This is a genomic window from Delftia sp. CH05, from assembly GCF_009827015.1.
Taxonomy (GTDB): Bacteria; Pseudomonadota; Gammaproteobacteria; order Burkholderiales; family Burkholderiaceae_C; genus Comamonas; species Comamonas tsuruhatensis.
This window is the reverse complement of sequence record NZ_WUMG01000006.1, coordinates 56,549-112,939: the sequence shown is the minus strand read 5'-3', so window position 1 is coordinate 112,939 and position 56,391 is coordinate 56,549. Positions and strand designations below refer to the sequence as shown.

The following is a 56,391-nucleotide window of genomic DNA, read 5'->3' as shown; positions in this document are numbered from 1 at the left end:
GAGCGGCACCCGTTTCAGGCATCGGAGAACTGGCCAGGCGCTCGGTGAACCATCAGCCGGCAGGGGCGGCCGGCCAAGGCTTCTGGCGCGTTGACTCCACGACCGACCTCGACTGGACACGGCACAAAGGCTGGTACATGGACCTGCCCCTGCCGGGCGAGCGCCTGCTCAAGCCAATGGGCTTCTACGACGGCAGCAACATCCTCGCGATCTACAGCCAGATACCTGCCGGATCCCCCAAACGCCCCGGCGAAAGCGCAAGCCCGCCCGACGCCTGCAATGCGAGCGAGGAGCGCCAATTCCTGACATTCATGAACATCATGGATGGCAAGCGACCCGGCGTTCCGTTGATGGACAGCAACGGCGATGGGGTCTACGGCACGGCAGATGAGGAGGTCTCGCGCGCAAGCGTCGCCAGGGGATCCCAGGCCTTGCTCCACAAGGGCCATCACGCCATCGGCTACGACGCCGAAGGCCGCCGCAATGTACTCGCCCGCATGCCGGAGCAATCCCTGCGCCCCAGCTGGCGCCAAATGAAATGAGGCACCACATGCGCCGCCCTCGATCCCCAGGATTCACGCTCATCGAACTCATGATCGTCTTGGCCGTCATCGTCATCCTCGGCACGGTCGCCGTCCCCAGCTACAACGAGTACATCCGCGCAGTCCACCGCGCCGACGCCCGCGCCGGCCTGCTCCAGGCCCAGCAATGGCTGGAGCGCGCCGCCACCGCCAACGGCACCTACCCCACCGAGCTGCCTGCAGACCTGACCTGGGCCCACGACTCCAGCAAGCGCTACACCATCGACTTCCTGTCAACCAGCGGCCACGACGACGACACCTACACCCTGATCGCCACACGCCGCGGCTCCCAGTTCGGTGACCGATGTGGCGATTTCACGCTGACCCATACGGGCGAGCGTGATGCGCTCGGCCTGGGTGTGAATACCACTGCGATGGAGTGCTGGGGGCGGTAGGGGCACGTCACTACGGATCGCGCATTAGCCACTCATCCATCGGCCAACTCCATTCATCCGGTTACAGTCCCAGCCAGGGCATGCGATGCCTAGCATTCGCGCATGCTCGCATTGCTTTCACAAAGGCTGTCTCCCCTCCACACGACACCCGCTCAGGGCCTCAGGGGATTTACCACTCTTGAACTCCTGGTGGTGATTGCCGTCCTGGCAATACTTACCTCCCTTGCTGCTCCCAGTTTCACTCCTTTGATGGAACGCTGGCGAGTACGCCAGATTGCTGAGGACCTTCAGGCAACGATCTACTTTGCACGCTCAGAAGCTATTAAGCGCGGCGGCAACATCGCCATCACCAAAACGGCCAACGGCAACGGCTGCACCAATGCGACGGGCAATACTCAGTGGGGCTGCGGGTGGCAGGTGCTGACCGGCAGTACCGTGCTGCAGCAGACACCTCCCCCCAGTCGCATTCAAGTCACTCTGGGCAACAGCGCAGGGTCCATCACAGTGGACCGTTGGGGCATGCTTTCTCACGATGGCGGGACTGCCAGCGCCATGGATTTTCTGATTACGCCTCAGGGCAAGGCTTCCAGCGACACCAGCTCAGTCCGGCTTTGCACGGGCACAGGCGGGCGAATCGCGAAGTTGAAGGGCAGCGAATCATGCTCTTGAGCCGCTCCGATCAATACACCATGTACAAACCACACGCCACCCCTTTTCGCCGCCAGCGAGGCCTTACGCTGATTGAATCTCTGGTTGCCATTGTCGTGGCGGCGTTAGGCATCCTGGGCATCTTAGGTACCCAGATGCGAACCCTGACAGATACCCAGACCACGGTTCGACGTGGACAAGCCATACGACTTATAGAGGATCTCAGTGAGCGCCTGAAGGTGAACCCAAATGCATTGTCAGGCTTCAGTGCCTATGTCTCCAACTTCGGCACTACACCGTCGCCTGGCGACTGTGCAATCGCTCCATGCGACCGTGCGGATCTGGCGGCCTACGACCTTGGCATCTGGAAACAAGCCGTCAAAGACTCTCTTCCTTTGGGGCAGGCCAATATCTTTCTTGCGCCCGGCGAATCAACGGACGCCAATCGCCGTCAGATTGGCGTGATGATCGCCTGGCGTGAGAACGAGCGGGATCTATCCGGCAGCGATGACGACAATAAAAAAGCCTACAAGGACAATATCGATGCAACAAAGGTTCGTGCCGCCGATGGCACGCTGATTGCAGGCAGCGGAACCGACACAGCAAATTCATGCCCGAGCGGATACACCTGTCATCTTCAATACGTACCTCTGCCCGCGCGGTGCGCTCCCTATTTCGGAAGCGGCAGTCTGAAGCCTCAATACTTCTGCCCAGGATCCTGAATATGACTGAATGCACCAAATTTCGAACCTTACCAGTATCAAGAAGCCGATACCAAGGTCACATGGGGAGCTTGCCAACATCACAACAGGGATTTACATTGATTGAGTTGATGGTAGGCATTGCCATCGGGCTGCTGATCATCGCCGTATCCATGGCCGCGCTGATGGTGTCCCGCAGTGTTTCAGGAACAGTAAGCGATGCCAGCGGTATCCAGCAGCAGTCTGCCTATGTTATGCGGATCATCGGCCTTCAAATGCGCCAAGCCGGCTCCCTGTATCTGAATCTCGATCCCAGCAATCTAAAAACAGGGTATGCATACGCGAGAGGGGTTGCCTTTGAAACAACGGCAGAAGGCGGCTCCGGCATGAACTTCGATCCCGCAACCGATACAATTCAAGGCACTGCTTCGCCTGTCACACTTTCGGTTGGCTATCGCCGCTATAAGGAACCCGTTTACACGCATGCAGCCGAGCAAGCTTTGGCGCGCAACTGCCTAGGCGGGCCAAACAACGACAGCTCAGACGCGCGAATAGACAATATTTTCCAACTTAACGGCAATCAACTTCAATGCAGCGGCAATGGAGATACTGCGCAGACCTTAGCACAGAACGTGAGTAACTTTCAAATCCGCTATCTGGCTCAGAATAATAAAACTCCGGGCAACCCTCTTATACAGTATGTCACTGCAGCCGATACGGAAAAATGGAATGCGCAACAATGGGCCACGGTGCAGGCGGTGGAGGTCTGCCTGGTTGTCTATGGAAACGAATCCATTGATGTGCCATCCGGAAGCACGTATGTTGACTGCGACGGCAAAGCCGTGGATATGACCACGCTCACAGGACAACGGGCCCGCCGCATGCACATTGCGTATCGCAACGTCTTCCAGCTGCGTAGCCAGGGCCTTGTCGGCTCTGTACTCTGAAATCATGAAAAAATCTGCAATGCTCCGCAAGAATTGCCGCAGCGCCTTTCAACAACAGCGTGGCGTGGCACTGTTCGTTGTCATCATATTCGTCATGCTTTCCATGCTGTTGGCGCTCTGGGCCACACGCACCTCCATGTTCAATGAGATGGTGGTTGGCAATGACGCTGATTATCAGCGCGCATATGAAGCCGCCCAGGCACTATTACAGGATGCAGAATTGGACATTCGCGGTGAAAATTCTGACGGTACATCATGCGTTGGTGAATCCGATATATGCCGAAAGACCACTACAGCAAAGATTCCACTCGAAGCACAGGACATTGCGCCTTTACTATCCAGTGTGGCGTCAATTTGCAGCCAAGGCCTTTGCAGCAAGCGCGATGGAAATCAAGATTTCTGGAACAACAGCGACGAAAAACTAGGCCTGACACTGGCGCAAATGGCAAAGTCAGGGGTCGGCGCGCGATACGGCCAGTACACAGGAGCCTCCCTGGGATCAACTAGTGAGCCCGCCAACCCTATACTTGCCGACATCAGTGCCGCCAATCGCGGAGGATGGTACTGGATTGAAGTGCTTCCTTATCTGGACACAAAAAATATGGGGCTCATCACCGACAATCCCAAGAATTTTCTGGCACTCAACCTAAAACCTAATGTTGTGTACCGCATCACCACACTGGCTTATGGCCGCAAGCCCAATACCATGGTCGTTCTGCAGCAAACCTACGCGCAGCAAAAACGCAAGGACTAGGCTCCTGACTCATCAACTGCATTCGCCAAACTATCCAACGTGCCCGGCATGAATATCAAAGAAGCAGCCATGAAACGTACGCCCCACATAATCCCGCATCTTTCCCCCCGTACCCTGCTTTCCTTGGCAGTTGCTGCAGCGTTACCGCAAGGCGCATGGGCTCTGGACCTGGCACAATCGCCGCCAGGCACTAAAGAGCCTTATGTCGCACCCAACGTCATCATTTCTATTGATGACTCCGGAAGTATGGACTTCCGCCTGGATGCCGAAAACGCTAGTGGGGCGAGCAACCAGACCAGCCCCAATGCGGATGGCACATGGCCAATGAACAGCCGCCGCGTCAATGTTCTGAAATACGCCCTCATAGGAACAAAAGGAGTCGGCGGTATTTTAAGAGATACCACATTGTTACCTGACAGAAAGATACGAGTTGCTTGGCAGGCCATGTGGAATAACGGAGGCTCTCCCGGCGCTAGCAATGTGGATAGTGCACAGATGAATACGAATTCGATGCGGCCGCTGGAAAACACGCATCGCTCGAATTTCATTTCCTTCATCAATAGTCTGGATCCTAACAACGGTACTCCGTCGCATCTTATGTTCAGCCAAGCTGATAGCTACATGCGGCGCAAGCTTAGCAAAGACAGCCCATGGGCCAGCGACCCGGGTAACAAAGGGGCCCCCTACCTTGCCTGCCGACGCAATTACCACATCATGATGACTGATGGACGCTGGAACGGCACAGCAACCAGCGTTCCAGACAGCACTCGACGGGACAACGCCAGCAACCTTGTTCTGAACGACAAGATGGTGTACGGAGGCAACACGACGGCTGACAGACAAAAGTCGGCGCTCTACCGCGATACGTCAGGCGGTACGACCCTGGCAGATTGGGCCTTCTATAGCTGGGCGACCCCAATGCAGACCGCAGGCTTGACAGGAACCATGCAGCCTACCGCTGACTACCGCAAGGCTCCGTCCACAGAAACCTTTACCTCAGGCAGCACGTCCACCACACTTGATCGCTACTGGAACCCACGCTACAACCCGGCTACATGGCCACACATGGTGACTTACACCATCGGCTTCAGCAGAATGGCCTTTAATTGGAACTATGCCAGCATTACAGCGCCATCTCAGATGGTGCCATTTGGCTATGACGGGAGCTTCCCAAGTTTGGCCAATGGCACTGTCACCTGGCCTAACCTGACTTCCAGCACCGAAACACGCAATGCCCTGGATCTCTGGCACGCTGCCCTCAATGGCCGAGGCCGCTTCTACGCCGTGGAAAAAGGGGAAGACCTCGAAAAGGCCTTCCGTGAGATCTTCGGGCAGATCAATACGCAGACCGAACCCGATCTGACCTCCACAGCCACCAGTGGATCCAACGCATCGCGCAATGACGTTGGCAAATTCACTGGCGCCTATGAGCCGCAGAATTTCTGGAAAGGCTTCGTCACCGCTGAAACTGTGCAAAAGGACGGGACGACGGTAGCAGCCAAGAGCTGGGAGGGCACGAATACGGCAGACAAATTGGATTCCATAACAGATCTCAATACACGCCTTATTTTAACCTGGAGCGACAAATGGGAAACCTCAAAATACAAAGGCGGTGTTCCATTCAAATGGTCCGCCGATGAATCCAACCTGAGTTCATTTCAGAAATCTCTACTGGGCTTTAATCCTACCGATTCCGCGGCGAAGGTTTCAACCAACACTCAGAATATCATCAACTATATTCGAGGCGATCGCCGCCTGGAAGGATCAGATTCCGACGGCTATACCACATCAAAACCTTTCCGGGAACGAAAGAGCCGCCAGGGTGACATCATCAACTCCGTTGTCTGGTACACCGCAAAGCCTTCCAGCAATTACTCCTTTCCGGGATATCTCGACTTTGTGAGTGGCAGCACACGCGCCGCCATGATTTACGTAGGTGGAAATGATGGAATGCTGCACGGCTTCTCTGCCGTGGATGGCACTGAAAAAATAGCCTATATCCCTAGAGGGATTATTCCCTCCATAAAGCAACTCTCCAACCCGGAGTTCAATAGCACACACAGATATTTTGTAGATGGCTCTCCGATGACGGGAGACATCTTGCTTGGCACGGGTGCCAACTCCTACTGGCGAACCATGCTTGTTGGAACCTTGGGTGCCGGAGGAAAAGGCTACTTTGTCCTGGACGTTACCAACCCGGCTAGCACCAATACGTCAGGGGGGGCACCTGGTTTCTCGGAAGCCAATGCACAACAACTGGTTAGGCTGGATCGCACACGTGATTCATTGGAAGCCCTCACATGTACGCTGGATGGCATGAGCACTGCTGAAAAAGCGGCCTGCAATGCCGCCGCAATGGAAGACATGGACATCGGGCACATCACTTCTCGACCAGTGCTGGATGAAAATGATCCAATGCGTACTACGCAGATCACGTTGATGAACAATAATCGCTGGGCCGTAGTCATGGGCAATGGGTACAATAGTGCCAATCAACGTCCAGTTCTGCTGATTCAGTACCTGGATGGAGCCCAGGAACTGCTACGAATTCCGGTCACTACCGACACAGCAGGCACTGGTATAGCAGCAGACAATGGGTTGGCGGCTCCAAGCCTGGTTGATATCAATGGCGATGGCCGACCAGACGTCGTTTATGCCGGCGACAATCTTGGCAACCTTTGGAAGTTTGACATCACCAGTGACACGAGCAGCAAATGGCAGGTAGCCCTCAGTGGCCAACCCCTCTTCACCGCCAGGGGCCCGACAGCGTTGAACTCATCATCCCGCACCAATATTCAACCTATAACGATTGCGCCCACCGTACGCGCCAATGATCGCAAAATGACTATTGGCACTGGCACCAAGATCAAAACCCTGCCAGTGGGCGGGATGATGGTAGCCTTCGGCACCGGTCGCAACGTCACGAAGGATGATCCCAACAGCATTCAAGTACAGACACTGTATTCCGTGTTGGACGAAACACGCTATCGTTTTGCTAACGAGGAAAAAACGCTGATTGAAGTTCATCCGGGTGACGCATCCTGCGCGCGAGGATCAGATTGCATCCCTACACCAAAAGCCCGGGGAGTAGGCGTAACAAACGCCAAGCTGGCACAACAAACCTTTCAAGAGCTAGGCAATGGAGATTTCGCGACCGTCAACGCCACAGACGATCTGAAGATTGACACCTGGAAAGACTTCAATGGCTGGTATATAGACATGCCAGCCATTGGAGAGCGTCTGCTAAAGCCTCTGGAATTCTATGATGGCAGCAATATTCTGGTCATGTATTCACAAGTTCCGGCAAAGGGCTCAAATGTGGACGTCAGCATAGAAAGCTGCGAGTCCTCGTCTGTGGACGAAGAGCGCCAATACCGCACACTCATCAACATCATGGATGGGAAACGGCCAACTATTCAGATCGTGGACAAGAACAAAGATGGATACTACAACGCTGCCGACGAGGCTGTTTCACGCGCAAAGGTAAGCAAGGGAGCACACAATTTAATCACGCAAAAGAATAAGATTCTTGATATTGACGCCAAGAATAATAAGGAAGCCCTTGCACCCATGCCGGAAGAGTCCCTGCGCCCCAGCTGGCGCCAGCTCAAATGACTCTGGCCCACTTTTTATTTATTTCTGCATGAAATCATGAAAAATAAAAATCTTGGCTTCACTTTGATCGAACTGATGATCGTGATCGCAGTCATCGGAATCCTTGGCGCCATCGCGATACCCAGTTACTCCGAGTACATTCGTCGCGGATATCGCGCAGAGGCGAGGGCTGGCCTTCTGCAAGCAGCTCAGTGGCTTGAACGGGCATCCACCGCCACAGGAACCTATCCCCTGACTGCGGCATTTCCCACTTCACTCGCGACAACTCCATCAAAGCGATACGACATCTCCCTGACCTCCACCAACGGAAGCACATTCACGTTGACGGCGACCCCCAAGGGGTCTCAATCAAATGACAAGTGCGGAAACTACACTCTGACCAACACGGGATTGCGTGGCGCAAATGGAAAAACCTCGTCAGAGACAGGATTCAACTCTGACTGCTGGGGCAAGTAAGCCAGTCGGATGACTTGCCTTACCATGCGTGTCATGCCAGATTCCGACCAACACATGCACCAAGCGCTTGGGCTCGCCGCCCAGGCGCTTTTTCTTTCCTCCCCCAATCCGCGCGTAGGCTGCGTACTGGTGGCACCCGATGGCCGGGTCGTTGGCCAGGGGTTCACCCAGCAGGCTGGTGGCCCACATGCCGAAGTGATGGCGCTGCGCGATGCCGCAGCACAGGGCGAGGATGTGCGCGGAGCAACCGCCTATGTGACGCTGGAGCCTTGCTCGCACCAGGGCCGTACAGGTCCCTGCTGCGATGCCCTGATCGCTGCAGGCGTTGCCAAGGTGGTAGGCGCACTCACCGATCCCAATCCCCAGGTAGCTGGCCAAGGTTTTGCGCGGCTGCGTGCTGCAGGTGTACAGGTGGAGGTGGGACCAGGTGCAGCCGAATCGCGCGAACTGAACATCGGCTTCTTCAGCCGCATGCTGCGCGGCATACCGTGGGTGCGCATGAAGGCCGCCAGTTCCCTTGACGGCGCAACCGCATTGCACAACGGTGTCAGCCAATGGATCACCTCACCCGAGGCACGTGCCGACGGCCATGCCTGGCGCGCGAGGGCCTGCACCCTGCTGACGGGCATAGGCACGGTGCTGGAAGACGATCCGCGTCTGAACGTGCGTGAAGTGCCTACCCAGCGCCAACCGCGCATCGCGGTGGTGGATAGCCGGCTGGACACGCCGCTCACCGCCCAGGTACTGAAGACGCCCGGCGGCTGCCTTATCTACACCAGCAGTCAGGATACTTTGCGGTCCGAAGATTTGCAGGCGGCTGGCGCGACGATCATCCACATGCCCAACGCGCACGGCAAGGTGGACTTGGCCGCCATGCTGCGTGACCTGGCCGCGCGCGGTACGAACGAGCTGCATGTGGAAGCAGGCTTCAAGCTCAATGGCTCGCTGATACGCGAAGGGCTGGTCGATGAACTGCTGCTGTACCTGGCCCCCAAGCTGCTGGGCACGGGTGGCATGGGCATTGCCAGTTTCGGGCCACTGGACGCGCTGTCCGAGGCCCTTGCGCTGGAGTTGCACGATGTGCAGCGTATAGGGCCGGATCTGCGCGTTGTCGCTCGTGTTGAAGGGCGCGCCAGCTTCTGACGCGGACAGCAGCTTCCTGGACCAGCGGCTGGCGCAGCCGTCCGACACCCGATTGACCGATCCTTGGGCCAAATCTTCGAATCATGTCCGGCGCTCGCAACCTACAGCCTCTTCCATCCGTCAGCCTCTTCCGAGGCCTGCGGACCACGCTTGTCCTGCTGGTGTCCGCCGTGGTCTGCGGCTGCGCCAGCAGCTTGCCCTCTCAGGTCGATCGCCCCGTCACTGCCGCCTTGGAAGCCCCGCAAAGCACGCCATTGGGCTCTTTGGTGCAGCAATTGCGGCCAGCCAGCGTCAGGCCTCAAACCTCCGCCTTCACCCTCCTGTCCGGCGCCCAGGCCGCCTACGGCGCACGGCTGGCCCTGGTCGAGGGAGCGCAGCAGACGCTGGACCTGCAGTACTACGCCATCCATGCCGACGAGAGCACGCAGCGCCTGCTGCGCGGCGTGGTGGAGGCGGCGCGGCGTGGCGTGCGGGTGCGGGTGTTGCTGGACGACTTCCACAGCACGGGTGCGAATGCGCAGGTCATGCGGCTGGCCTTTGTGCCGGGCATAGAGATGCGCATGTTCAACCCGCTGGCGGGCGCACGCAGTTCCGTGCTGGGGCGGGCCTATACGCTGTTGACGGATTTCCAGCGGGCGCAGCAGCGCATGCACAACAAGCTCTTCATTGCCGACAACGCCATGGGCGTGATCGGGGGGCGCAATCTGGGCGATGCGTATTTCGACGCGGACAGCGCCAGCAATTTCGTGGACCTCGACGTGCTGGCTGCGGGGCCGGTGGTCGGCGATCTGTCACGCAGCTTCGACAGCTATTGGAACAACCCGCGCGCCTATCCGGTTCAGTCGCTCATCAGTCTCAAGGAGCTCAAGCAGCTGCGCGAGCGCTTTGCCGATGATGGCGATCAGGCGCAGGACGAGGACCCTACGCCTGCCGTTGCCGCCAAAGAGGCAAAGACGGCTGAGCAGGCCGCCGAACACAGCCGCATCATCTGGGACCAGCAGCCCATGGATTTGCGCAAGGCGCCATGGACCTGGGCCTCGGCCGCCGTGCTGGTGGACCAGCCGACCAAGATCCCGCTGGACAGGGATGACAGCCCGAGCACCAGTGCGGACGCGTCTGCGCCAGCCACACCCGCCCCGAACAGCCCGCAGGCCAAGCCTGCTGGCACGCTGCCCATGGGCCAGCCAACTCCGGCCTTGCGCCAGGCGGCGCGCCCGGTACTGGAGGCCGATTCGGTAGTGGACGGCCTGCTGGCCCTGGTCCGCAAGACGCGGCGCGATCTACTGGTGGTCTCGCCCTATTTCGTGCCCGGTCCGGACATGATGGAGGCGTTTCGCGGCGCGCGGCAACGCGGGGTGCGCGTGCGCATCCTGACCAATTCACTGGCCTCCAATGACGCGCCCCTGGCCCATGCCGGCTATGCACGCCATCGCAAGGCGTTGCTGGAGATGGGCGTTGAACTCTATGAGATGCGCAGCACAGCGGCCAGTGTCCGCTCTGCGTTTGGCTCGGGCAGCAGTGGCGGTGGCGGTCCTTCAGGCGCCACGGGTGCCTCGCGCGCCATGCTGCATTCCAAGCTGCTGGTGGTGGATGGTCACCTGGTGGCAGTCGGCTCGATGAATCTGGACCTGCGCTCGCAACTGCAGAACACCGAGATCGCCCTGCTCATCGCCAGCCGCGAGTTCGGCAGGCTGGCCACGCAAAGTATTGACGAGGGCCTGCAGGACGGCAGCTGGCGCGTGGAGATCGACAAGGATGGAGGACTGGTCTGGCGGGCCTCGGAAGACAGCGACCGCGCCGACGAGCACAGCGAGCCCGATGCCAGCTGGGGCCTGCGCCTGATGCTCAAGCTCCTGGGCCCGCTGGCGCCGGACCACCTGCTGTAGGCGGGCGACAGCGCTACAACCCCGCCCACTCCTGGCGCCGAGCCAGCGCCTGGACCCAGAGGGTGATCTCGCGCTGATCGGTCTGGGTGCGCACCTCCTGATAGGCCTGCTCGGCCTCGGGAAAGCGGCGGCGCAGCAGGTTCAGCCATTGCTTGAGTCGGCCTGCGCGCTGGCGCGGCTCCAGGTCCTCGCAGACCATGTCCCAGAAGCGCTGAACCTGGGGCACGAGGTCGCTCCAGCACACCTCGGCGGCCGGGGTCTGCTCACCTTCAACGGCGGCGCGAATGGCCAGCGCCAGGCCCGGGTCGGCAACGATTCCCCGCCCCAGCATCAGGTCGCTGCAACCCGATTGCTCGCGGCAGCGCAGCGCCTCCTGCACCGTCCATATCTCGCCGTTGGCCACCACGGGCACGGTCACGGATTCGCGGATGCGCGGGATCATCTCCCAGTAGGCGGGCGGGCGGTAGCCATCGAGCTTGGTGCGGGCATGAACGACGATTTCGCAGGCACCGCCGGCCTGCATGGCCTGGGCGCATTCGGTCATCAGGGCGGTGTCGTTAAAGCCCAGCCGCATCTTGGCCGACACGGGCATGGCCGCTGGCACGGCGGCACGCACGGCGCCCACCACGCGCGCAATTTGTTCCGGGTCCTGCAGCAGCGCGGCGCCGCCGCCGTGGCGGTTGACCACCTTGGCCGGGCAGCCGAAGTTCAGGTCGATGCCCTCCGGCCCCAGGCGCGCCAGATTGGCCGCGTTGGCCGCCATGCTGTCCGGGTCCGATCCCAGCAACTGGGCCCGCACGGGCACCCCCGCCAGTGTCCGGCTGCCATTGTTCAATTCCGGCATGGTGCGCAGGAATACCTTGTCGGGCAGCAGCGTCCCCGTGACGCGGATGAACTCAGAGACGCAGCGGTCCGCACCGCCCACACGCGTGAGCACATCGCGCAGCACGAAATCAAGCAAGCCCTCCATGGGCGCCAGCAACAGTCTCATCAGCTGTGTTCCGGGGCCTGCAGCCCCGTCTTCCTGTTACAGATCAAACAATATTCCTGCGGCCCGTACTGGCCGCCTGCCCCTTCGAATCGCCCCTCATCAAGGCGGCGGCAGGCGATTGTGCCCTTGCCGCAGCAAGTTGCACCGGACCAGTTGTCATGGCTTTTTCACGCCACGGTCATTCATGTAACGTGCAATCGGGGCTTGTCGGACTCCCCTGCCCCAACCATGCTGCTGCAAAAAACCGCCAAGGCCCTTGAAGAGCTGCAGCCCGGCCGGCGCAGCCTGCCGCTGCGCGAGCGCTCGGTGCTGCTGATGGCCGATGGCCGCACCGAGGAGCAGCTGCAGCAGGTGCTGGGTGCCCAGGCCAGGGAGCTGGTACAGCAGCTGATAGACAGCGGCCATCTGCAGCGCCTGGCCGGCAATGCCATCGAAACATCGCCCCAGCCGCAGCCCCCCGCGATGGCGCCTGCCGCTGCCAGGCAACCCGCTTCACCAGGCCCTGCCGCCACGCTGAATCTGGCCGGCACACGCATGTATCTGTTCGACCTGTGCGAGCGCATGTTCGCCAACCGCCATGAGGACAAGGCCCAGGTGCTGCGCCATCTGCTGCGCGAAGCGCGCGACCTGGCGGCTCTGCAGGCCGCCGCCTTGCAGCTGCTGCAGACCGTGCAGGAGCATGCCGGCAACGAGCGCGCGGATGCGCTGCGCGAGCGGCTGCAGCATCTGCTGCCCCAGCAGGCAAACGAGTCAATGGCAGCGCAAGGCGCCTGACCGGGATGAAAGCGTGGGTGCCGGCGATCAGCGAGGCGCCAGGCGCCACAGCGAGGTGACTTCGGCAGCGCGTGCGGCGTGCAGCGGATCGACAGCGTCCGCAGCCTTCCCATGGCGCGGGCGGATGTCCTCTCGGCCCAGGACCTGCAGGCCAGCGGCCTCGATCCACTCCAGCAATTGCTCGCGCGAGCGCAGTTGCAGATGCTCGGCCAGATCCGACAGGATCAGCCAGCCTTCGCCGCCCGGCAGCAGATGCGCTGCAAGGCCTTGCACAAAGCCGCGCAGCATGCGGCTGCCTTCGTCGTAGACGGCCTGCTCCAGCAGGGAGCTGGCCTTGCCCGGCAACCACGGTGGATTGCAGACCACCAGGGCGGCCCGGCCTTCGGTGAACAGGTCTGCCTTGCGCAGGCTCACGCGCTGCGCCAATCCCAGTCGCTGCAGGTTGTCCTGCGCACAGGCCAGGGCCCGGTCGCTCAGGTCGGTGGCCACCACCTGCCGCACGCCACGGTGCAGCAAGAGAGCGGAAAGCACACCCGTGCCCGTGCCGATATCCCAGACTGCGGCATCGGCCTGCTGGGCTGCGGCCGGCAGGGGCGCCTGCGCCACCAGATCCAGGTACTCGCCGCGCACCGGGGAGAACACGCCGTAGTGCGGATGAATGCTGAACTCCGGCATGCCCGGCACAGCCAGGGCCACGCCCTTCTTGCGCCACTCATGCGCGCCCAGCGCGCCCAGCAGTTCACGCAAGGGAACGATGACGCTGCGCGCACCCTGATCGGCGGGAATGTCGCCCCAGGCCTCGCGGCAGGCCTCGCTCCAGTCCGGTGCGCGGCGCAGGGCGCAATGCCAGCTGGCATCGAGCTCGATCATCACGCTGGACAGAATGCGTGCCCGCTGCGCCAGCGCCTGGCGGTGCAGGTGGAAGGCATGAGGAAAGACAGGCTTGGCGTCTTCCTTGCCGGCCCGCCGATGGCGAGCCTTGGCGGACGTCTCACGTGCAGGCTTGTCCAGGCGGCGGCCCAGCGCCGACAGCAATTGCCTGGCATTCTGGAAATCGCCGCGCCACAGCATCGCCTGGCCTTCGCAGGCCAGGCGGTAGGCGCTGTCGGCAGACAGGCTGTCGTCGGCGATGACGATGCGGCGCGGTGCGGTCATGGTGCTGTCCGCGCGCCACAGCGCTGCCTGCGTGGCCTCGTTCTCCTGCCATTGCAGCAGGGACCAGTTCTGGGAAGAGGACAAGGCCTGCTGCTCCGTGAGTGATTTAGGGGGAAAGCGGGTCGGAGACCCGATCAGTTCAGTGCGCGCTTGAGCCGCACTTCCTCGATCTTGAGACCACCCACCTGGGCCGTCTTGGCGGTGGACATTTCGCGCTTGAAGCCGGCGAGCTCGTGAAAGCGCAGCGCGCGTTCATTGCGCAGCGGCACCCACGACGTGACATTGGTGCAGCCTTCTTCAAGCAGGCCGTCGCGTGCGGCGTCCCACAGGGCCACGCCCACACCCTGATTCCAGTGGGTAGGTGCAGCATAGATGGCCCAGATTTCACCGGTGGTCTGGCGCGACTTCTCATCGCGCGAGCGGTCGAAGCCGACGAAGCCGACGATCTTGTCGCCATCGATGGCGACCTGAACCTGGGGCTCGCAAAATTCAATGGCTTCGCGCCAATAGGCCTGGCGTTTTTCTACCGACGACATGCTCTTGAGCTGGTCATCGGGAACCAGACCTCGGTAAGCCTCCATGGCGGAAGCAGTATGGATCTGGGCAATCGCTTTTGCATCGCGGAGAGTGGCTGGACGAACCTGGATACTAGACATGGAAAAACCGAAACGAAAACAGGTGAAAATAGAAGGGCGTGATTTTCACCGGAATCGCGCTTTTTGCGTGCATCGAGCCCCTTAGCCATGCACGCAAGTACGGCTGTGCTCGTTTTCTTGCCCTCGGCTATCGGATGTGCTATGTGCTCTTCAAAAAAGAGCAGCTAGTACATGCAACACAAGGCTCGCCAAGGAATCAGTTGACAATTCCTCACGATGCAGGCATGCCCGGCAACACGCCCGATCGAGCCCTTGCTCACAGCCAGCGGCGCATCAGTTCCATGATGCGATCGAACTTCGCACCATAGGGCGGATACAGCATGGCGGCCCCTGACCAACGCGACTGCACGAACACCGCCTTCTGATGGCTCAGCCGCGCAAAGCCCTGCTCCGAATGATAGGCACCCCAACCGCTGTCGCCCACGCCACCGAAGGGCAGGTTCTCGTGCGCGAAGTGCAGCAGGGTGTCATTGACCGTCACCCCGCCGCTGATGGTGCGTGACAGCACCGCATCACGCACCTTCTCGTCGCGGCCGAACCAGTACAGCGCCAGCGGCCTGGGCCCGGCGTTGATGGCCGAGACCACGTCGTCCAGCCTGTCGTAGCTGATCACGGGCAGGATGGGGCCGAAGATCTCCTCCTGCATGAGCTGCATCTGGCTGGTGGCATTGAAGACCAGGGCCGGTGCCATCTGGCGCTCCACGGCATCACCCCAGGCCATGTCCGCCCCCTCCTGGCTGGCGCCACCGTCCTCCATCCATTCGACATGGGCGCCCATGCCCTGGGCCTGGCGCAGCATCTGCCGCAGGCGGGCCAGGTGGCGCTTGGTGAGGATGGCGGCATAGTCCGGGTTGCCGGCAAAGCGCGGGAACAGCCGCTGCGCGGCGGCGCGAAAGGCCTCGGCGAATTCGGCCTCCTGTCCACGCGGCAGCAGCACGTAGTCGGGGGCAATGCAGGTCTGGCCTGCGTTGACGAGCTTGCCATGTGCGATCTTGAGCGCTGCCTCCTTCAGGTCGCAGTCGGTGGAGACGATGCAGGGCGACTTGCCGCCCAGCTCCAGCGTGGTCGGCGTCAGGTGCGCTGCGGCCGCCTGGGCCACGCGCCGGCCCACGGCCGTCGATCCGGTGAACAGCAAATGGTCGAAGTGCAGGCCCGAGAACTGCGTGGCCACGCTCACATCGCCCTCGATCACGGCGAACTCCTCGGGCGCAAAGAACTGCCCCACCAGCGCGGCCAGTTGCGCCGACGTGTGCGGCGTGAGTTCGCTGGGCTTGAGCATGACGCGGTTGCCCGCGGCCAGGGCCGTGATGGCAGGCCCCAGCGCCAGCTGCACCGGATAGTTCCACGGAGAGATCACCCCCACCACGCCCAGCGGCTGGCGCTCTATCCACCCACGGCCCGGCATGAGCATCAGCGGCGTGCGCACCCGCTGGCGCCCCGACCAGCGCGCCAGATGGCGCAGCGTGTGCTTGAGCAGGTTGCGCAGCACGAACAGCTCCACCATCTCGGTCAACCGTGGCGAGCGCATGCCGAAGTCGGCCTGCACTGCGGCAGCCAGCACGGGGCCGTGCTCGTCCAGCAGCTTTTGCATGCGCAGCAGCCTCTCGCGGCGCACCAGCAGCGGCACGTCCACCTGCGCCCGGCTGGCCTGGTACTGAAGTTCGAAGACGCGATGAAGATCCATCTGGGTCATAGGGCTCAATGGTAAGAAGACGCGGCAGACGCTCTCATGCTGCACAGGCCGCCTGCGGGTTGGCTGGATACGGCGGCAAGCAGCCAGAACGGCTCGGAGAAAAAAAAGGGAGCCTTGCACGGGCTCCCGAGGGTTACAGACTATACGGGCCGATATGCGCGGCCTGGGGGCGAAGATGCGCAGGCCGCGTAAAGGCTGCAGCAAGACGCTTCAGGGCTCGCGCACTTCACGGGGCTGAACGTCGGTCACCTCGCCCGCTCCCGGCAGCACGCCTGCGCCTGCACCTGCGCGACGGCCACCGCCTTCAGCCGCGCCGTAGGCGCGCTGCGGGCGCTGGGCCATCCACTCGGAGCCGGAGCGGTAGACGGTCTGCCAGCCAGCCCGCGGGCTCATGCGCATGGCCCAGGGCATGACCGGCTGGCCGGTGAGCCTGGCCCACAGCGCCCGCACGGCCCAGACCAGGGCCAGCAGCGCCGCTGCGGTGAGCAGGCTGACAAAGAAGACCAGACCCACAAGCATCAGCAGGATGCGAACGGCCCAGCGGGTCAGGGTGGCGACGAAATCGTTCAAAGCAAAGCCTTTCTTGGCTGGCCCGGTGCGTCAGGCGGAGTCTGCCGCATCGAACCGGAATACGCCCGGTTCCTGTACCGGGTCCACATGCACCGCAATCGTGCTCTTGGGCGGGAAGCGCCCTTCGAGCAGCAGTTTCGACAACGGATTTTCGATCCGCTGCTGTATCGCGCGCTTGAGCGGCCGGGCCCCGAAAACGGGATCGAAGCCCACCTTGGCCAGTTCGGCCAGTGCCTGGTCGGACACCTGCAGCGCAAGGTCCATTTTCTCCAAACGCCGCTCCAGCAGCTTGAGCTGAATCCTTGCGATCGACTCGATATTCTTCGCGTCGAGCGCGTGGAACACCACGGTCTCGTCGATGCGGTTGAGGAATTCGGGTCGGAAATGGTTCTTGAGTTCCCCCCAGACCGCGTCTTTCACATCATCGTAATCCTCGCCGACCATGGCCTGAATCAGCAAAGAGCCTATGTTGCTCGTCATCACGATGACCGTATTCTTGAAGTCCACGGTGCGGCCCTGGCCGTCGGTCAGCCGGCCGTCGTCCAGTACCTGCAGCAGCACGTTGAAGACGTCGGGATGGGCCTTCTCCACCTCGTCGAGCAGCAGCACGCTGTAGGGCTTGCGGCGAACGGCCTCGGTCAGGTAGCCGCCTTCCTCGTAGCCCACGTAGCCGGGCGGCGCGCCGATCAGGCGGGCCACGGAATGCTTTTCCATGAACTCGCTCATGTCGATGCGCACCAGATGGTCTTCGCTGTCGAACAGGAAGCCGGCCAGCGCCTTGCACAGTTCCGTCTTGCCCACGCCCGTGGGGCCCAGGAACAGGAAGGAACCGGTGGGCCGGTTGGGATCGGACAGGCCCGAGCGCGAACGGCGGATGGCGTTGGCCACGGCCGAGATGGCCTCGTCCTGGCCGACGACGCGGTCATGCAGTCGGTCTTCCATGCGCAGCAGCTTGTCCTTCTCGCCCTGCATCATCTTGGCCACGGGAATGCCCGTGGCACGGCTGACCACCTCGGCAATCTCCTCGGCGCCCACATGGGTGCGCAGCAATCTGTGGGCGGGCGCACCGCCCTGCCCTTGCTCGCTGGCCTGGGCTTCATTGAGCTGCTTTTCCAGCGAGGGCAGCTTGCCGTACTGCAGCTCGGCCACCTTGTTGAAGTCGCCCTTGCGCTTGAGCTCCTCGATCTGGATGCGGATCTGGTCGATCTCCTTGCGGATCTGCTCGGAGCCCTGGGCGCTGGCCTTCTCGCTCTTCCACACGTCTTCGAGGTCGGCGTACTCGCGCTCCAGGCTGCCGAGTTCCTCCTCGATCAGCTGCAGGCGCTTTTGCGAGGCCTCGTCCTTTTCCTTCTTCATGGCCTCGCGCTCGATCTTGAGCTGGATCATGCGGCGCTCGAGCTTGTCCATGACCTCGGGCTTGGAGTCGATCTCGATCTTGATCTTGGCCGCAGCCTCGTCGATCAGGTCGATGGCCTTGTCGGGCAGGAAGCGGTCGGTGATGTAGCGGTGGCTCAGCTCGGCCGCAGCCACGATGGCCGGGTCGGTGATGTCCACGCCGTGGTGGGCCTCGTAGCGCACCTGCAGTCCGCGCAGGATGGCGATGGTGTCCTCCACGGAAGGCTCTTCGACCAGCACCTTCTGGAAGCGCCGCTCCAGCGCCGCATCCTTTTCGATGTACTTGCGGTATTCATCGAGCGTGGTCGCGCCGATGCAGTGCAGCTCGCCGCGCGCCAGGGCCGGCTTGAGCATGTTGCCCGCATCCATGGCGCCGTCGGCCTTGCCGGCACCGACCATGGTGTGGATCTCGTCGATGAACAGGATGATGCGGCCCTCTTCCTGGGCCACTTCCTTGAGCACGGACTTCAGGCGTTCCTCGAAGTCGCCACGGTATTTGGCGCCGGCCAGCAGGCCTGCCATGTCCAGCGACAGCACGCGCTTGTTCTTGAGGCTTTCGGGCACCTCGCCGGCCACGATGCGCTGGGCCAGGCCCTCGACGATGGCGGTCTTGCCCACACCGGGCTCGCCGATGAGCACGGGGTTGTTCTTGCTGCGGCGCTGCAGCACCTGGATGGAGCGGCGGATTTCGTCGTCACGCCCGATCACCGGATCGAGCTTGCCGATGCGCGCGCGCTCGGTCAGGTCCATGGTGTATTTCTTGAGGGCCTCGCGCTGGCCTTCGCCTTCGGCGCTGTCCATGGTCTGGCCGCCGCGCACGGCGTTGATGGCCGACTCCAGGCTGGAGCGCGTCACGCCGCTTTCCTTGAGCAATTGGCCTGCGCGCGTGGAAGAGCCGCTGCTGTCGGTCAGCGCCAGCAGGAACAGCTCACTGGCAATGAACTGGTCGCCGCGCTTGAGGGCTTCTTTCTCGGTCGCCTGCAGCAGCCGGCCCAGCTCGGAGCCGACCTGCACCTGGTCCTGGTGCTGCACGCGCGGCAGATCTGCCAGGGCCTTCTCGGCCGCGGCCTGCAGCTGGCCCACGTTGGCGCCGGCGCGCTGCAAGAGCGAGCGCGGACCATCGTCCTGGCGCAGCAGCGCCACGAGCAGGTGCAGGGGTTCGATGTTGGATTGGTCACCGCCCAGGGCCAGCGTTTGCGCGTCGGCCAGGGCTTCCTGGAACTTGGTTGTCAGTTTGTCGATTCGCATGGTGTTTCTTTTCGCTCCTGAAACAGGGTCATTGCGATTTATCTGATACCGGCAGGGCAAATTTCAAGCCATGCCCAACCCGCAAGGACAGACGCTTGCGCCAGATCAAGGCCGGCGAGGCCGCCATCCTTCTCAAGCATTGCGCTGAAAGATCGAGAACTGCGTAGGCGTAACGCCCAAATGCGCCCGGAAGCTGCGCACCAGGTGGCTGGCGCTGGAAAAACCGCAATCCAGCGCCAGCTCGGCCAGCGGCGGCACGTTGCGCGCAGACAGGGCGCGCCGTGCCCGTGCCAGGCGCTGCTGCAGCACCCATTCGTGCACCGTGCAGCCCATGCTCTGGCGGAACATGCGCGCGAAATGGAATTCGGAAAGGCAGGCCTGTCTCGCCAGTGCCGGCAGCGACACGGCCTTGGAGTCATGCAGATGCGCCTCGATATGGGCAAGCACCCTGCGCCGCACGGCCGCAGAGAGCCCGCCCAGCGGCCGCTGCAGCGCCTGCACCTGGCGCGGCGTGGCGGACTGCAGCACCAGCCGGTCCACCAGCTGCTGGCCAATGGCATCGGCCGCCAGTTGCTGCTGCGGGTCCTGCCAGTCCAGTTGCATCAGCGCACGGGCACCGGCGTGGAAGGCCTGATCGTCCCCGTAGATCTGCGCACGCAAGGTGCGCGAGCGGGGCTCGGCATCCAGCATGCGGACCACGCGCCCCGCCCAGGCCAGGTCGGACACATACAGGTGCAGGAACTGCACGGGCGATCGCACCAGCCAGTGCGATTCGTCCTCTGGCGTGAAGATGCAGATGCGCCCCGGCGCCCCCATGGCCTCGGGCCGCGCCTTGAGTTGCGAGCCCTCGCCGCCGGCCAGGTAGACCGACAGCGTGTGGTGACCGGGCTGGCAGTAGCGCACCTCGTCGTCCACATTGGCCCAGACGGCCAGCTCCACCCCCTCGCTCAGGCGCACGCGCCGCTGCAGCCGGGCCTTGGAGCGTGACAGCACCTGGCACAGGTGGCTGGAGGGCAGCTCGGGCAGCGGCGTGGGCGTCATGGCAGCGATTGTGGTCCCGCAGCCATACCGACGCATGGCGCCAGGCCATCAAACCGCAGGAATCTGCCATGCCCGCCCAGCCTGCGGCGCCATCATCACCGGCCATGACTGCCACCCTCTATGCCCTGGTCGTGCTGATCTGGGGTTCGACCTGGATCGCCCTGAAGCTGCAGCTGGGCGCCGTGCCCGTGGAGCTGTCCATTGCCTACCGCTTTGCGCTGGCCGCCGTGCTGATGTTCGCCTGGCTGGCCTGGTCGCGCCAGCTGCGCGTGCCACGCGGCCCGGCGCTGCCGCGCGTGCTGGCCCAGGGCCTGTGCCTGTTCAGCTTCAACTTCGTGTGCTTCATGCATGCCAGCGAGACGCTGGCCAGCGGCCTGGCCGCCGTGGTGTTCTCCAGCGCCAATCTCTGGAACGCGCTGCTGGCGCGCATCATCCACGGCCGCAGGCTGGCGCGCCATGTGCTGGCCGGCAGCCTCTTCGGCCTTGCAGGCCTGGTGGCGCTGTTCTGGCCCGAGCTGCGCGCAGGCCGGCATGCCAGCCTGCCCGGCCTGGCCTGGGCGGTGCTGGGCACGCTGTGCTTTTCCTGCGGGAACATGCTGTCGGCCTCGCTGCAGTCCATGGGCTGGCGGCCGGCACAGACCAATGCCTGGGGCATGCTGGCCGGCACGCTGCTGCTGACCGGCTATGCGCTGGTGGCAGGCCTGCCCTGGCGCTTCGATGCCAGCTGGACCTATGTGGGCTCCTGGCTGTACCTGGCCATTCCGGGCTCGGTGATCGCGTTCACGGCCTACCTGACCCTGGTCGGACGCCTGGGCCCCGAGAAGGCGGCGTATGCGACGGTGCTGTTCCCCATCGTTGCGCTCAGTATCTCGGCCCTTTTCGAAGGCTATGTGTGGACGCCGCTGGCCGTGGGTGGCCTGCTGCTGGTGATGTTCGGCAACCTGCTGGTGTTCCGGCCGCCGCAATGGTTGCGGGGTGCCGCACTGCGCAGGGCCTGAAGCGTCAGCTCACTGGCGCCAGCGCGCCAGCGCCTCTTCGTCGCTGACGCGCGCATCCACCCAGCGCGCGCCCTCGGGCGTCTGTTCCTTTTTCCAGAAAGGCGCCAGCGACTTGAGGTAGTCCATGATGTATTCGCAGGCCTGGAAAGCCATGCCCCGGTGCGATGCGGTGACGGCCACGAGCACGATCTGGTCCATGGGCTGCAGCGGGCCGATGCGGTGGATGACGCGCGCGCCATGGATGCCGAAGCGCTGCACGGCCTCGTCGATGATGGCCTCGATGGATTTCTCGGTCATGCCCGGGTAGTGCTCCAGCTCCATGCTGGCCACGGTGGCGCCCTCGTTGCGGTCGCGCACGGTGCCTATGAAGCTGCAGACCGCCCCCACGCGGGCGTCGCCGGAGCGCAGGGCGGCGAGTTCGGCCGATACGTCGAAATCCTCGGTCTGGATGGATACACGGGCTGCTTGCATGCCCGCATTGTCGCAGGGCGGCGGCGCGCCAGAAGGCGATGAACGCGGTAGCATTGCCCTCCCCCGCCCCCAGCGCTTTTTTGCTGCGGCGGGCCACGCATGGCCACACTCACGATCACCACCCCCGAATACACGCTCTATCCCTCGCCGCGCAACGAGCAGCGCGTGGTCTACGAGCACCAGCTGTTCGTGCCCCATCCCTACACCATCATCCACCTGCCCGACTACGGCTTTCGCGGCAAGGCCACGCTGTTTGCAGCCCACCGGCTGGGCGACGGCAAGATGGGCCAGCTGGTGAGCTGCGAGCTGGCCGAAGACATCGCACGCTTCGAACGCCTGTTCGAACCCGATTGAGGCGCGCCATGGACGAGACCAGCCAGATACAGCCGCCGCCGAGCTTTGCCGCCCTGTATGCCGACCGGCACGGCCGGCTCAAGGCATCGATTGCAGACGTGGTCGGGCGCTATGAACTGTGCGAGGACCTGGCCAGCCACCTGGTCGAGCAGGCACAGACGCTTTACCACTCGGGCAATTCCTCGGAGCAAGGCGTGCTGCTGGGCATGCACGCCGGCCTGGCTGCCGAAGGCTCCATCGTCAGCCCCGGCGAGGCACGCTGGATCGTGCAGCGCCTGGCCGAGCTGCTGGAGTGGCAGGCACCGCTGCTGCCCGATGCATAACCCGTCCCGGCGGCGAAGGCGCAGCCTGAAGGTCACCACCGAGGCGCTCAGGCGCGCTACACTGCGCGCCATGCCTGCAATCTTTGACTTCCCCACATGCCACGGTGATGCCGTGCGCCTGTGCCTGGGCAAAGCCTGCAAACCCCAGCTCGTCTGACCGGAGCTGAGGTTCCGTCCAGATGAGCGACGGAACCGGCCCGGCAGCCTCCATCTCCCCTTCCCGCATCCCTTCAGGCGCCTGCCTTTCCGCCCTCGGTCTGGCCGGTGGCTGCGTCCGGTCGTTCATTGTTTGAATCACCCGAAGGGATCTTCCATGTCTTTGCCTTCCACCACCTCGCCACAAGCCCGATTCCAGGGGCTGTGGCTTCCGCTGGTCACGCCCTTTCTTCCTGGAGATGAGGCGGCGGTGGACCACGGGGCGCTGCGCGCCCTGGTGCAGCACTACAACGCCAGCGGCATCGCCGGCTACGTGGCCTGCGGCTCGACCGCCGAGGCCGCCGCGCTGAGCGAAGCGGAGCACGATGCCGCCCTGTCCACCATCCTCTCAGCGGCCCAGGGCATGCCCGTGGTCATGGGCGTTTCGGACTGCCACCTGGGGCATGCGCTGGCCCGCGTTCAGGCACTGAACGCCCTGCCGCTGGCAGGCATTCTGGTGCCCGCGCCGCATTACATACGCCCGTCGCAGGCAGGCCTGCTGCAGTGGTTCACGGCGATTGCCGAGCGCAGCGCCCATCCGGTCATCGTCTACGACATTCCCTACCGCACCGGCGTGGTGCTGGAGCTGGCCACGCTGCGTGCGCTGGCCGCACATGAGCGCATCGTGGCCATCAAGGATTGCGGGGGCGATGCCGCCAAGACCCAGGCACTGATCGCCGATGGGCAACTGCAGGTGCTGGCCGGCGAAGACGCGCAGATCTTTTCCACGCTGGCCCTGGGCGGCGCGGGAGCGATTGCTGCCAGCGCGCACGCGCATACAGGGCACTTCGTCGAGCTGATGCAATGCCTGGAGCGCGGCGACCTGCCCGCTGCCCGTGCGCTGTGGCAGCCGCTGCAGCCGCACATCGCCGCCTGCTTTGCCGAGCCCAACCCCGCCCCCATCAAGGCCTTGCTGGCGCAGCAGGGCCGAATGCGGGCAACGCTGCGGGCGCCCATGCAGCCGGCATCGGCCGCGCTGGCGCAGCGGCTGGCCGGGATTCAGCTGCCGCTGCTGCCGTCCGCAGACAGTGTTGCCGAACGCAGGTCGGCGTAGCGGTTCAGGATGCGCTGCACCTGACCGTGCGTCCACTCGCCGCCCCGGGCCGCGGCAATGCCGCGCGCATTGAGTTCGGCGGCCATGGCGCGGTGCGTCAGGCCGCGCGCCTGCAGTTCGGCGAACAGCGCCTCATGCTGCTGGGCAAAGGCATCGGCCGTGGATTTGCGCTTTTCCACGGTGGCGCGCAGGTTGTCTGCGCCTGCGCGGCCCAGTTGCACGCCGCGCGCCTTGGCTTCGGACAAGGCCTTGCGCGTGCGTGCGCTGATGGCCTGGTCCACGGGCTTGTCGGTGGTCATTTGGGTCAACCTCCGGTCACGGGGGGGAAGAAAGCCACCTCGTCCCCCTGCCGAATGGCGGCACCGGCATCGCACAGGACCTGGTTCAGCGCCATGCGCACGGCCTTGCCAGGGGCCAGCGCTTCGGCGGCTGCACCGCCACGCGCAATCAGTTCCTCACGCAGCGCGCCCACGGTGGCGGCCTCGGTGGACAGGGTTTCGCTGCCCGTGCCCAGGGCTTCGCGGATGGAGGCGAAATAGCGCACGGTGATGGTGATGGCGATGGGGACGGCCTGGCTCATGACAGCAGCTCCGAAAAGGCGATGAAGCGCACCCGGTCGCCCGGCGCAATGGCCTGGCCCGGCGGGTTGTCCACCACGCCATCGCCCCAGGCCGCCGAGGTCAGCACGCCCGAACTCTGGTTGCGGAACAGCTCCAGCCCGCCGCTGTCGTTGTAGCGCACGCGCAGGAATTCGCGGCGCTTGTCCCCGCGCGGCCAATGGAAGTCGGCGCGCACCTCGACCGAGCGTGGCAGCGCCTGCTGCACGCCCTGCAGGCGCAGCACGAAGGGGCGCACCAGCAAAAGGAAGGTGACGAAGCTGGAGACCGGATTGCCGGGCAGGCCGATGAAGTGGGCAAAGCCTTCACCTTCGCGGTTCACACGGCCATAGGCGAAGGGCTTGCCGGGCTTGACCGCGATCTGCCAGAGGTCGAGCTGGCCCAGCGCCTGCACGGCGGGCTTGACATGGTCTTCTTCGCCGACAGACACCCCGCCGCTGGTCAGGATCAGGTCATGCGCGCAGGCCGCCTCGCGCAAAGCATCCACAGTGGCCTCGCGCCGGTCGGGGACGATGCCGAAGTCGGTGACCTCGCAGCCCATGCGCTGCAGCAGGGCGCGAAGGAAGAATCGGTTGCTGTTGTAGATGCTGCCGGGCGGCATCTGCTCGGGCGCCACGGTGCCCGGCATGACCAGCTCGTCGCCCGTGGAGAACAGGGCCACGCGCGGCTTGCGTGCCACGCGCAAAGAGGCCAGGCCGATGCTGGCGGCCAGGCCCAGCTCGGCCGGCGACAGGCGCGTGCCGGCCGCGATGACGGTGGCGCCGCGCCGGATGTCCTCGCCCGAGCGGCGTATCCATTGCCCGGCCTCGGGCCGCGCCTTGATGCGCACGCGGCCGTCTTCCAGGACTTCGCAGTCTTCCTGCATGACGATGGCATCGGCACCTTCGGGCACCGGAGCCCCCGTGAAGATGCGCGCCACCGTGCCCACGGCCAGCGGCTGGCCCACGGCGCCTGCGGGGATGCGCTGCGAGACGGGCAGCTCGGCATTGCCCTGGGTGCATTCGGCGCTGCGCACGGCGTAGCCGTCCATGGCGCTGTTGTCCTGGGGCGGCACTTGCAGCGGCGAGACGGCGTCGACCCGCAGCACGCGGCCATCGGCGTCAAAGCAGTCCACGGTGTCATCGCCAGCCAGCGGCAGTGCCTGGGCCAGCAGTTCGGCCAGCGCTTCATCGAGGGGCTTGAGCGGGGCTCGCATGGTTTTTCTCCTAGTCTTGGCCGCTGTCAGGTGCACGGTAGCGCAGGCGCTCCCCCTGATCCAGCAGCCATTGCAGTATCTGCGCTGGCGCGTTGAGGTCCAGCACGGGCTGGCGCGGCGGCTCGGGCAGGCGGGCCGGCGCATCGGTTGCCACGGCCAGCACATGGGGATCGTGCGGGAACAAAGGCGCCTGGGTCTTGCCGGCGCTGGTGCGCTCGGGCTGCTCGCGCCAGATTTCTATCTTGGGCAGGTCGGCGTGCTTGAAACCCTCTACCAGCACCCAGTCCACGAGGGGGTCCAGCTCGGCCAGCATGTCGTGCACCGACAGCTCCGTGGGCCGGGGGAATTCGCGCATCAGCGCCAGACGGCGATCGGAAGCCAGCACCACCTCATAGGCACCCGCCTTGCGGTGGCGCCAGCTGTCCTTGCCCTCGTGATCGACATCGAAATGGTGGTGGGCATGCTTGACCACCGAAACGCTGAGCCCCTGCGCACGCATCAGCGTGATCAGGGGCTCCACCAGGCTGGTCTTGCCCGAGCCGGAGTAGCCGGCAAAGCCGATGACCTTCATCGCCATGCACTCCAGCTGCGGACCTGCGGACAGCCCGGCCGTGGCATCAGTCGCAATGCCGGGCGATGTAGGCCTTGACCTGCTCGGCGTCGGCCGGCAAGTCGGTCACGCGCTTGGGCAGGTCCTCGATGCCTTCGAACTTGGCCGGGCGATCGGGCAGGCGGCCCAGGGCCTCCTCGATGGTGGCGGCGAACTTGATGGGCAGTGCCGTCTCCAGCACGATCATGGGCACGCCGGCCTGCAGCTGCTCGCGCGCCACCTTGACGCCGTCGGCCGTGTGCGTGTCGATCATGGTGCCGAAGCGCTCGAAGGTATCGCGGATGGTGGCCAGGCGGTCGGCATGCGTGCTCTTGCCGCTGACGAAGCCGTAGCGGGCAGCAGCTTCCTGGAACAGCGGATTGCCGCCCAGGTCGAAGCGGCCCTGGCGTGCCACGCCCTCGGCGAACAATTCGCGCGTGGCCTGGCCATCGCGGCCCAGCAGGTCGAACACGAAGCGCTCGAAGTTGCTGGCCTTGGAGATATCCATCGAGGGGCTCGATGTCTCGTAGGTGTGCTCGCTGCCGCGCACCACGTAGGCGCCCGTGCGGAAGAACTCGTCGAGCACGTCGTTCTCGTTGGTCGCCACCACCAGGCGTTCGATCGGCAGGCCCATCTGGCGCGCCACATGGCCGGCGCAGATGTTGCCGAAGTTGCCGCTGGGCACCGTGAAGCTGACCTTCTGGTCATTGCTCTGCGTGGCCTGCAGGTAGCCGGCGAAGTAGTAGACGACCTGGGCCAGCAGGCGGGCCCAGTTGATCGAGTTGACCGTGCCGATCTTGTACTTCGCCTTGAAGGCGTGGTCGTTGGAGACGGCCTTGACGATGTCCTGGCAGTCGTCGAACACGCCTTCGATGGCGATGTTGTGGATGTTGGCATCCTGCAGGCTGAACATCTGGGCCTGCTGGAAGGGGCTCATGCGGCCGCGCGGGCTGGTCATGAACACGCGCACGCCCTTTTTGCCGCGCATGGCGTACTCGGCCGCGCTGCCGGTGTCGCCGCTGGTGGCGCCCAGGATGTTCAGCTCCTCGCCACGGCGGCCCAGTTCGTACTCGAACAGGTTGCCCAGCAGCTGCATGGCCATGTCCTTGAAGGCCAGCGTGGGGCCGTTGGACAGGGCTTCGAGCCACAGGCCGTCTTCCAGCGGGCGCAGCGGCGTGATCTCGGCCGTGCCGAAAACCTGCTGCGTATAGGTCTTGGCGCACAGGGCGCGCAGATCCTCGGCCGGGATGTCGTCGATGTACAGGCTCAGGATCTCGAAGGCCAGCGCCGCGTAGCCCTGCTCCTTGTAGATGCTGCGCAGCTCGCCCAGGCGGGCGGCATCGATCTGCGGATAGCGCTCGGGCAGGTACAGCCCGCCATCGGGCGCCAGGCCCTCGAGCAGGATGTCGCAAAAGCGCTTGCGGTCCGCGTGGCCGCGCGTGGAAAGATAAAGCATGTCGCTTCCTCGTCAGTATTCTGTGAGACGGGGCGCGGCCGATGCCAGGGATGCCGAGCAAGGGCCGCCCCGCAGCGAGGGCGTCGTCCCCCTCCCGCGTGCGAGAGAGGGGGAAGCGGCGCAGCCGCTCAGGGGGTGTCTTAGTTCAACTCTTCCTTGCGGATGCGGTTGATAGGGGCCAGCACCGTGGGCAACTGCTGGATCTGCGCCAGGGCAGCATCCATGCCGCCTTCGCGCGTGGCGTGGGTCAGGATGATCAGGTCGGTCTGCGGCACGCCCTGGCTGCCTTCGCTGTCGCCGCTCACCTCGCCAGCCTCGCGCTGCAGCAGGGCATCGATGCTGATGCCGGCACCGGCGAGGATGCTGGTGATCTTGGCCAGCACGCCGGCTTCGTCGGCCACGCGGATGCGCAGGTAGTAGCTGGTGACCACCTCGCTCATGGGCAGCACGGGCAGCTCGCCACCTGCGGCGACCAGCGTGTTCGACTGGAAGGCCAGCGGGGGCACGCGGTGCTCGGGGTCGGCCGTGTGCAGGCGGGCAATGTCCACCAGGTCGGCAATCACGGCGCTGGCCGTGGGCTCGGAGCCCGCGCCCTTGCCGTAGTACAGCGTCGTGCCCACGGCGTCGCCATGGACGACGACGGCGTTCATCGCGCCTTCCACGTTGGCGATCAGGCGCTTGGTCGGCACCAGGCTGGGGTGCACGCGCAGCTCGATGCCCTTGTCCGTGCGCTTGGTGATGCCCAGCAGCTTGATGCGGTAGCCCAGTTGCTCGGCGTACTTGATGTCGGCCGCAGACAGCTTGGTGATGCCTTCCACATGCGCCTTGTCGAACTGCACGGGAATGCCGAAGGCGATGGCGCTCATCAGCGTGACCTTGTGGGCGGCGTCCACGCCTTCGATGTCGAAGGTCGGATCGGCTTCGGCATAGCCCAGGCGCTGGGCCTCCTTGAGCACCACGTCGAAGTCCAGGCCCTTGTCGCGCATCTCGGACAGGATGAAGTTGGTCGTGCCGTTGATGATGCCGGCCACCCACTGGATCTGGTTGGCCGTCAGGCCTTCGCGCAGCGCCTTGATGATGGGGATGCCACCGGCCACCGCCGCTTCGTAGGCCACCATCACGCCCTTCTCGGCGGCGGCCTTGAAGATTTCGCTGCCATGCACGGCCAGCAGGGCCTTGTTGGCCGTGACCACATGCTTGCCGGCGGCAATGGCCTCCAGCACCAGGGCCTTGGCAATGCCGTAGCCGCCGATCAGCTCGATCACCACGTCGATCTCGGGGTTGGCGATGATCTCGCGCGCATCGCCGACCACCTTGGCCGTGTCGCCCACGACGGAGCGTGCGCGTTCCGTATCCAGGTCGGCCACCATGGCAATCTCAATACCGCGGCCCGCGCGGCGGCGGATCTCTTCCTGGTTGCGCTGCAGCACGTTGAAGGTGCCGCTGCCCACGGTGCCAATGCCCAGAAGGCCTACTTGGATCGGTTTCATAAACTACTTGCCAGTCAAAAAATGCTGCGGCGCCCAGAGGGTGCGCGCCGGCAGCCGGTAAAAAGCGATGGTCGGCGCAAGGCCCTCTCCCCCGCCGGCCCCCGCACAGCTCAGCCGCGGTCCGTGCCGTGGCGCTTGCGGTATTTCTCGAGGAACACGGCGAGGCGGCGGATGGCCTCGCGCAGGTCGGTGTCGTGCGGCAGGAAGACGATGCGGAAATGGTCGGGGTGCGGCCAGTTGAAGCCTGTTCCCTGCACCAGCATGACCTTGGTCTCCTGCAGCACTTCCAGGAAGAACGCCTGGTCATCCTTGATCGGGTAGATCTCGGGGTCCAGGCGCGGGAACATATACAGCGCGGCCTGCGGCTTGACGCAGCTCACGCCGGGGATTTCGGTGATCAGTTGGTAGGCCAGGTCGCGCTGCACGCGCAGCCGGCCGCCTTCCTGCACCAGCTCGTCGATGCTCTGATGCCCGCCCAGCGCCGTCTGCACGGCCCATTGGCCGGGCACATTGGCGCACAGGCGCATGTTGGAGAGCATGTTCAGGCCCTCGATATAGTCCTTGGCCGCCTTCTTGTCGCCCGAGACCACCATCCAGCCGGCGCGGTAGCCGCAGCTGCGATAGGCCTTGGACAGCGAGTTGAAGGTCAGCGTCAGCACATCGGTGGACAGGCTGGCCAGCGGCGTATGCACGACGTCGTCGTAGAGCACCTTGTCATAGACCTCGTCGGCGAAGATCACCAGGCCATGCTCGCGGGCCAGCGCCACGATGCTTTGCAGCAACTGCTTGCTGTACAGGGCACCTGTCGGATTGTTGGGGTTGATGACGACTATGCCCTTGGTGCGCGGCGTGATCTTGGCGCGGATGTCGTTCAGGTCGGGCATCCAGCCGTTGGACTCGTCGCACATATAGTGCACGGGCGTGCCGCCGGACAGGCTGGTGACGGCGGTCCACAGCGGATAGTCGGGCGCCGGCAGCAGCATCTCGTCGCCGTCGTCCAGCAGCGCGTTCGTGGCCAGGCTGATCAGCTCGGATGCGCCATTGCCCAGGTAGATATCGTCCAGCGTCACGCCCAGGATGCCCTGGCGCTGGGTTTCGTGCATCACGGCCTTGCGCGCCGCGAAGATGCCCTTGCTGTCCGAGTAGCCTGCCGAATTGGGCAGGTTGCGGATCATGTCCTGCTGCACTTCCTCAGGAGCGTCGAAGCCGAACACGGCCAGATTGCCGATGTTGAGCTTGATGATCTTCTGGCCGTCCTCTTCCATCTTCTTGGCCGCGTCCATGATGGGCCCGCGGATGTCATAACAGACGTTGGCTAGTTTTGCGGATTTGAGAACGGTTTTCATGCTGAGAATATGAAAGTGGCCGGCGCAGGCTTGCGGCCTTCATGCACGCCAAAGTGCCCCATGCACCCTGGTGAAACCTATAATTTGACCACAGTTCCGCAATGCAGCATCGCCCTGGCCCCGACCCATGTGGCGGCCACCCCCATCGCGCAGACCGCGCCACCCTCATCCATGAAATTCCACGCCGACAAATCCGAAGCACAGAGCATCACGGGCTATGGCCCCGGCTGGGTCGCCGTGGACCGGGAAAAGTTCGAACACAGCCTGCTTGTCGGCGCCAAAGGCCTGCGCCAGGCCTGGGACTGCGCCCGCTTCGAAGACCTGACGCCTGAGCATTTCGAGGCCCTGTCCCAGCTGGATGCAGAGGTCATCATCCTGGGCAGCGGCCAGCGCAACCGCTTCCCGCCAGCGGCCTGGCTGCGCCCGCTCATGGCCCGACGCATCGGCCTGGAAAGCATGGATACGCAGGCCGCGTGTCGCACCTACAACATCCTTGCCAGCGAAGGCCGTAACGTCGTCGCGGCCCTACTCTTGGAGTAGACTCCTGCCCCCCTGATTGGGAGAAATTCCGTTTTCAGGGTAAAATTGCAGGTTGCGGTTGGGGGCATTTCCGATAAAAGCAAAAACACAAACACGGCCCTCGGCATTTCAACGACTACACCCGAGAGATATAAGCGCATGGCGATCGTTGTCAACAAACCCCTTCCCGAATTTGAAGCCAACGCTACCGGCGGGATCAAGGTGACCAACACCTCCCACACGGGCCAGATTCTGATCCTGTATTTCTACCCCAAGGACAATACGCCTGGCTGCACCACCGAAGCCATGCAGTTCCGCGACAAGTACAAGGACTTCGTGAAAGCTGGCGCCACCGTGTTTGGCGTCTCGCGCGACAACATGAAGTCGCACGACGACTTCAAGGAAAAGCTGGAACTGCCGTTCGAGCTGATCGCCGATACGGAAGAGAAGATGTGCCACATGTTCGGCGTGGTCAAGAACAAGATCATGTACGGCAAGAAGGTGAAGGGCATCGAGCGCTCCACCTTCCTGGTCGGAGCCGATGGCCTGCTGGTGCAGGAATGGCGCGGCCTGAAGGTTCCCGGCCACGTTGACGAGGTGCTCAAGGCTGTCAAGACCCTGAAGGCATTGAAGCAGGCTGCCTGATAGCAACAATCCGACAGGTGACAGAGTGCCGGCCGACATATTCAGGCCGTCCGCCTATGCATAATGGGGCAATGCCTCTTAGCAAAGACGCTTTTCCCTGTCACCCCTCCAAAGCCGCCTCGGTTTCCAGGCGGCTTTGTGCTTTTTGATCCTTGTTGAGGAACGGTTCGTCCACCATGCCCCTGCCCCCCGCACCCGGCCGCCGTGCCGCCAAGCTCTCCCCCGAAGCCTTTCTTCCCGTGCGCGGTGCCCAGCACGCAGACCCCCTGCCCGCTGACGATCTTCCCGATGCAGTCGAGGCCGTAGCTGCCGCCGCGCCACGCAAGCGCAAGCCGGCCCCGGCCTCCGCCTCCAACACCACAGCTGCAAAGCCCGCACCGGCGCGCGGCCGCAACACCAAGGCCGCATCACCGGCTCCTACACCCGCGACTGCAGCCCCTGCCAATCGGCAGCGCCGTGCAACCGACAATTCCAACGCAACGGCAGCGCCGTCCAGCGCCCGGTCGGCCAACAGGTCGGCCACGGAAGCCAAGCCGGCAGCACTGCTGGCAGCGCCGGTTCGCCCACGCCGCACGCGCACAGGCCCGAAGACGCTGTTCGTGCTCGACACCAACGTGCTGCTGCACGACCCGACCAGCCTGTTCCGCTTCGAGGAGCACGACATCTTCCTGCCCATGGTGGTGCTGGAAGAGCTCGACGGCCACAAGAAGGGAATGACCGAAGTGGCGCGCAACGGCCGCCAGGTCAGCCGCACGCTGGATTCACTGGTCGCCTCCCAGCCCTCCGAGACGCTGGACAAGGGCCTGCCGCTGAATGCCACGGGCCAGCGCAGCGCCACCGGCATGCTGTATTTCCAGACGGAACCGCTGGAGACCTCGTTGCCCGACAGCCTGCCCCAGGGCAAGGCGGACAACCAGATCCTGGGCGTGGTCGCCGCGCTGCGCAAGAAGTTCAGCGAGCGTGAAGTCGTGCTGGTGTCCAAGGACATCAACATGCGCGTCAAGGCACGCGCCCTGGGCCTTGCGGCCGAGGACTACCAGAACGACAAGGTACTGGACGACGGCGACCTGCTGTACGCAGGCGCCCTGGCCCTGCCCCAGGACTTCTGGGCCAAGGCCGGCAAGAACGTCGAAAGCTGGCAGGAAGGCGCCATCACCTACTACCGCATCAGCGGCGCCATCGTCGACCAGCTGATGATCAACCAGTTCGTCTACCACGAGGCACCGGGCGAGCCCAGCCTGTTCATGCGCGTGACCGAGATCCGCGACAAGACGGCCGTGCTCAAGACGCTCAAGGACTTCGGCAATCCCAAGTACGCCGTCTGGGGTGTCACGGCGCGCAACCGCGAACAGAACTTCGCGATGAACCTGTTGATGAACCCGGACATCGACCTGGTCACGCTGACCGGCACGGCCGGCACGGGCAAGACCCTGCTGGCCCTGGCCGCCGGCCTGTCCCAGGTGCTGGACGACCGCCGCTACACCGAGATCATCATGACGCGCGCCACGGTCAGCGTGGGCGAGGACATCGGCTTCCTGCCCGGCACCGAGGAAGAGAAGATGGGCCCCTGGATGGGCGCCCTCGACGACAACCTCGAATTCCTGGCCAAGGGCGATGGCGGCAATGCCGGCGAATGGGGCCGCGCCGCCACCAACGAGCTGATCCGCAGCCGCATCAAGATCAAGAGCATGAACTTCATGCGCGGCCGCACCTTCCTGAACAAGTACGTCATCATCGACGAGGCCCAGAACCTGACGCCCAAGCAGATGAAGACCCTGATCACGCGCGCCGGCCCCGGCACCAAGATCATCTGCATGGGCAATCTGGCGCAGATCGACACGCCCTACCTGACCGAGGGATCGTCGGGACTGACCTACGCCGTGGACCGCTTCAAGGGCTGGCCCCACAGCGGTCACATCACGCTGGCGCGCGGCGAACGCTCGCGCTTGGCCGACTTCGCCAGCGAGGTGCTGTAAGCCATGGCGATCAGCTGGATCACGGCGCTGAAGCTGGTGCCCTGGGGCGATGTCATCGAGGCCACCCCCCAGGTCGTCAAGGCAGCCAAGAGCCTGCTGCGCAAAAAGGATGCGGAGCAGGCGGTCGACGCGCAGCCGGCTGCGGCCGGCGAGCCGCTGGCAGCTCCGCGCTCGGCTGGCGAACAGGCTCTGCTGCTGATCCAGGCCCAGGAAGCCCGCATCACGCAGCTGGAGCAGTCACAGCGCCAGTCGCTGGAACTGATCGAGAAGCTGGCCGAGCAGAATGCCCAGATCGTGGCCACCGTGGGTGCGCTGCGCACGGGCGCCCAGCGGCTGGCCTGGGCCTGCGCCATCCTCGGAGCCTGCGTGGCAGGCCTGCTGATCCATGCCTGGCGTACATAGACCGCCCACTGCAAAAAAACCAAACGGCCCCTCGGGGCCGTTTTTCATGGAAAGCCTGAAAGCCAAGCGCTGCAATCAGTACTCGTCGCCACCACCGTAGCCCACGGCCAGGTTCTCGAAGCGCGTCTGGTTTTTCTGGAAGAACAGCTTGACCGTGCCGGTCGGGCCGTTACGCTGCTTGCCGATGATGACTTCGGCGATGTTGGGCTCCTTGCTGTCCTTGTTGTAGTAGTCATCGCGGTAGATGAACATGATGATGTCGGCATCCTGCTCGATGGCGCCCGATTCGCGCAGGTCGGACATCATGGGGCGCTTGTCGGTGCGCTGCTCCACCGAACGGTTGAGCTGGGACAGGGCAATCACCGGGCACTGCAACTCCTTGGCCAGCATCTTCAAGCCCCGCGAAATCTCGCCCAGCTCGGTCGCACGGTTGTCGGAACTGGCGGCCGAACCCGAGCCGCTCATCAGCTGCAGATAGTCGACCACGATCAGGCCCAGCTTGCCGCAGGTACGCGCCAGGCGCCGCGCATTGGCGCGCAGCTCCGTAGGCGACAGGCCGGGCGTCTCGTCGATGTGCAGGGACACCGTGCGCAGCCGCTCGATGGCCTCCGTCAGGCGCGGCCACTCGTCATCGTTGAGCTTGCCCGTGCGCAGATTGCCCTGGTTGACGCGGCCGATGGAGCCGACGATACGCACCGCCAGCTGGGCTGCGCCCATTTCCATGGAGAAAATGGCGACCGGCAGGCCTTCGTTGAGCGCCACGTGCTCGGCGATATTCACCGCAAACGAGGTCTTGCCCATCGAGGGGCGTGCGGCCAGCACCACCAAGTCGCCAGCCTGCAGGCCACTGGTCATGCGGTCCAGATCGACGAAGCCCGTGGGCACGCCGGTCACGTCCATGGGGTTGTCGGCCATCTCCTGGACACGGTCCAGCAGGTCCACCACCAGCGTGTCGAGCGACTGGAAGCCCTGCTTGTTGCGCGCCCCCTCCTCACCGATGGCCAGGATCTTCTGCTCGGCCTCGTCAAGGATGCGGTCCACCGTCTTGCCCTGCGGATTGAAGGCATTGGTGGCGATGTCATCACTGGCCGTCACCAGCTTGCGCAGGATGGAGCGCTCGCGCACGATCTCCGCGTAGCGCCGGATGTTGGTGGCACTGGGCACGTACTGCGCCAGCTGGTTCAGGTACAGCAGGCCGCCAATTTCCTCGGCCTTGCCCATGCCCTGCAAATGCTCGTACACCGTGATCACGTCGGCCGGCTTGCTGGCATTGATCAGCTTGCCGATGGCCTCGTAAATCAGCTTGTGCTCATGGCGGTAGAAATCACCATCCACCAGCAGATCGCCCACGCGGTCCCAGGCACTGTTGTCCAGAAGCAGGCCACCCAGCACGCTGGACTCGGACTCCATCGAATGCGGCGGCACGCGCAACTGCGCGACCTGCTGGTCGCCAGCGGGCAGCAGCGGTGCGAACGCATCATCGAGATCGAGCGGGGGCATTACGGACGACATGGAATTCCTGGAGATGAGCCCGCCATCGTAGCGGCTGGCAAAAGGCCGCGCCACCCGGCGTCATCACCCGGGCGCGGCAAAGCAAAAAGCCGCCCGAAGGCGGCTTTTTGGTGATACGGGACAAGCCTCGGATCAGGAGTGGTCGCCGTAGACCGACACCGACACTTCGACGCTGACGTCGGTGTGCAGTGCCACGACCACGGTGGCGTCGCCCACGGTCTTGATGGGACCGTTGACCAGGCGAACTTGCGACTTGGCAACGGCGAAGCCGGCCTTGGTCAGTTCTTCGGCGATGTCGGCATTGGTCACCGAACCGAACAGGCGGCCATCAACGCCAGCCTTCTGGGTCAGCTTGACGTTCACGCCGTTGAGCTTTTCGCCCAGTTGCTGGGCAGCAGCCAGCTTTTCAGCCGCTTGCTTTTCCAGTTCGGCGCGCTTGGCTTCGAACTCGGCCTTGGCGGAAGCCGTGGCGCGACGGGCAGCGCCCGTGGGGATCAGGAAGTTGCGGGCGTAGCCGTCCTTGACCTTGACGATATCGCCGAGGCCACCGAGGTTCACAACCTTGTCGAGCAGAATGACTTGCATGGGTTGTATTCCTTAGATCTTGTGCTGGTCAGAGTAAGGAACCAGAGCCAGGAAGCGGGCGCGCTTGATGGCAGTGTTCAACTGACGCTGGTAGATGGCGCGCGTGCCGGTCAGGCGAGCGGGGACGATCTTGCCGTTTTCACCGATGAAGTCACGCAGGGTGTCCACATCCTTGTAGTCGATTTCTTCGACGCCGGCGACGGTGAAGCGGCAGAAGCGCTTGCGCTTGAACAGCAGCGACTGCGTGTTGCGCTTGGGGCGCTTGTCCTTGTTGAATTTCTTGAACGTGGCCATTTCTGGACCTCTTGAAAATTAGTTTTGTTGAATGTCCTGGATGTGAAGAACCAGCAATTTGCCGTTGCGGGGCGTTGCCAGGAAGCCTTGGAACTTCCACTGGCTGCCGAGCGCCTGGCGGGCCAGCTTTTCAGCCAGCGCGCCAAAGGCCACCGCCTTGACAGATGCCGTCACGCTGCGCTCGCTTCCTGCCTCTTTTTGCCGCGACGCATGCTCGAGTCGCAGTTCAAGGGCTGGCAGCCCTGCCGGCGTGTAGCGCAGTGCTTGAAGCTCTGCGATGGCGGCCGTCAGTACAACGTGGTTCTCCACTCCTTCAGGTTCTGACAGGGCTGGGCTCAGGCCTGTTCGGTCTGGCTGGCCTTGCGGGCCTCTTCACGCTCGACGGTCTTCATCATCGAGGAAGGCGCAGTGTCGGCCTTCTTCTTCTGAACCGTCAGGTGACGCAGCACGGCATCGTTGAACTTGAAGGCATGCTCCAGCTCAGCCATCACAGCCTGGTCGGCTTCGATGTTCAGGCACAGGTAGTGGGCCTTGGCGAGCTTGTTGATCATGTAAGCCAGTTGGCGACGGCCCCAGTCTTCTTCGCGATGGACCTTGCCACCGCCAGCGGTGATCATGCCCTTGTAGCGTTCCAGCATGGCGGGAACCTGCTCGCTCTGATCCGGGTGGATCAACAAAACGATTTCGTAATGACGCATATCGACTCCTTTTGGGAAAACGCCGCCCACTGCGTCTTGTAGCGGTGCGGCAAGGCAAAGCATTGGATTCTAGCGCAGCCCTCTTCCATCTGTACACTTCGCACTGCCCGAGACCCCGGATCTGTGTGGGGCTTTTGCCCCGCCGCCCGGCTTTTGCCCTCACCGTGTACCTCTGCCGCGCGGATGCACATGCACAAAGCCCTTGAAAATACACCGATCCGCTCGCATCTCGATTCAAGATCGTGCAATCGCCTGGCCTCCAGTCTGGCGACCGCTTTGTTTTGTAGCTGAAGTCTCTATCCATGTCTGAACAAAACTCCAACCCCTTGCAAGACGCAGCCCCGGAAGAAATCGAAGCCGCCATGGCGGCCAATGCAGCCGACGAGCTGCAGCGCCTGCAGGCCGAGCTGGCCGAACTCAAGGCCAAGAGCGCCGAGCTGGCAGACCAGTTCCTGCGCGCCAAGGCCGAGGCCGAGAATGTGCGCCGCCGCGCAGAAGACGAAGTCTCCAAGGCGCGCAAATTCGGCATCGAGAGCTTTGCCGAAAGCCTTCTGCCTGTCTGCGACAGCCTGGATGCCGCCCTGGCCATTCAACAGGCCACGCCGGAACAGCTGCGCGAAGGCGCCGACGCCACGCTGCGCCAGCTGACCTCGGCCCTTGAGCGCAACAAGGTCGTGACCATCAATCCGGCTGCCGGCGAGAAATTCGACCCCAACCTGCACCAGGCGATCAGCATGGTGCCTGCACAGCAGGAAGCCAACACCGTGGTGTCGGTGCTGCAAAAGGGCTACCTGATCGCCGACCGCATCCTGCGCCCGGCCCTCGTGACCGTGGCCCAGCCCCAGTAAGCGGGCACTCACGGCAGCACTGACAAAAAAGGGGACAAGCCCCTTGAAGCTGCGCGAGCCGGCCACAAGTTAGCAGTCATTCAAACATTTCACAGAACGCGGAGAGAACTCAAAATGGGAAAAATCATCGGTATTGACCTGGGCACCACCAATAGCTGCGTGGCCATCATGGACGGCAACACCACGCGCGTGATCGAGAACAGCGAAGGTGCGCGCACCACGCCGTCTATCATTGCGTACCAGGAAGACGGCGAGATCCTCGTCGGCGCCTCGGCCAAGCGCCAGGCGGTCACCAACCCCCGCAACACCATCTATGCCGCCAAGCGCCTGATCGGCCGCAAGTTCGACGAGAAGGAAGTGCAAAAGGACATCGACCTGATGCCCTACACCATCTCGCGTGCCGACAACGGCGACGCCTGGGTGGAAGTGCGCGGCCAGAAGCTGGCCCCGCCGCAGATTTCCGCCGAAGTGCTGCGCAAGATGAAGAAGACCGCCGAGGACTACCTGGGCGAGCCCGTGACAGAGGCCGTGATCACCGTGCCCGCTTACTTCAACGACGCCCAGCGCCAGGCCACCAAGGACGCCGGCCGCATCGCCGGCCTGGAAGTCAAGCGCATCATCAACGAACCCACGGCGGCGGCCCTGGCCTTCGGCCTGGACAAGACCGACAAGGGCGACCGCAAGATCGCCGTGTATGACCTGGGCGGCGGCACCTTCGACGTGTCCATCATCGAAATCGCCGATGTGGACGGCGAAAAGCAGTTCGAAGTGCTGTCGACCAACGGCGACACCTTCCTGGGCGGCGAAGACTTCGACCAGCGCATCATCGACTACATCATCACCGAGTTCAAGAAGGAACAGGGCGTCGATCTGTCCAAGGACGTGCTGGCCCTGCAGCGCCTGAAGGAAGCCGCCGAGAAGGCCAAGATCGAGCTGTCGAACTCGGCCCAGACTGACATCAACCTGCCCTACATCACGGCCGATGCCTCGGGCCCCAAGCACCTGAACATCAAGCTGACCCGCGCCAAGCTGGAAAGCCTGGTCGAGGACCTGATCGAGCGCACCATTGCGCCCTGCCGCACGGCCATCAAGGACGCAGGCGTGTCCGTGTCCGACATCGATGACGTCATCCTGGTCGGCGGCATGACCCGCATGCCCAAGGTGCAGGAAAAGGTCAAGGAATTCTTCGGCAAGGATCCCCGCAAGGACGTGAACCCCGACGAAGCCGTGGCCGTGGGCGCCGCCGTGCAGGGCCAGGTTCTGTCGGGTGACCGCAAGGACGTGCTGCTGCTGGACGTGACACCGCTGTCGCTGGGCATCGAGACGCTGGGTGGCGTGATGACCAAGATGATCACCAAGAACACCACCATCCCGACGAAGTTCGCACAGACCTTCTCGACGGCCGACGACAACCAGCCTGCCGTGACGATCAAGGTGTTCCAGGGCGAGCGCGAAATGGCTTCGGGCAACAAGATGCTGGGCGAGTTCAACCTCGAAGGCATCCCGCCGGCCGCGCGTGGCGTGCCCCAGATCGAAGTGGCCTTTGACATCGACGCCAACGGCATCCTGAACGTGTCCGCCAAGGACAAGGCATCGGGCAAGGAAAACAAGATCACCATCAAGGCGAACTCCGGCCTGTCCGAGGAAGAGATCCAGAAGATGGTCAAGGACGCCGAGCTGAACGCCGCCGACGACAAGAAGAAGCTGGAACTGGTCCAGGCCCGCAACCAGGGCGAGGCTGCCGTGCACAGCGTCAAGAAGAGCCTGGGCGAGCATGGCGACAAGCTCGACGCTGGCGAGAAGACCGCCATCGAGAGCGCCGTCAAGGACCTGGAAGAAGCGCTCAAGGGCGAGGACAAGGACGCCATCGACGCCAAGACCACGGCGCTGATGACGGTCAGCCAGAAGCTCGGCGAGAAGATGTACGCCGATGCACAGGCAGCGGGCGCCCCCGAGGCAGCAGCCGCCGCAGCAGCCGCCGGTGCTGCAGGCGCCTCGGCCGGTGCTGCAGCCGCTGACGACAACGTCGTCGACGCCGAAGTCAAGGAAGTCAAGAAGGACTGAACCCAGCGCGTGGTCCCTTGACGACCGCTTGCCGCCGCGCTCGGCCCTGCCAAGGGGCTGACGCGGCGTTCCTGTTCTCACTGACTGGCTAGCAAACACCATGTCCAAACGCGATTTTTACGAGGTCCTCGGCGTTGCCAAGAACGCCTCGGACGACGACATCAAGAAGGCTTATCGCAAGCTGGCGATGAAGTACCACCCTGACCGCAACCAGGGGGATGCCGCACGCGAGGCGGAAGAGAAATTCAAGGAGGCCAAGGAGGCCTACGAGATGCTCTCCGACAGCAACAAACGCGCGGCCTACGATCAGTACGGCCACGCAGGCGTGGACCCCAACCGCGGCATGGGCGGCGGCGCAGAAGGCTTTGGCGGCTTTGCCGAGGCCTTTGGCGACATCTTCGGCGACATGTTCAACCAGGGCGGGCGGCGCGGCGGCGCAGGTGGCGGCCGCCAGGTCTACCGTGGCAACGACCTCAGCTATGCCATGGAGATCACGCTGGAAGAGGCTGCCCACGGCAAGGATGCGCAGATACGCATCCCCAGCTGGGACAGCTGCGACACCTGCCACGGCAGCGGCGCCAAGCCCGGCACCAGCGCCAAGACCTGCACCACCTGCAACGGCATGGGCAGCGTGCAGATGCGCCAGGGCTTCTTCAGCGTGCAGCAGACCTGCCCGCACTGCAGAGGCACCGGCAAGATCATTCCCGAACCCTGCACCAGCTGCGGCGGCCAGGGCAAGGTCAAGCGCCAGAAGACGCTGGAAGTGAAGATTCCCGCAGGCATCGACGACGGCATGCGCATCCGCTCCTCGGGCAATGGCGAACCCGGCACCAATGGCGGGCCTGCAGGCGATCTCTACATCGAGATCCGCATCAAGGACCACGACATCTTCGAGCGCGATGGCGACGATCTGCACTGCAATGTGCCCGTGAGCTTCATCACGGCGGCGCTGGGTGGCGAGATCGAGGTACCCACCCTCTCGGGCAAGGCGGCCATCGACATCCCCGAAGGCACCCAGGCCGGCAAGCAGTTCCGCCTGCGCGGCAAGGGCATCAAGGGCGTGCGCTCCAGCTACCCCGGTGACCTGTACTGCCACATCGTGGTCGAGACGCCCGTCAAGCTGACCGAGTACCAGCGCAAGCTGCTGCGCGAGCTGGAGGAATCGCTCAAGAAGGGCGGCGCCAAGCATTCGCCCAGCGGCGAGAGCTGGACCGACAGGCTCAAGAGCTTCTTCAGTTGATGCAGCACTGAGCCCCCAACAAAAACGCCTCTTCCGAGGCGTTTTTCATTGGTGCATCCTCAACAGGGCTCAGGGAGCGGGTTTGGCCTTCCAGGCCGCCGCCTGCCGCTCCGCACGTGCGCGCTCTGCCGCGCTCAGCGGCTGGGCCATGCTGTCGCGCTTGGCCGTCAGAGAGCTGTCCTTGCCCGCTGCCAGCAGCATCCAGAAATAGGCCTGCGACGGGCTGCGCTCCACGCCCTTGCCCGAGGAATAGAGGCTGGCCAGATTGGACTGCGCCAGCGCGTCGCCCTGCTGGGCGGCACGCTCCAGCCAGCGCGCGGCCTGCTTGTCGCTGGCAGGCACGCCCTGGCCATTGGCATACAGAACGCCCAGGTTGGACTGGGCTGCGGCACTGCCCTGCTCGGCCGCCTTCTCCAGCCAGTGTGCGGCCTGCGCCATGTCGCGATCGACCACGCCACCCTCTGCATAGAGCATGCCGGCGTTGAATTGCGCATCGACATGGCCCTGGCCTGCCGCCGCCACGAACCAGCGCAGCGCCTGCACCACATCCTCGGCCACGCCCCGGCCCGTGGCATACATCACGCCCAGGCTGTACTGGCCGGCCGCCTCCCCCTGTTCGGCCGAGCGCTGGAACCATTGCACGGCCTGGACGGGATCCTTGGCGGCTCCGCGCCCCTCGGCCAGCATCAGGCCCAGGTTGTTCTGTGCCACGGCGTCACCCTGCTCGGCCGCCTTGCGATACCACTGCACGGCCTGCGCATCGTCGCGCACCACGCCACGGCCATTGGCGTACATCAAACCCAGGTCGGACTGAGCCGGCGCATAGCCTTGCTGGGCCGATTTCTCATACCACCGGGCGGCAGTCTCCGCATCCAGGGCAACGCCCTGGCCGCGCTTGTACAGCGAGCCCAGCGCGTACTGGGCGCTGGCCTCGCCCTGCTCGGCATGCTGCTGCAGCGCTGCAAGCTCGGCAGCGCTCAGGCCGGACTCACCCTTGGACACGCCGCCACCTGCGGCTGCAGCTGCAGCCCCCGCTGCGGCAGCGCCGCCCACCACGCCTGCAGCGGCGGCCGCCTTGGCAGGTGCGCTGCGGGTGGTGGCAGGTGCCGGCTTGCCCTTGGATTTGACGGCGATCTTGCCTGTCGGCCTCGCAGCTGCCTTGGCCGCAGGCTTGGCGGGGGCCTTCGCGCCGCTCTTGGCCGTGTTCTTCGCTGGTGGCTGCGGCTTGGCAGACGCCGGGACGGCCATGCAGGACAGGGCTGCGGCCAGCAGCAATGACAGGCCTGCAGGCAGGGCTCGCAGGCCCGTCGGGTATCGATCGTTCATATGCTCTTATTTTTGCAGCAATCCATGCAGGCGACTGGCGCAAAGATTGACAAATTCTTTCAGTATGCAACCGGCGTTCCGGCGGGCATGGCTGCCCGCAGCCATCGCCACGAGGCATGACCCCCATCTCCATGAAATCGCACGACATCACCAAAGACATCGCGCTTGAAGATGACAGATCGATGACTTGTGCGAGAAAATCCATTCAACTTCTCCTAATGAGAAGCCTGAACCCCACCACATGAAGAATTCAGAGCGCAGTTTTGCACGGCGCATAGACCTTACCTCCTTGCAGCTGTTCGTGGCTGTCTGCGAACTTGGCAGCATCGGACGAGCGGCAGAGCGCGAGTTCATCGCCGCTTCGGCGGTGAGCAAGCGCCTGTCCGACCTCGAGGCCACCGTAGACACGGCCCTGCTGTATCGCCACAGCCGTGGCGTGACACTCACTCCTGCCGGCGAAAGCCTGCTGCACCACGCGCGCAACGTGCTGTATGGCCTGGAGCGCATGCAGGGCGAGCTGTCCGAGTACGCCGATGGCGTGCGCGGCCATGTACGCATCCACGCCAATATGTCGGCCATCGTGCAGTTCCTGCCGGAAGACCTGGGCGTCTTCGCGCGCAAGCATGGCCAGGTCAAGATCGACCTGCAGGAGCAGCTCAGCCCCGCCGTGCTGGCGGCGGTGCAGGAAGGCACGGCCGACATCGGCATCTGCTCCATGGCATACATGCCGCTGGGCAATGGCCAGGCCACTCCCGCGCTGCAGCACCGCCCCTACCGCGAGGACCGGCTGGTCGTCGTGGTGCCCGAGCAGCACGCGCTGGCGCACAGCGACAGCGTGGCCTTTGCCGATGTGCTCGAATGGGACATCGTCAGCCTGCAGGCCGGCTCCTCCATCAGCCTGGCCATGCGTGCGGCTGCGGCCCAGGCCGGGCATGCGCTGCACCAGCGCATCCAGGTCACCAGCCTGGATGCCATGTGCCGCATGATCGACAACGGCCTGGGCGTGGGACTGATCCCCGACCGCGCCTTCGAGCTCATGCACGGCGTGGGCCATCTGCGCGCCCTGGAGCTCAGCGACGACTGGGCACGGCGCGAGCTGAGCATCGTGGCGCGCGACTTCGACGCGTTACCCGTTACGGCCCGCCTGCTGGTGGAGCACCTGAGCCCGCCGGCCAGCGCATCCTGAAGGCCCCTTGCCCGCCGGATGCACATCCAAGAATTTCCCCACGACACCAACCATTCGAGAACGCCATGGGACGCACCCTCTACGACAAGATCTTCGACGAGCATGTCATCCACACCGAGGATGACGGCACCGCCGTCCTCTACATCGACCGCCACCTGGTGCACGAAGTCACCAGCCCCCAGGCCTTCGAAGGCCTGCGCATGGCCGGCCGCAAGCTGTGGCGCATCAGCTCGGTGGTGGCCACGGCCGACCACAACACACCCACCGACGGCTGGGAGCGCGGCTATGACGGCATTGCCGACCCCATCAGCAAGGAACAGATCACCACGCTGAACACCAACATCGGCGAGTTCGGCTCTGCGGCCTTCTTTCCCTTCATGGACAAGGGCCAGGGCATCGTCCACGTCATGGGTCCCGAGCAAGGCGCCACCCTGCCCGGCATGACCGTGGTCTGCGGCGACAGCCACACGTCCACGCATGGCGCCTTCGGCGCACTGGCCCACGGCATCGGCACCTCCGAAGTCGAGCACGTGATGGCCACCCAGACCCTGCTGGCCAAGAAGGCCAAGAACATGCTGATCAACGTCAGCGGCAAGGCGGCGCCCGGCATCACGGCCAAGGACATCGTGCTGGCCATCATCGGCAAGATCGGCACGGCCGGCGGCACGGGCTACACCATCGAGTTCGCAGGCGAGGCCATCCGCGACCTGAGCATGGAAGGCCGCATGACGGTCTGCAACATGGCCATCGAAGGCGGCGCACGCGCCGGTCTGGTGGCCGTGGACGACAAGACCATCGCCTACGTCAAGGGCCGCCCGCTGGCGCCCACCGGCGCCGAATGGGACGCCGCCGTCGCCTACTGGAAGACGCTGCACTCCGATGCCGATGCGAAGTTCGACCGCGTGGTCGAGCTGCAGGCCAGCGAGATCGTGCCGCAGGTCACCTGGGGCACCTCGCCCGAAATGGTGCTGGGCGTGGATGCCCGCGTGCCCGATCCCGACAAGGAAAAGGATGCCAGCAAGCGCGGAGCCATCGAGCGCGCGCTGACCTACATGGCGCTGGAACCCGGCAAGGCCATCGACGACATCTTCGTGGACAAGGTCTTCATCGGCTCGTGCACCAACAGCCGCATCGAAGACATGCGCGAAGCCGCCGCCGTGGTCAAGAAGCTGGGCCAGAAGGTGGCACGCAACATCAAGCTGGCCATGGTGGTGCCCGGATCGGGCCTGGTCAAGGAGCAGGCCGAGCGCGAAGGCCTGGACCAGATCTTCAAGGCGGCAGGCTTTGAATGGCGCGAACCCGGCTGCTCCATGTGCCTGGCCATGAACGCCGACCGCCTGGAGCCCGGCGAGCGCTGCGCCTCCACCAGCAACCGCAACTTCGAAGGCCGCCAGGGCGCGGGCGGACGCACCCACCTGGTGAGCCCCGCCATGGCCGCTGCCGCGGCCATCCACGGCCACTTCGTGGACATCCGCAGATTCTCCTGAACCCGCAACTGCCCCCGCCAGCACACCATGAAGCCTTCCTTCTCGATCCTCCTGATCGGCCTGGCCTTCACCCTGGCCGCCTGCAATACCGTCAAGGGCATTGGCCAGGACGTGCAAAGCGCGGGCAGCGCCATCGAACGCGCCGCCCGCTGAACCCTGAATTCGATACTGCCATGCAACAATTCACCGTGCACAAGGGCCTTGTCGCCCCCATGGACCGCGAAAACGTCGACACCGACGCCATCATTCCCAAGCAGTTCCTCAAGTCGATCAAGAAGACCGGCTTCGGCGTGAACCTGTTCGACGAGTGGCGCTACCTGGACCATGGCGAACCCGGCCAGGACCCGGCCTCGCGCAAGCCCAACCCCGACTTCGTGCTCAATCAGCCGCGCTATGCGGGCGCCTCCATCCTGGTCGCACGCAAGAACTTCGGCTGCGGCTCCAGCCGCGAGCACGCGCCCTGGGCCCTGGACCAGTACGGCTTTCGCGCCATCCTGGCACCCAGCTTCGCCGACATCTTCTTCAACAACTGCTTCAAGAACGGCCTGCTGCCCATCGTGCTGCCCGAAGCCACGATCGACATGCTGTTCAACGAGATCGCGGCCTTCCCCGGCTACGAGCTGACCATCGATCTGGATCGCCAGGTGATCGTGCGCCCGCAGGGCGAGGAGATCCCCTTCGACGTCATTGCCTTCCGCAAGTACTGCCTGCTCAACGGTTTTGACGACATCGGCCTGACCCTGCGCCATGCCGACAAGATCCGCGCCTACGAGGCCGAGCGCCTGGCCACCAAGCCCTGGCTGGCCCACACGCTGGTGCAGCGCTGATCGATCTCCACTTGCGCGCATCAATGGGCCGCAGGCGTTGCTGAACCAGCCGCCGGCGGCCTTCCACCATCCGAACAGTCTCTCAAAAGGAACACCATGAAAATCGCAGTCTTGCCCGGTGATGGCATCGGCCCCGAAATCGTTGCGGAAGCCGTGAAGGTGCTGGGCGCCCTGGGCCTGGACTTCGACATGCAGACCGCCCCCGTGGGCGGCGCTGCCTACGAAGCTGCCGGCCACCCGCTGCCCGAATCCACGCTGAAGCTGGCCATGGAGTCCGACGCCGTGCTGTTCGGCGCCGTGGGCGACTGGAAGTACGACACGCTGGACCGCCCGCTGCGCCCCGAGCAGGCCATCCTGGGCCTGCGCAAGCACATGGGTCTGTTTGCCAACTTCCGCCCGGCCATCTGCTATGCGGAGCTGACCCATGCCTCCAGCCTCAAGCCCGAACTGGTCGCAGGCCTGGACATCCTCATCATCCGCGAGCTGACCGGCGACATCTACTTCGGCCAGCCGCGCGGCCGCCGCGTGGCCACCGACGGCCACTTCCCCGGCGCCGAGGAAGCCTTCGACACCATGCGCTACTCCAAGCCCGAAATCGAGCGCATCGCCCACGTGGCCTTCCAGGCCGCGCAAAAGCGCAGCAAGCGCGTGACCAGCGTGGACAAGGCCAACGTGCTGGAAACCTTCCAGTTCTGGAAGGACGTGGTCACCGAGGTAGGCCAGCAGTACCCCGACGTGCAACTGGACCACATGTACGTGGACAACGCCGCCATGCAACTGGTCAAGGAGCCCAAGCGCTTCGACGTGGTGGTCACGGGCAATATGTTTGGCGACATCCTGTCCGATGAAGCCTCCATGCTCACCGGCTCCATCGGCATGCTGCCCTCTGCCTCGCTCAACGCCAAGGGCCAGGGTCTGTACGAGCCCAGCCATGGCTCGGCCCCCGACATTGCGGGCAAGGGCATTGCCAATCCGCTGGCCACCATCCTGTCGGCTGCAATGATGCTGCGCTTCTCGCTGAACCAGGAGGCTGCTGCACAGCGTATCGAAGCTGCCGTGCAAAAGGTCCTGGCCCAGGGCCTGCGCACGGCCGACATCCACAGCGAAGGCACGACCAAGGTCTCCACCCGCGAGATGGGCGATGCCGTGGTGGCCGCGCTGGCCTGACGTCCACGACAGCCGCGAGCCTCCGGGCTTGCGGCTGCCCTGCCTGGCCAGGATTTTCCAGAACTTGGCAAAGCGTCAAAACAGACGTCTGCTTTTCGCCATTTCGACGAAGATATTCATCAAACAGACATTCTCTTTCCTGGCGTATTCGCTAGAATGACTGCTCTTATGTTTGCCGCCCGCCCGTTCCTCCTGCTGAACATTGCATCCGCCGCCCAGGCTGGTGTGGCCGTGCGCGCAATCACATCCACAACCATTACGACAATCAAAGGCTGACCCAGCCCGGTTCGTCGTGCGCCCTCACCTGGCCCAGACGAGCCGGGCGACAACAGTCTTGATCCAGCACTGTTTTCACACTGAAAGGGCGTTTCAAAAATGAGCAAGCAATTGGTAGGCCTGGTGGGCTGGCGCGGCATGGTCGGCTCCGTGCTGATGGACCGCATGCAGGCAGAGAGCGATTTCGACCTGATCGAGCCCGTTTTCTTCTCCACCTCCAACGCCGGCGGCAAGGCCCCGGCCATGGCGAAGACCCACACCGAGCTGCGCAATGCCAACGACATTGCCGAGCTGTCCAAGTGCGACATCATCATCACCTGCCAGGGCGGTGACTACACCAAGGAAGTCTTCCCCCAGCTGCGCGCCTCGGGCTGGAACGGCCACTGGATCGATGCCGCATCGTCGCTGCGCATGGAAGGCGATGCCGTCATCGTGCTCGACCCCGTCAATGAAGGCCTGATCCAGTCCAAGCTCGCCGCGGGCGGCAAGAACTGGATTGGCGGCAACTGCACCAACTCCATCCTGCTGATGGGGCTGGGCGGCCTGTTCAAGGCCGGTCTCGTGGAATGGGTCAGCTCCATGACCTACCAGGCAGCCTCCGGTGGCGGCGCCAACCACATGCGCGAACTGCTCAAGGGCATGGGCGTGGTGCATGCGGCCGTGTCCGACGAGCTGGCCACGCCCGCCTCCGCCATCCTGGATATCGACCGCAAGGTGGCCCAGACCATCCGCACCGATGTGCCCACCGAATTCTTCGGCGCGCCTCTGGCTGGCGGCCTGATCCCCTGGATCGACGCACAGCTGGACAACGGCCAGTCCAAGGAAGAGTGGAAGGGCCAGGCAGAGGTCAACAAGATCCTGGGCACGGAGCAGACCATTCCCGTCGACGGCCTGTGCGTGCGCATCGGCGCCATGCGCTGCCACAGCCTGGCGCTGACCCTCAAGCTCAAGAAGGACCTGCCCCTGCAGGAGCTGGAAGCCATCATCAAGTCCGGCAACCCCTGGGTGAAGTGGGTGCCCAATGAACGCGCCATCACCGTCAAGGAACTGACGCCCGCCGCCATCACCGGCGGCCTGGAAGTCGGCGTGGGCCGCGTGCGCAAGCTGAACATGGGCCCCGAATACCTGTCGGCCTTCGTGATCGGCGACCAACTGCTGTGGGGCGCCGCCGAGCCGCTGCGCCGCATGCTGCGCATCCTGCTGGCCGCCTGAGCACCGCCGGCTTGAGCCAACACAAAAAGCGCCATGTCCTGGCCCGGGACATGGCGCTTTTTTCGGCTTTAAACCCTGTGCGATTGGGCACAATGCCCAAGTCTCTTGTCCCCTGACTGTAGGCGGTTGCCTACAATCACCGAAGATACATTGTGTTTCTTCTCGTTGCCGTTCGACAACAACTGGCAGCGTTCACCGGCAACCAGACGCTTGCGATCCTATAGCGTGGCCGACAATGCGACCCAAGCACCTTGGTATATGGCGTGCCATCTATCCCCGGGTAAATTTCAATTACATGTGCAAACGCGGGCATCCTCACAATAACAATAGTGCCCGCCCAATTGCATCCACACAGGTTTGACGCTTTATGCATCGTTGGAAACTCTCTGTGCTGGCCGCTGCGGCCGTCGTCTCGGTCGCACTGCCCGCCTCCGAGGCCTGGGCACTGGCTCTGGGCCGGGTGAACGTGCAATCGGCCCTGGGCGAGCCCCTGCGTGCCGAAGTCGAAATCCCCCAGATCACGGCGGCTGAAGCCGAAGGCCTGCGCGTGGGCGTGGCCTCTCCCGGCGTCTTCCGCACCCAGGGCATGGAGTACAACGCCACGGCCAGCCAGGTGCGCGTCAGCGTGCAGCGTCGCGCGGACGGATCGGCCGTGCTGCGACTCACAAGCACCCAGCCCGTCAACGAGCCATTTGTCGATCTGGTGATCGACGCCAGCTGGGCCTCGGGCAACCTGCAGCGCAACTACACCCTGCTGCTGGATCCGCCCACCCTGCAAAAGCTGCCGCCTGCCGTGACGGCTGCAGCCCAGGCCTCCGCCCCCGAACCGGGCGCCGCACCGCGCCGCGCCGCGCCGGCCCCCTCGCCAGCTGCCGCAGGCAACACCGAGGAAAGCCGTCCAGCCCCTGCTCCGGCAGCCCCGCGCCGGGGCACCGCATCAGCCCGCGAGCGCGCTGCTGCAGCGCCGGCGCCGTCCGAAGCATCCGAGGTCCGCATCAAGACCGGAGACACGGCCGGCCGCATTGCCGCCGCCCACCTGCCCGCAGGCGTTTCGCTGGACCAGATGCTGGTGGCCATGCTGCGCTCCAATCCCAAGGCCTTCATCAACGGCAATGTGAACCGCATGCGCTCCGGCGCCGTGCTCACCGTGCCTGACGAGGCCACGGCACAGGCCACCTCGCCGCGCGAGGCGCGCCAGATCGTTGCAGCCCAGTCCCGGGATTTCAACCAGTTCCGCCGCCAGCTGGCCAGCGCCGCACCGGCCGCGCCCGTGGCATCGGCCAATCGTGAAGCATCGGGCAGCGTCCAGGCCCAGGTCGAAGACCGCAAGCCCTCCACCGCCGCACCCGACAAGCTCACCCTGTCCAAAGGTGCTGTCAAGGGCGTGGAGGCAGACGAGCGCCTGGCCAAGCAAAAGCAGTCCGACGACCAGGCATCGCGCACGGCCGAACTGCAGCGCAACATGTCCGAGCTGAGCCAGATCGCCGCCGCCACCAAGCCCGCCGAAGGTGCTGCTGCAGCACCTGCCTCGGCAACCAGCGGCACGGCAAACGGCGTTGCTGTGCCGGGCGCGCCGACCGTGCCTGCAGCGCCTGAAGCTGCAGCACCCCAGACAACGCCCCCGGCCCCGGCGGCGACTGCCGACGCAGCCGCTGCGGCCGCTGCCGCCACCGCTGCTGCTCCAGACGCCGCAGCCAATGCTGCAGGCCCGGCAGCGCCCGCGGCAGAAGCCGTGCCCGCCACGCCCGCTCCTGCCGAGCCGCCGAAGCCCAAGCCGGCACCCGCCCCCGTCGCACCGATCGCCGAGCCCAGCTTCATCGATACGCTGATGGAAGATCCCACCATCCCGCTGGCCGGCGCCGCCTTGCTGGCCCTGCTGCTGGGCTATGGTGGCTACCGCGTCATGCAGCGCCGCCGCGCTGCCGCAGCCTCCAGCGAAAGCGCCTTTGGCGACAGCCAGCTCGCGGCCGATTCCTTCTTTGGAGCCAGTGGCGGCCAACGCGTGGATACCGGCACATCGAGCCAGCTGTCGGGCACCTCCATGCACTACTCGCCCAGTCAGCTCGATGCCGGCGATGTGGACCCCGTGGCCGAGGCCGATGTCTACCTGGCCTACGGCCGCGACCTGCAGGCAGAGGAAATCCTCAAGGAAGCCCTGCGCACCGATCCCAGCCGCACCGCGCTGCACCAGAAGCTGGCCGACATCTACGCCAAGCGCCATGACCGCAAGGCCTTCGAGGCCGTCGCGCAGACCCTGCACGGCCTGACCCAGGGCAAGGGCGTGGACTGGCAGCGCCTGGCCGACCAGGGCCGCATCCTGGACCCGGAAAACGCCCTCTACCAGCCTGCCGGCGCCGCGCCCCTGTCTGCGGCCGCCGTTGCCGGCGGCGCCGCAGCGGCAGCTGCCGGACTGGCGGCCGCCTCGCTGGCCAGCCGCCCCCTGGACATGGAGGCGCACCGCGAAGGCCCTGCCACCCTGCCCATGGACCTGGACATGGACCTCAACATGGACCTGCCCGGCGGCCTGGCCGACGCCAGCCTGCCCGCGCAGCACGCCAGCCCGCTGCCCGCACCGGCCCCCATGCCCAGCGAACAGGACTTCGCTGCGCTGGAGCCCACGCTGCGCGCGCCGCTGGAGCCCATGCAGCCCGCAGCAAGCGAGGCGCCTCGCATGGATCCCCGCGTGGAGCCGCCTGCTGCATCGCTGGACATGCCCGGCTTCCAGCCCACGGCCCATGCCTCGCTGACGGATGCCCTGAACCACAGCAGCGCCATGAGCGACATGCAGCCGACCGAGATGCTGCCGCTGGACATGCCCGTCACACGGCAGGTCACGGACAGCTTCCCGGCCACGGAACCCTCGCCCCTGACCGGTTCCACCACGGACGACAGCCACGCCAGTACCGATCTGCTGTCGCTGGACGCCATGGAGTTCAACCTGGAAGACCTGGGCACCGAGGCGCCAGCCCAAGCGCCGGCAGCAGCGCATTCCGGCGGCGTGCTGGAAACGGCGGCCAAGGCCAAGCCGGAACCGGCCGAATCGCTGGAATTCGACCTGGGCAGCCTGTCCCTGGACCTGGGCAATGACGCCCCCACGGCCGCAACGCCGCCTTCGGCGCCCGAAGACCCGCTGGCCACCAAGCTCGCCCTGGCCCAGGAATTCAATGCCATCGGCGACAGCGACGGAGCCCGTACACTCATCGAGGAAGTGATCTCCGAGGCCCACGGCGATCTCAAGGCCAAAGCCCAGCGCCTCCTTGCCGAGATAGACTGAAGCCCGACGGCGCCTGCCCAGGCGCCGCGTGCCGGTTTCGCGTGACACGGTGGTACATGCCGCCATGGAAAACTGACAACTTGATGCACACCCAACCCATGCCGGAGGCCTCGCCATGCGCGTAGCCCTCGGCGTCGCCTACAACGGCCAGCGCTACAGCGGCTGGCAAAGCCAGCTGTCTGGCAACACCATTCAAGACCATCTCGAAGCGGCCCTGGGCCGCTTTGCCGCTCAGGAGGTCCACACCCTCTGTGCGGGCCGCACCGATGCCGGAGTGCACGGCCTCATGCAGGTCGTCCACTTCGACACGCCGCTGGACAGGGCCCCGTTCTCCTGGGTCCGTGGCACCAACACCTTCCTGCCGCCGGACATCGCCGTGCAATGGGCCCAGCCCGTGCCCGACTCCTTCCATTCACGGGCCTGCGCCACAGCCAGGCGCTATGCCTATGTGCTGCTGCAGTCGCCCGTGCGGCCCAGCGTGGAGGCCGGGCGTGTGGGCTGGGTGTTCCATGCACTCAACGGTGACGCCATGCAGGCCGCCGCCCAGCACCTGCTGGGAGAGCACGATTTCAGCTCTTTCCGCGCATCGGGTTGCCAGGCCAAATCCCCCGTCAAGACACTGCACCGCCTGTCCATCACCCGCCGCATGGCAGGCGACGGCGCCCAGATGGCCGCGGCCAGCTCCATGCGTCCCGGGGATGCAGCCATGGAATGCTGCTACTGGCGATTCGAGTTCGAGGGCAGCGCCTTCCTCCACCACATGGTGCGCAACATCATGGGCTGCCTGCTCGCCGTAGGCCAGGGCACACACGCGCCGCAGTGGATGCAACAGGTGCTGGAGGCGCGCTCCCGCGATGCCGCCGCGCCCACCTTCTCGCCGGACGGCCTGTACTTTCTGGGTCCCGTATACGATCCTTCATGGGGCCTTCCTTCGCGCAGCCCGGCCTATGATTGGCTCCCGTGAACGAGCAGGCCTTCCCCCATTCTTCAGCCCCCATGCAGCGCACCCGAATCAAGATCTGCGGACTCACCCGCGAACAGGATGTGGACGCAGCCGCGGCCGCCGGCGCCGACGCCGTGGGCTTTGTCCTCTACGCCCCCAGCCCGCGCGCCGTGACGGTGCAGCGTGCCGCCGAGCTGGCGCGGCGCCTGCCGCCCTTCGTGACACCGGTGCTGCTGTTCGTCAATGAAAGCGCCGCCAACGTGATGGCCGCCTGCGCCGCCATCCCGGGCGCCTGCGTGCAGTTCCACGGCGACGAGTCGCCCGAGGACTGCCTTGCCGCCACATCGGGCGGCACCCGCGCCTTCCTGCGCGCCGCGCGCATTCCCCTTGGTCCCGATGCCGCGCGCTTCGACCTCGTAGAATATGCCCAGCGTTACTCGAAAGCCCAGGCCATACTGCTCGACGCCCATGTCGACGGCTATGGTGGTGGCGGAAAAGCATTCAATTGGTCACTCCTTCCACCAAACGTCGCCTCTCACCTCGTTTTGTCTGGTGGACTCACGCCTGCAAACGTGACCGATGGCATCTTGCAAGTGCGCCCGCGAGGACTCTCGCTGGCCGTTGATGTCAGTTCCGGCGTCGAGGCCGATGGTCCCGACGGCAAGCCCCTCAGGGGCATCAAGGACGCCGGCAAGATACACCGATTCATCGCCGCCGTGCGCGCGGCCGATGACCAACTTTTGCAGACAAGCCATGTTCGAATACCAGTACCCTGACGCATCTGGCCACTTTGGCCGCTTCGGCGGCAGCTTTGCCAGCGAAACCCTGACACACGCTCTGACCGAGCTGCGCGACGCATACGCCAAGTACCAGAACGACCCGGAATTCGTTGCCGAATTCCAGTCCGAGCTGGCCCATTTCGTCGGCCGCCCCTCGCCCGTCTACCACGCGGCGCGCATGTCGCGCGAGATGGGCGGCGCGCAGATCTACCTCAAGCGCGAAGACCTCAACCACACGGGCGCGCACAAGATCAACAACGTGATCGGCCAGGCCATGCTCGCCCGGCGCATGGGCAAGCCCCGCATCATTGCCGAGACGGGCGCCGGCCAGCACGGCGTGGCCACGGCCACCATCTGCGCGCGCTACGGTCTCGAGTGCATCGTCTACATGGGCTCCGAGGACGTGAAGCGCCAAAGCCCCAACGTCTACCGCATGCGCCTGCTGGGCGCCACCGTGGTGCCGGTGGAATCGGGCAGCCGCACGCTCAAGGATGCGCTCAACGAGGCCATGCGCGACTGGGTGGCCAACGTGGACAACACCTTCTACATCATCGGCACCGTGGCCGGCCCCCACCCCTATCCCGCGATGGTGCGCGACTTCCAGAAGGTCATCGGCGAGGAATGCCTCACGCAGATGCCCGAGTTCCTGGGCGCCGACCGCCAGCCCGACGCCGTGGTCGCCTGCGTAGGCGGCGGCAGCAATGCCATGGGCATCTTCCACCCCTATATCCCGTTCGAGAACACGCGCCTGATCGGCGTCGAGGCTGCGGGCGAGGGCCTGGACAGCGGCAAGCACTCGGCCTCGCTGCAGCGCGGCAGCAGCGGCGTGCTGCACGGCAACCGCACCTTCATCCTGCAGGACGAGAACGGCCAGATCACCGAGACGCACAGCATCAGCGCCGGCCTTGACTATCCCGGCGTCGGCCCCGAGCACGCCTGGCTGCAGGAACTGGGCCGCGCCCAATACGTGGGCATCACGGACCAGGAGGCCTTGGACGCCTTCCACTACCTGTGCCGCACCGAAGGCATCATTCCCGCCCTGGAGTCCAGCCATGCCGTGGCCTATGCCATGCAACTGGCCAAGACCATGCGCGCCGACCAGTCCATCCTCGTGAACCTGTCCGGTCGCGGCGACAAGGACATCGGCACCGTGGCCGATCTCTCGGGCGCCGACTATTACGACCGTCCCTCCATGCGCGGGCTCACGGTCAAGGGAGGAGCAGCTCAATGAGCCGCATCACCACGACTTTCACCAAACTCCAGGAAGATGGCCGCAAGGCCCTGATCCCCTACATCACCGCGGGCTTCCCGTTCGCGGCCATCACGCCGTCGCTGATGCACGGCATGGTGGAAGCTGGCGCCGATGTGATCGAGCTGGGCGTGCCCTTCTCGGACCCCATGGCCGACGGCCCCACCATCCAGAAGGCTGGCGACCGTGCCATCGCCAACGGCGTGGGCCTGGTGCAGGTGCTGGCCTATGTGCGCGAGTTCCGCCAGAAAAACCAGACCACGCCCGTGGTGCTGATGGGCTATGCCAACCCGGTGGAGCGCTACGACCAGATCCACGGCAAGGACCGCTTCGTGGACGATGCGGCCGAAGCCGGCGTCGACGGCCTGCTCATCGTGGACTACCCGCCCGAGGAGTGCGAGGCATTCGCCGCGCAACTGCGTGCGCGCGACATGGACCTCATCTTCCTGCTGGCACCCACGTCCACCACCGAGCGCATGCAGCAGGTGGCGCGCGTGGCCAGCGGCTATGTCTACTACGTCTCGCTCAAGGGCGTGACCGGCTCGGGCGCGCTCGACACGGCAGCCGTGGAAGCCATGCTGCCGCGCATCCGCGAGCACGTGAGCATTCCCGTGGGCGTGGGCTTCGGCATCCGCGACGCGGCCACGGCACAGGCCATCGGCCGCGTGGCCGATGCGGTGGTGATCGGCAGCCGCATCATCGAGATGCTGGACGGCCAGCCCCACGAAAAGATCGTCCCCCTGACCATCGACTTCCTGCGCGGCGTGCGCAAGGCACTCGACGCGTAGGTCGCATAATGCAGCCCTTGCATGCGGCCCGCTGCCGCATGCCCTGCGCCTGAAAAGGAAACACCATGTCCTGGCTTGAAAAACTCCTGCCTGCCAAAATCCAGCAAACCAACCCTACGGATCGCCTCCAGCAGATCCCCGAAGGTCTGTGGATCAAGTGCCCGAGCTGCGAGACCGTGCTCTACAAGGCCGATCTGGAGAAAAACCAGAACGTCTGCCCCAGCTGCAGCCACCATCACCGCATCGGCGCGCGCGCCCGCCTGAACCATTTCCTGGATGCCGAAGGCCGCTATGAGATCGGCCAGGAAGTCATTCCTGTCGACGCCCTGAAGTTCAAGGACAGCCGCAAGTACCCCG

55 protein-coding genes (2 of these 55 only partly in view) are annotated in these 56,391 nt (G+C 64.4%); 34 read left to right on the top strand and 21 right to left on the bottom strand.

Translation table 11 applies throughout. From position 1 onward, the window contains the following. The 10 genes from GRX31_RS07920 to GRX31_RS07875 all read left to right on the top strand — a co-directional run. Positions 1–542: the final stretch of a pilus assembly protein gene (locus GRX31_RS07920; RefSeq protein WP_160852107.1), read on the top strand. 1,945 nt of this gene lie to the left of the window's left edge; 542 of the gene's 2,487 nt are visible here — the last part of the coding sequence; the start codon falls outside the window, past its left edge; it ends in the stop codon at positions 540–542. An 8-nt stretch (positions 543–550) separates the two neighbouring features. Further along, a complete protein-coding gene (locus GRX31_RS07915) occupies positions 551–976 on the top strand; it encodes a type IV pilin protein (protein WP_160852105.1) in 426 nt (141 codons plus the stop codon). Between the two features lie 102 nt (positions 977–1,078). Continuing rightward, positions 1,079–1,645, top strand: a complete 567-nt coding sequence (locus GRX31_RS07910) for a GspH/FimT family pseudopilin (protein WP_160852103.1) — start codon at positions 1,079–1,081, stop codon at positions 1,643–1,645. Then, positions 1,636–2,346, top strand: coding sequence for a type IV pilus modification protein PilV (pilV, locus tag GRX31_RS07905; protein ID WP_442874081.1), 711 nt, complete (start codon positions 1,636–1,638; stop codon positions 2,344–2,346). Before GRX31_RS07910 ends, pilV begins: the two co-directional genes overlap by 10 nt. Positions 2,347–2,408: 62 nt before the next feature. Next, on the top strand, positions 2,409–3,272 hold the full coding sequence (locus tag GRX31_RS07900) for a PilW family protein (RefSeq protein WP_160852153.1): 864 nt from the start codon (positions 2,409–2,411) through the stop codon (positions 3,270–3,272). A 4-nt stretch (positions 3,273–3,276) separates the two neighbouring features. Then, a complete protein-coding gene (locus GRX31_RS07895) occupies positions 3,277–4,026 on the top strand; it encodes a pilus assembly PilX family protein (RefSeq protein WP_160852101.1) in 750 nt (249 codons plus the stop codon). A gap of 69 nt (positions 4,027–4,095) precedes the next feature. Next, positions 4,096–7,641, top strand: a complete 3,546-nt coding sequence (locus GRX31_RS07890; RefSeq protein ID WP_160852151.1) for a PilC/PilY family type IV pilus protein — start codon at positions 4,096–4,098, stop codon at positions 7,639–7,641. 36 nt (positions 7,642–7,677) lie between these two features. After that, positions 7,678–8,097, top strand: a complete 420-nt coding sequence (locus GRX31_RS07885) for a type IV pilin protein (protein ID WP_160852099.1) — start codon at positions 7,678–7,680, stop codon at positions 8,095–8,097. 24 nt (positions 8,098–8,121) lie between these two features. Then, positions 8,122–9,240, top strand: a complete 1,119-nt coding sequence (gene ribD, locus GRX31_RS07880) for a bifunctional diaminohydroxyphosphoribosylaminopyrimidine deaminase/5-amino-6-(5-phosphoribosylamino)uracil reductase RibD (protein ID WP_160852098.1) — start codon at positions 8,122–8,124, stop codon at positions 9,238–9,240. A gap of 83 nt (positions 9,241–9,323) precedes the next feature. Continuing rightward, positions 9,324–11,126 (top strand): phospholipase D family protein, encoded by a 1,803-nt coding sequence (locus GRX31_RS07875; RefSeq protein ID WP_160852096.1) that lies wholly within the window; start codon positions 9,324–9,326, stop codon positions 11,124–11,126. Between the two features lie 13 nt (positions 11,127–11,139). On the opposite strand, the gene GRX31_RS07870 is transcribed toward GRX31_RS07875, so the two are convergent. Then, positions 11,140–12,117, bottom strand: coding sequence for a tRNA dihydrouridine synthase (locus GRX31_RS07870; RefSeq protein ID WP_016447731.1), 978 nt, complete (start codon positions 12,115–12,117; stop codon positions 11,140–11,142). A gap of 228 nt (positions 12,118–12,345) precedes the next feature. Between GRX31_RS07870 and GRX31_RS07865 the strand changes: the two genes are divergently transcribed. Beyond that, positions 12,346–12,891, top strand: coding sequence for a hypothetical protein (locus GRX31_RS07865; RefSeq protein WP_154833697.1), 546 nt, complete (start codon positions 12,346–12,348; stop codon positions 12,889–12,891). 27 nt (positions 12,892–12,918) lie between these two features. Here GRX31_RS07865 and GRX31_RS07860 read toward each other — a convergent pair whose 3' ends face one another. The 6 genes from GRX31_RS07860 to GRX31_RS07835 form a co-directional block, all read right to left on the bottom strand. Beyond that, on the bottom strand, positions 12,919–14,130 hold the full coding sequence (locus GRX31_RS07860) for a N5-glutamine methyltransferase family protein (RefSeq protein WP_160852094.1): 1,212 nt from the start codon (positions 14,128–14,130) through the stop codon (positions 12,919–12,921). Between the two features lie 50 nt (positions 14,131–14,180). Continuing rightward, a complete protein-coding gene (locus GRX31_RS07855; RefSeq protein ID WP_026062042.1) occupies positions 14,181–14,702 on the bottom strand; it encodes a GNAT family N-acetyltransferase in 522 nt (173 codons plus the stop codon). Positions 14,703–14,958: 256 nt separating this feature from the next. Beyond that, positions 14,959–16,395 carry an aldehyde dehydrogenase family protein gene (locus GRX31_RS07850; RefSeq protein ID WP_016447735.1) on the bottom strand — a complete coding sequence of 479 codons (1,437 nt, stop codon included), beginning with the start codon at positions 16,393–16,395 and terminating at the stop codon, positions 14,959–14,961. Between the two features lie 210 nt (positions 16,396–16,605). Then, entirely contained in the window at positions 16,606–16,965 is a 360-nt protein-coding gene (locus tag GRX31_RS07845) for a hypothetical protein (protein WP_016447736.1), read from the bottom strand. 30 nt (positions 16,966–16,995) lie between these two features. Next, entirely contained in the window at positions 16,996–19,608 is a 2,613-nt protein-coding gene (gene clpB, locus GRX31_RS07840; RefSeq protein ID WP_160852092.1) for an ATP-dependent chaperone ClpB, read from the bottom strand. Positions 19,609–19,740: 132 nt separating this feature from the next. Continuing rightward, on the bottom strand, positions 19,741–20,649 hold the full coding sequence (locus GRX31_RS07835) for an AraC family transcriptional regulator (RefSeq protein ID WP_017404082.1): 909 nt from the start codon (positions 20,647–20,649) through the stop codon (positions 19,741–19,743). 104 nt (positions 20,650–20,753) lie between these two features. Between GRX31_RS07835 and GRX31_RS07830 the strand changes: the two genes are divergently transcribed. Further along, on the top strand, positions 20,754–21,647 hold the full coding sequence (locus GRX31_RS07830; protein WP_236884552.1) for a DMT family transporter: 894 nt from the start codon (positions 20,754–20,756) through the stop codon (positions 21,645–21,647). A 9-nt stretch (positions 21,648–21,656) separates the two neighbouring features. Here GRX31_RS07830 and moaE read toward each other — a convergent pair whose 3' ends face one another. Then, a complete protein-coding gene (gene moaE, locus GRX31_RS07825; protein WP_017404080.1) occupies positions 21,657–22,118 on the bottom strand; it encodes a molybdopterin synthase catalytic subunit MoaE in 462 nt (153 codons plus the stop codon). A gap of 99 nt (positions 22,119–22,217) precedes the next feature. Here moaE and GRX31_RS07820 point away from each other — a divergent pair, with 99 nt between their 5' ends. The 3 genes from GRX31_RS07820 to dapA all read left to right on the top strand — a co-directional run bounded on the left by GRX31_RS07820 (position 22,218) and on the right by dapA (position 24,044). After that, a complete protein-coding gene (locus GRX31_RS07820) occupies positions 22,218–22,472 on the top strand; it encodes a hypothetical protein (RefSeq protein ID WP_016447741.1) in 255 nt (84 codons plus the stop codon). Positions 22,473–22,480: 8 nt separating this feature from the next. Next, a complete protein-coding gene (locus GRX31_RS07815) occupies positions 22,481–22,795 on the top strand; it encodes a hypothetical protein (protein ID WP_160852090.1) in 315 nt (104 codons plus the stop codon). A 313-nt stretch (positions 22,796–23,108) separates the two neighbouring features. Further along, on the top strand, positions 23,109–24,044 hold the full coding sequence (dapA, locus tag GRX31_RS07810; RefSeq protein WP_016451198.1) for a 4-hydroxy-tetrahydrodipicolinate synthase: 936 nt from the start codon (positions 23,109–23,111) through the stop codon (positions 24,042–24,044). Here the strand turns inward: dapA and GRX31_RS07805 are convergent. The 7 genes from GRX31_RS07805 to GRX31_RS07775 form a co-directional block, all read right to left on the bottom strand. Further along, positions 23,990–24,343, bottom strand: coding sequence for a recombinase family protein (locus GRX31_RS07805; protein ID WP_017404077.1), 354 nt, complete (start codon positions 24,341–24,343; stop codon positions 23,990–23,992). The two genes, dapA and GRX31_RS07805, sit on opposite strands and share 55 nt — an antisense overlap. Before the next feature lie 5 nt (positions 24,344–24,348). Then, positions 24,349–24,624, bottom strand: a complete 276-nt coding sequence (gene moaD / locus GRX31_RS07800) for a molybdopterin converting factor subunit 1 (protein ID WP_013801032.1) — start codon at positions 24,622–24,624, stop codon at positions 24,349–24,351. After that, on the bottom strand, positions 24,621–25,856 hold the full coding sequence (locus GRX31_RS07795; protein WP_160852089.1) for a molybdopterin molybdotransferase MoeA: 1,236 nt from the start codon (positions 25,854–25,856) through the stop codon (positions 24,621–24,623). The genes moaD and GRX31_RS07795 overlap by 4 nt, the downstream gene beginning before the upstream one ends. A 10-nt stretch (positions 25,857–25,866) precedes the next feature. Further along, positions 25,867–26,427 carry a molybdopterin-guanine dinucleotide biosynthesis protein B gene (mobB, locus tag GRX31_RS07790; protein ID WP_016447747.1) on the bottom strand — a complete coding sequence of 187 codons (561 nt, stop codon included), beginning with the start codon at positions 26,425–26,427 and terminating at the stop codon, positions 25,867–25,869. A gap of 46 nt (positions 26,428–26,473) precedes the next feature. Then, positions 26,474–27,901, bottom strand: coding sequence for a threonine synthase (thrC, locus tag GRX31_RS07785; protein ID WP_016447748.1), 1,428 nt, complete (start codon positions 27,899–27,901; stop codon positions 26,474–26,476). 140 nt (positions 27,902–28,041) lie between these two features. Continuing rightward, complete coding sequence (locus GRX31_RS07780) at positions 28,042–29,391, bottom strand: homoserine dehydrogenase (protein ID WP_160852087.1); 1,350 nt, start codon at positions 29,389–29,391, stop codon at positions 28,042–28,044. 110 nt (positions 29,392–29,501) lie between these two features. Beyond that, positions 29,502–30,737 carry a pyridoxal phosphate-dependent aminotransferase gene (locus GRX31_RS07775; protein WP_160852085.1) on the bottom strand — a complete coding sequence of 412 codons (1,236 nt, stop codon included), beginning with the start codon at positions 30,735–30,737 and terminating at the stop codon, positions 29,502–29,504. A 171-nt stretch (positions 30,738–30,908) separates the two neighbouring features. Here GRX31_RS07775 and GRX31_RS07770 point away from each other — a divergent pair, with 171 nt between their 5' ends. The 4 genes from GRX31_RS07770 (at position 30,909) to GRX31_RS07755 (ending at position 34,279) form a co-directional block, all read left to right on the top strand. After that, the gene (locus GRX31_RS07770; RefSeq protein WP_017407848.1) at positions 30,909–31,277 is read left to right on the top strand and encodes an Mth938-like domain-containing protein; all 369 of its coding nucleotides are present in this window, start codon (positions 30,909–30,911) and stop codon (positions 31,275–31,277) included. A 138-nt stretch (positions 31,278–31,415) separates the two neighbouring features. Further along, a complete protein-coding gene (locus GRX31_RS07765; RefSeq protein ID WP_012207021.1) occupies positions 31,416–31,901 on the top strand; it encodes a peroxiredoxin in 486 nt (161 codons plus the stop codon). A gap of 176 nt (positions 31,902–32,077) precedes the next feature. Next, positions 32,078–33,877, top strand: a complete 1,800-nt coding sequence (locus GRX31_RS07760; RefSeq protein ID WP_160852083.1) for a PhoH family protein — start codon at positions 32,078–32,080, stop codon at positions 33,875–33,877. 3 nt (positions 33,878–33,880) lie between these two features. Beyond that, positions 33,881–34,279, top strand: coding sequence for a hypothetical protein (locus tag GRX31_RS07755; protein WP_160852082.1), 399 nt, complete (start codon positions 33,881–33,883; stop codon positions 34,277–34,279). Positions 34,280–34,354: 75 nt separating this feature from the next. On the opposite strand, the gene dnaB is transcribed toward GRX31_RS07755, so the two are convergent. From dnaB to rpsF, 5 genes are all read right to left on the bottom strand, one after another. Beyond that, complete coding sequence (gene dnaB / locus GRX31_RS07750) at positions 34,355–35,791, bottom strand: replicative DNA helicase (protein WP_016447754.1); 1,437 nt, start codon at positions 35,789–35,791, stop codon at positions 34,355–34,357. 132 nt (positions 35,792–35,923) lie between these two features. Then, complete coding sequence (gene rplI, locus GRX31_RS07745) at positions 35,924–36,376, bottom strand: 50S ribosomal protein L9 (protein ID WP_016447755.1); 453 nt, start codon at positions 36,374–36,376, stop codon at positions 35,924–35,926. 12 nt (positions 36,377–36,388) lie between these two features. Continuing rightward, complete coding sequence (gene rpsR, locus GRX31_RS07740) at positions 36,389–36,670, bottom strand: 30S ribosomal protein S18 (RefSeq protein WP_012207026.1); 282 nt, start codon at positions 36,668–36,670, stop codon at positions 36,389–36,391. 18 nt (positions 36,671–36,688) lie between these two features. Next, complete coding sequence (gene priB / locus GRX31_RS07735) at positions 36,689–36,979, bottom strand: primosomal replication protein N (RefSeq protein WP_016451191.1); 291 nt, start codon at positions 36,977–36,979, stop codon at positions 36,689–36,691. 26 nt (positions 36,980–37,005) lie between these two features. Next, positions 37,006–37,368 carry a 30S ribosomal protein S6 gene (gene rpsF, locus GRX31_RS07730; RefSeq protein ID WP_012207028.1) on the bottom strand — a complete coding sequence of 121 codons (363 nt, stop codon included), beginning with the start codon at positions 37,366–37,368 and terminating at the stop codon, positions 37,006–37,008. Between the two features lie 302 nt (positions 37,369–37,670). Between rpsF and grpE the strand changes: the two genes are divergently transcribed. The 3 genes from grpE (at position 37,671) to dnaJ (ending at position 41,520) form a co-directional block, all read left to right on the top strand. Further along, positions 37,671–38,216, top strand: coding sequence for a nucleotide exchange factor GrpE (gene grpE, locus GRX31_RS07725; protein WP_016447757.1), 546 nt, complete (start codon positions 37,671–37,673; stop codon positions 38,214–38,216). Positions 38,217–38,330: 114 nt separating this feature from the next. Further along, on the top strand, positions 38,331–40,280 hold the full coding sequence (gene dnaK, locus GRX31_RS07720; protein WP_016447758.1) for a molecular chaperone DnaK: 1,950 nt from the start codon (positions 38,331–38,333) through the stop codon (positions 40,278–40,280). Positions 40,281–40,380: 100 nt separating this feature from the next. Continuing rightward, entirely contained in the window at positions 40,381–41,520 is a 1,140-nt protein-coding gene (dnaJ, locus tag GRX31_RS07715; protein WP_017405356.1) for a molecular chaperone DnaJ, read from the top strand. Between the two features lie 69 nt (positions 41,521–41,589). Here dnaJ and GRX31_RS07710 read toward each other — a convergent pair whose 3' ends face one another. After that, positions 41,590–42,846 carry an SEL1-like repeat protein gene (locus tag GRX31_RS07710; RefSeq protein WP_237426628.1) on the bottom strand — a complete coding sequence of 419 codons (1,257 nt, stop codon included), beginning with the start codon at positions 42,844–42,846 and terminating at the stop codon, positions 41,590–41,592. Between the two features lie 241 nt (positions 42,847–43,087). Here GRX31_RS07710 and GRX31_RS07705 point away from each other — a divergent pair, with 241 nt between their 5' ends. The 12 genes from GRX31_RS07705 to accD form a co-directional block, all read left to right on the top strand. Further along, a complete protein-coding gene (locus tag GRX31_RS07705; protein ID WP_016447761.1) occupies positions 43,088–44,032 on the top strand; it encodes a LysR substrate-binding domain-containing protein in 945 nt (314 codons plus the stop codon). 65 nt (positions 44,033–44,097) lie between these two features. Then, complete coding sequence (gene leuC / locus GRX31_RS07700; protein WP_074921049.1) at positions 44,098–45,519, top strand: 3-isopropylmalate dehydratase large subunit; 1,422 nt, start codon at positions 44,098–44,100, stop codon at positions 45,517–45,519. A gap of 27 nt (positions 45,520–45,546) precedes the next feature. Continuing rightward, positions 45,547–45,672, top strand: a complete 126-nt coding sequence (locus tag GRX31_RS07695; RefSeq protein WP_012207035.1) for an entericidin A/B family lipoprotein — start codon at positions 45,547–45,549, stop codon at positions 45,670–45,672. A gap of 20 nt (positions 45,673–45,692) precedes the next feature. Beyond that, positions 45,693–46,346, top strand: a complete 654-nt coding sequence (gene leuD, locus GRX31_RS07690; RefSeq protein ID WP_016447763.1) for a 3-isopropylmalate dehydratase small subunit — start codon at positions 45,693–45,695, stop codon at positions 46,344–46,346. Positions 46,347–46,442: 96 nt separating this feature from the next. Next, positions 46,443–47,513 (top strand): 3-isopropylmalate dehydrogenase, encoded by a 1,071-nt coding sequence (gene leuB, locus GRX31_RS07685; protein WP_016447764.1) that lies wholly within the window; start codon positions 46,443–46,445, stop codon positions 47,511–47,513. 375 nt (positions 47,514–47,888) lie between these two features. After that, the gene (gene asd, locus GRX31_RS07680) at positions 47,889–49,001 is read left to right on the top strand and encodes an aspartate-semialdehyde dehydrogenase (RefSeq protein ID WP_160852080.1); all 1,113 of its coding nucleotides are present in this window, start codon (positions 47,889–47,891) and stop codon (positions 48,999–49,001) included. A 367-nt stretch (positions 49,002–49,368) separates the two neighbouring features. Then, positions 49,369–52,275, top strand: coding sequence for a FimV/HubP family polar landmark protein (locus tag GRX31_RS07675; protein WP_202396517.1), 2,907 nt, complete (start codon positions 49,369–49,371; stop codon positions 52,273–52,275). Positions 52,276–52,390: 115 nt separating this feature from the next. Further along, on the top strand, positions 52,391–53,239 hold the full coding sequence (truA, locus tag GRX31_RS07670; RefSeq protein WP_016447767.1) for a tRNA pseudouridine(38-40) synthase TruA: 849 nt from the start codon (positions 52,391–52,393) through the stop codon (positions 53,237–53,239). A gap of 32 nt (positions 53,240–53,271) precedes the next feature. Further along, positions 53,272–53,994 (top strand): phosphoribosylanthranilate isomerase, encoded by a 723-nt coding sequence (locus tag GRX31_RS07665; RefSeq protein ID WP_160852146.1) that lies wholly within the window; start codon positions 53,272–53,274, stop codon positions 53,992–53,994. Beyond that, positions 53,972–55,228: a tryptophan synthase subunit beta gene (gene trpB / locus GRX31_RS07660; RefSeq protein ID WP_016447769.1), complete on the top strand. Its 1,257-nt coding sequence runs from the start codon at positions 53,972–53,974 to the stop codon at positions 55,226–55,228. The genes GRX31_RS07665 and trpB overlap by 23 nt, the downstream gene beginning before the upstream one ends. Further along, positions 55,225–56,034: a tryptophan synthase subunit alpha gene (trpA, locus tag GRX31_RS07655; protein ID WP_016447770.1), complete on the top strand. Its 810-nt coding sequence runs from the start codon at positions 55,225–55,227 to the stop codon at positions 56,032–56,034. The genes trpB and trpA overlap by 4 nt, the downstream gene beginning before the upstream one ends. Positions 56,035–56,099: 65 nt before the next feature. Further along, positions 56,100–56,391, top strand: the 5' end (the start) of a protein-coding gene (accD, locus tag GRX31_RS07650; RefSeq protein ID WP_016447771.1) for an acetyl-CoA carboxylase, carboxyltransferase subunit beta. Its footprint extends 584 nt past the window's final position; 292 of the gene's 876 nt are visible here — the first part of the coding sequence; its start codon is at positions 56,100–56,102; the stop codon falls past the right edge of the window.

Bases quoted from the DNA above. Each gene is read 5' to 3' on its own strand.
- GRX31_RS07915 (WP_160852105.1), top strand. From the start codon at position 551: ATGCGCCGCCCTCGATCCCCAGGATTCACGCTCATCGAACTCATGATC.
- GRX31_RS07910 (WP_160852103.1), top strand. From the start codon at position 1,079: ATGCTCGCATTGCTTTCACAAAGGCTGTCTCCCCTCCACACGACACCC.
- pilV (WP_442874081.1), top strand. From the start codon at position 1,636: ATGCTCTTGAGCCGCTCCGATCAATACACCATGTACAAACCACACGCC.
- GRX31_RS07900 (WP_160852153.1), top strand. From the start codon at position 2,409: ATGGGGAGCTTGCCAACATCACAACAGGGATTTACATTGATTGAGTTG.
- GRX31_RS07895 (WP_160852101.1), top strand. From the start codon at position 3,277: ATGAAAAAATCTGCAATGCTCCGCAAGAATTGCCGCAGCGCCTTTCAA.
- GRX31_RS07890 (WP_160852151.1), top strand. From the start codon at position 4,096: ATGAAACGTACGCCCCACATAATCCCGCATCTTTCCCCCCGTACCCTG.
- GRX31_RS07885 (WP_160852099.1), top strand. From the start codon at position 7,678: ATGAAAAATAAAAATCTTGGCTTCACTTTGATCGAACTGATGATCGTG.
- ribD (WP_160852098.1), top strand. From the start codon at position 8,122: ATGCGTGTCATGCCAGATTCCGACCAACACATGCACCAAGCGCTTGGG.
- GRX31_RS07875 (WP_160852096.1), top strand. From the start codon at position 9,324: ATGTCCGGCGCTCGCAACCTACAGCCTCTTCCATCCGTCAGCCTCTTC.
- GRX31_RS07870 (WP_016447731.1), bottom strand. From the start codon at position 12,117: ATGAGACTGTTGCTGGCGCCCATGGAGGGCTTGCTTGATTTCGTGCTG.
- GRX31_RS07865 (WP_154833697.1), top strand. From the start codon at position 12,346: ATGCTGCTGCAAAAAACCGCCAAGGCCCTTGAAGAGCTGCAGCCCGGC.
- GRX31_RS07855 (WP_026062042.1), bottom strand. From the start codon at position 14,702: ATGTCTAGTATCCAGGTTCGTCCAGCCACTCTCCGCGATGCAAAAGCG.
- GRX31_RS07850 (WP_016447735.1), bottom strand. From the start codon at position 16,395: ATGACCCAGATGGATCTTCATCGCGTCTTCGAACTTCAGTACCAGGCC.
- clpB (WP_160852092.1), bottom strand. From the start codon at position 19,608: ATGCGAATCGACAAACTGACAACCAAGTTCCAGGAAGCCCTGGCCGAC.
- GRX31_RS07835 (WP_017404082.1), bottom strand. From the start codon at position 20,649: ATGACGCCCACGCCGCTGCCCGAGCTGCCCTCCAGCCACCTGTGCCAG.
- GRX31_RS07830 (WP_236884552.1), top strand. From the start codon at position 20,754: ATGACTGCCACCCTCTATGCCCTGGTCGTGCTGATCTGGGGTTCGACC.
- moaE (WP_017404080.1), bottom strand. From the start codon at position 22,118: ATGCAAGCAGCCCGTGTATCCATCCAGACCGAGGATTTCGACGTATCG.
- GRX31_RS07820 (WP_016447741.1), top strand. From the start codon at position 22,218: ATGGCCACACTCACGATCACCACCCCCGAATACACGCTCTATCCCTCG.
- GRX31_RS07815 (WP_160852090.1), top strand. From the start codon at position 22,481: ATGGACGAGACCAGCCAGATACAGCCGCCGCCGAGCTTTGCCGCCCTG.
- dapA (WP_016451198.1), top strand. From the start codon at position 23,109: ATGTCTTTGCCTTCCACCACCTCGCCACAAGCCCGATTCCAGGGGCTG.
- GRX31_RS07805 (WP_017404077.1), bottom strand. From the start codon at position 24,343: ATGACCACCGACAAGCCCGTGGACCAGGCCATCAGCGCACGCACGCGC.
- moaD (WP_013801032.1), bottom strand. From the start codon at position 24,624: ATGAGCCAGGCCGTCCCCATCGCCATCACCATCACCGTGCGCTATTTC.
- GRX31_RS07795 (WP_160852089.1), bottom strand. From the start codon at position 25,856: ATGCGAGCCCCGCTCAAGCCCCTCGATGAAGCGCTGGCCGAACTGCTG.
- mobB (WP_016447747.1), bottom strand. From the start codon at position 26,427: ATGAAGGTCATCGGCTTTGCCGGCTACTCCGGCTCGGGCAAGACCAGC.
- thrC (WP_016447748.1), bottom strand. From the start codon at position 27,901: ATGCTTTATCTTTCCACGCGCGGCCACGCGGACCGCAAGCGCTTTTGC.
- GRX31_RS07780 (WP_160852087.1), bottom strand. From the start codon at position 29,391: ATGAAACCGATCCAAGTAGGCCTTCTGGGCATTGGCACCGTGGGCAGC.
- GRX31_RS07775 (WP_160852085.1), bottom strand. From the start codon at position 30,737: ATGAAAACCGTTCTCAAATCCGCAAAACTAGCCAACGTCTGTTATGAC.
- GRX31_RS07770 (WP_017407848.1), top strand. From the start codon at position 30,909: ATGAAATTCCACGCCGACAAATCCGAAGCACAGAGCATCACGGGCTAT.
- GRX31_RS07765 (WP_012207021.1), top strand. From the start codon at position 31,416: ATGGCGATCGTTGTCAACAAACCCCTTCCCGAATTTGAAGCCAACGCT.
- GRX31_RS07760 (WP_160852083.1), top strand. From the start codon at position 32,078: ATGCCCCTGCCCCCCGCACCCGGCCGCCGTGCCGCCAAGCTCTCCCCC.
- GRX31_RS07755 (WP_160852082.1), top strand. From the start codon at position 33,881: ATGGCGATCAGCTGGATCACGGCGCTGAAGCTGGTGCCCTGGGGCGAT.
- dnaB (WP_016447754.1), bottom strand. From the start codon at position 35,791: ATGTCGTCCGTAATGCCCCCGCTCGATCTCGATGATGCGTTCGCACCG.
- rplI (WP_016447755.1), bottom strand. From the start codon at position 36,376: ATGCAAGTCATTCTGCTCGACAAGGTTGTGAACCTCGGTGGCCTCGGC.
- rpsR (WP_012207026.1), bottom strand. From the start codon at position 36,670: ATGGCCACGTTCAAGAAATTCAACAAGGACAAGCGCCCCAAGCGCAAC.
- rpsF (WP_012207028.1), bottom strand. From the start codon at position 37,368: ATGCGTCATTACGAAATCGTTTTGTTGATCCACCCGGATCAGAGCGAG.
- grpE (WP_016447757.1), top strand. From the start codon at position 37,671: ATGTCTGAACAAAACTCCAACCCCTTGCAAGACGCAGCCCCGGAAGAA.
- dnaK (WP_016447758.1), top strand. From the start codon at position 38,331: ATGGGAAAAATCATCGGTATTGACCTGGGCACCACCAATAGCTGCGTG.
- dnaJ (WP_017405356.1), top strand. From the start codon at position 40,381: ATGTCCAAACGCGATTTTTACGAGGTCCTCGGCGTTGCCAAGAACGCC.
- GRX31_RS07710 (WP_237426628.1), bottom strand. From the start codon at position 42,846: ATGAACGATCGATACCCGACGGGCCTGCGAGCCCTGCCTGCAGGCCTG.
- GRX31_RS07705 (WP_016447761.1), top strand. From the start codon at position 43,088: ATGAAGAATTCAGAGCGCAGTTTTGCACGGCGCATAGACCTTACCTCC.
- leuC (WP_074921049.1), top strand. From the start codon at position 44,098: ATGGGACGCACCCTCTACGACAAGATCTTCGACGAGCATGTCATCCAC.
- GRX31_RS07695 (WP_012207035.1), top strand. From the start codon at position 45,547: ATGAAGCCTTCCTTCTCGATCCTCCTGATCGGCCTGGCCTTCACCCTG.
- leuD (WP_016447763.1), top strand. From the start codon at position 45,693: ATGCAACAATTCACCGTGCACAAGGGCCTTGTCGCCCCCATGGACCGC.
- leuB (WP_016447764.1), top strand. From the start codon at position 46,443: ATGAAAATCGCAGTCTTGCCCGGTGATGGCATCGGCCCCGAAATCGTT.
- asd (WP_160852080.1), top strand. From the start codon at position 47,889: ATGAGCAAGCAATTGGTAGGCCTGGTGGGCTGGCGCGGCATGGTCGGC.
- GRX31_RS07675 (WP_202396517.1), top strand. From the start codon at position 49,369: ATGCATCGTTGGAAACTCTCTGTGCTGGCCGCTGCGGCCGTCGTCTCG.
- truA (WP_016447767.1), top strand. From the start codon at position 52,391: ATGCGCGTAGCCCTCGGCGTCGCCTACAACGGCCAGCGCTACAGCGGC.
- GRX31_RS07665 (WP_160852146.1), top strand. From the start codon at position 53,272: ATGCAGCGCACCCGAATCAAGATCTGCGGACTCACCCGCGAACAGGAT.
- trpB (WP_016447769.1), top strand. From the start codon at position 53,972: ATGTTCGAATACCAGTACCCTGACGCATCTGGCCACTTTGGCCGCTTC.
- trpA (WP_016447770.1), top strand. From the start codon at position 55,225: ATGAGCCGCATCACCACGACTTTCACCAAACTCCAGGAAGATGGCCGC.